The organism is Lysobacter sp. 22409 (genome assembly GCF_052045105.1).
Classification (GTDB): domain Bacteria; phylum Pseudomonadota; class Gammaproteobacteria; order Xanthomonadales; family Xanthomonadaceae; genus Lysobacter; species Lysobacter antibioticus_B.
Genome location: NZ_JBQEOE010000009.1, coordinates 56,689 through 114,359, shown reverse-complemented (window position 1 = coordinate 114,359; position 57,671 = coordinate 56,689). Strand labels below are relative to the sequence as shown.

At 67.4% G+C, this 57,671-nt stretch carries 33 protein-coding genes and 2 pseudogenes (1 of these 35 running past the window's edge); 24 read left to right on the top strand and 11 right to left on the bottom strand.

Annotated features, from left to right (window positions below; genetic code table 11):
* The 5 genes from ACTJJK_RS07030 to ACTJJK_RS07010 all read left to right on the top strand — a co-directional run.
* A protein-coding gene (locus tag ACTJJK_RS07030) for a glucoamylase family protein (RefSeq protein ID WP_440729852.1) crosses the window boundary here: on the top strand, window positions 1-423 show its 3' portion. It extends 1,254 nt beyond the left edge of the window; the window shows 423 of its 1,677 coding nt (coding positions 1,255-1,677); its start codon lies beyond the left edge, outside the window; its stop codon occupies window positions 421-423.
* Window positions 424-496: 73 nt separating this feature from the next.
* Complete coding sequence (locus ACTJJK_RS07025) at window positions 497-1,786, top strand: sugar ABC transporter substrate-binding protein (protein ID WP_031370774.1); 1,290 nt, start codon at window positions 497-499, stop codon at window positions 1,784-1,786.
* On the top strand, window positions 1,783-2,661 hold the full coding sequence (locus ACTJJK_RS07020; protein WP_031370775.1) for a carbohydrate ABC transporter permease: 879 nt from the start codon (window positions 1,783-1,785) through the stop codon (window positions 2,659-2,661). The genes ACTJJK_RS07025 and ACTJJK_RS07020 overlap by 4 nt, the downstream gene beginning before the upstream one ends.
* Window positions 2,658-3,494, top strand: a complete 837-nt coding sequence (locus ACTJJK_RS07015; protein ID WP_440729851.1) for a carbohydrate ABC transporter permease — start codon at window positions 2,658-2,660, stop codon at window positions 3,492-3,494. The genes ACTJJK_RS07020 and ACTJJK_RS07015 overlap by 4 nt, the downstream gene beginning before the upstream one ends.
* A 134-nt stretch (window positions 3,495-3,628) precedes the next feature.
* Window positions 3,629-6,775 (top strand): discoidin domain-containing protein, encoded by a 3,147-nt coding sequence (locus ACTJJK_RS07010; RefSeq protein ID WP_440729864.1) that lies wholly within the window; start codon window positions 3,629-3,631, stop codon window positions 6,773-6,775.
* A gap of 117 nt (window positions 6,776-6,892) precedes the next feature.
* Here ACTJJK_RS07010 and pgl read toward each other — a convergent pair whose 3' ends face one another.
* The 4 genes from pgl to ACTJJK_RS06990 form a co-directional block, all read right to left on the bottom strand.
* Window positions 6,893-7,639: a 6-phosphogluconolactonase gene (pgl, locus tag ACTJJK_RS07005; protein ID WP_440729850.1), complete on the bottom strand. Its 747-nt coding sequence runs from the start codon at window positions 7,637-7,639 to the stop codon at window positions 6,893-6,895.
* A 194-nt stretch (window positions 7,640-7,833) separates the two neighbouring features.
* Complete coding sequence (glk, locus tag ACTJJK_RS07000) at window positions 7,834-8,835, bottom strand: glucokinase (RefSeq protein WP_031370779.1); 1,002 nt, start codon at window positions 8,833-8,835, stop codon at window positions 7,834-7,836.
* Window positions 8,832-10,253, bottom strand: a complete 1,422-nt coding sequence (gene zwf, locus ACTJJK_RS06995) for a glucose-6-phosphate dehydrogenase (RefSeq protein ID WP_031370780.1) — start codon at window positions 10,251-10,253, stop codon at window positions 8,832-8,834. Before zwf ends, glk begins: the two co-directional genes overlap by 4 nt.
* 267 nt (window positions 10,254-10,520) lie before the next feature.
* Entirely contained in the window at window positions 10,521-11,927 is a 1,407-nt protein-coding gene (locus tag ACTJJK_RS06990) for a GH1 family beta-glucosidase (RefSeq protein WP_440729849.1), read from the bottom strand.
* Window positions 11,928-12,035: 108 nt separating this feature from the next.
* On the opposite strand from ACTJJK_RS06990, the gene ACTJJK_RS06985 reads away from it, so the two are divergent.
* From ACTJJK_RS06985 to ACTJJK_RS06975, 3 genes are all read left to right on the top strand, one after another.
* Window positions 12,036-13,130, top strand: a complete 1,095-nt coding sequence (locus tag ACTJJK_RS06985; protein ID WP_440729848.1) for an ABC transporter ATP-binding protein — start codon at window positions 12,036-12,038, stop codon at window positions 13,128-13,130.
* A gap of 342 nt (window positions 13,131-13,472) precedes the next feature.
* Window positions 13,473-13,712, top strand: coding sequence for a hypothetical protein (locus tag ACTJJK_RS06980; protein WP_440729847.1), 240 nt, complete (start codon window positions 13,473-13,475; stop codon window positions 13,710-13,712).
* 21 nt (window positions 13,713-13,733) lie between these two features.
* Window positions 13,734-14,291: a hypothetical protein gene (locus tag ACTJJK_RS06975; protein WP_152566094.1), complete on the top strand. Its 558-nt coding sequence runs from the start codon at window positions 13,734-13,736 to the stop codon at window positions 14,289-14,291.
* A 121-nt stretch (window positions 14,292-14,412) separates the two neighbouring features.
* On the opposite strand, the gene ACTJJK_RS06970 is transcribed toward ACTJJK_RS06975, so the two are convergent.
* The 5 genes from ACTJJK_RS06970 to ACTJJK_RS06950 all read right to left on the bottom strand — a co-directional run bounded on the left by ACTJJK_RS06970 (window position 14,413) and on the right by ACTJJK_RS06950 (window position 24,923).
* Complete coding sequence (locus tag ACTJJK_RS06970; RefSeq protein ID WP_440729846.1) at window positions 14,413-16,476, bottom strand: TerD family protein; 2,064 nt, start codon at window positions 16,474-16,476, stop codon at window positions 14,413-14,415.
* Window positions 16,477-16,635: 159 nt separating this feature from the next.
* Entirely contained in the window at window positions 16,636-17,880 is a 1,245-nt protein-coding gene (locus ACTJJK_RS06965) for an MFS transporter (RefSeq protein ID WP_031370787.1), read from the bottom strand.
* Between the two features lie 218 nt (window positions 17,881-18,098).
* Window positions 18,099-20,525 (bottom strand): TonB-dependent receptor, encoded by a 2,427-nt coding sequence (locus ACTJJK_RS06960; RefSeq protein ID WP_440729845.1) that lies wholly within the window; start codon window positions 20,523-20,525, stop codon window positions 18,099-18,101.
* An 88-nt stretch (window positions 20,526-20,613) separates the two neighbouring features.
* On the bottom strand, window positions 20,614-23,634 hold the full coding sequence (gene pgmB / locus ACTJJK_RS06955) for a beta-phosphoglucomutase (RefSeq protein WP_440729844.1): 3,021 nt from the start codon (window positions 23,632-23,634) through the stop codon (window positions 20,614-20,616).
* A gap of 263 nt (window positions 23,635-23,897) precedes the next feature.
* Window positions 23,898-24,923 carry a LacI family DNA-binding transcriptional regulator gene (locus tag ACTJJK_RS06950; RefSeq protein ID WP_036148018.1) on the bottom strand — a complete coding sequence of 342 codons (1,026 nt, stop codon included), beginning with the start codon at window positions 24,921-24,923 and terminating at the stop codon, window positions 23,898-23,900.
* Between the two features lie 342 nt (window positions 24,924-25,265).
* Here ACTJJK_RS06950 and smc point away from each other — a divergent pair, with 342 nt between their 5' ends.
* From smc to ACTJJK_RS06895, 11 genes and pseudogenes are all read left to right on the top strand, one after another.
* A complete protein-coding gene (gene smc, locus ACTJJK_RS06945; protein WP_440729843.1) occupies window positions 25,266-28,769 on the top strand; it encodes a chromosome segregation protein SMC in 3,504 nt (1,167 codons plus the stop codon).
* A gap of 175 nt (window positions 28,770-28,944) precedes the next feature.
* Window positions 28,945-29,715, top strand: a complete 771-nt coding sequence (gene zipA / locus ACTJJK_RS06940; RefSeq protein ID WP_223621108.1) for a cell division protein ZipA — start codon at window positions 28,945-28,947, stop codon at window positions 29,713-29,715.
* An 865-nt stretch (window positions 29,716-30,580) separates the two neighbouring features.
* Window positions 30,581-32,528: pseudogene (ligA, locus tag ACTJJK_RS06935) on the top strand (NAD-dependent DNA ligase LigA); the annotation flags it as partial.
* Window positions 32,529-32,608: 80 nt separating this feature from the next.
* A pseudogene (locus ACTJJK_RS06930) lies at window positions 32,609-32,959 on the top strand (BRCT domain-containing protein); the annotation flags it as partial.
* Complete coding sequence (gene epmA, locus ACTJJK_RS06925) at window positions 32,956-33,942, top strand: EF-P lysine aminoacylase EpmA (RefSeq protein ID WP_440729842.1); 987 nt, start codon at window positions 32,956-32,958, stop codon at window positions 33,940-33,942. The pseudogene ACTJJK_RS06930 and the gene epmA, both read left to right, overlap by 4 nt.
* A 116-nt stretch (window positions 33,943-34,058) precedes the next feature.
* Entirely contained in the window at window positions 34,059-34,775 is a 717-nt protein-coding gene (locus tag ACTJJK_RS06920) for a DUF3011 domain-containing protein (RefSeq protein WP_051884472.1), read from the top strand.
* 179 nt (window positions 34,776-34,954) lie between these two features.
* Entirely contained in the window at window positions 34,955-35,731 is a 777-nt protein-coding gene (locus ACTJJK_RS06915) for a DUF3011 domain-containing protein (protein ID WP_235186192.1), read from the top strand.
* A gap of 123 nt (window positions 35,732-35,854) precedes the next feature.
* Window positions 35,855-36,913, top strand: a complete 1,059-nt coding sequence (gene mtnA / locus ACTJJK_RS06910) for an S-methyl-5-thioribose-1-phosphate isomerase (RefSeq protein WP_440729841.1) — start codon at window positions 35,855-35,857, stop codon at window positions 36,911-36,913.
* Window positions 36,914-37,443: 530 nt separating this feature from the next.
* Entirely contained in the window at window positions 37,444-40,098 is a 2,655-nt protein-coding gene (gene gyrA, locus ACTJJK_RS06905; protein WP_440729840.1) for a DNA gyrase subunit A, read from the top strand.
* Between the two features lie 205 nt (window positions 40,099-40,303).
* The gene (locus ACTJJK_RS06900) at window positions 40,304-40,897 is read left to right on the top strand and encodes a YceI family protein (protein WP_440729839.1); all 594 of its coding nucleotides are present in this window, start codon (window positions 40,304-40,306) and stop codon (window positions 40,895-40,897) included.
* Between the two features lie 397 nt (window positions 40,898-41,294).
* Window positions 41,295-41,654 carry a DUF1428 domain-containing protein gene (locus ACTJJK_RS06895; RefSeq protein ID WP_031370799.1) on the top strand — a complete coding sequence of 120 codons (360 nt, stop codon included), beginning with the start codon at window positions 41,295-41,297 and terminating at the stop codon, window positions 41,652-41,654.
* Between the two features lie 114 nt (window positions 41,655-41,768).
* On the opposite strand, the gene ACTJJK_RS06890 is transcribed toward ACTJJK_RS06895, so the two are convergent.
* Complete coding sequence (locus tag ACTJJK_RS06890) at window positions 41,769-43,685, bottom strand: M4 family metallopeptidase (protein ID WP_235186193.1); 1,917 nt, start codon at window positions 43,683-43,685, stop codon at window positions 41,769-41,771.
* Between the two features lie 899 nt (window positions 43,686-44,584).
* Window positions 44,585-46,135 carry a M4 family metallopeptidase gene (locus ACTJJK_RS06885; RefSeq protein ID WP_031370801.1) on the bottom strand — a complete coding sequence of 517 codons (1,551 nt, stop codon included), beginning with the start codon at window positions 46,133-46,135 and terminating at the stop codon, window positions 44,585-44,587.
* Window positions 46,136-46,965: 830 nt separating this feature from the next.
* Here ACTJJK_RS06885 and ACTJJK_RS06880 point away from each other — a divergent pair.
* From ACTJJK_RS06880 to ACTJJK_RS06860, 5 genes are all read left to right on the top strand, one after another.
* On the top strand, window positions 46,966-51,957 hold the full coding sequence (locus ACTJJK_RS06880) for an alpha-2-macroglobulin family protein (protein WP_440729863.1): 4,992 nt from the start codon (window positions 46,966-46,968) through the stop codon (window positions 51,955-51,957).
* 26 nt (window positions 51,958-51,983) lie between these two features.
* A complete protein-coding gene (locus tag ACTJJK_RS06875; protein WP_440729838.1) occupies window positions 51,984-53,018 on the top strand; it encodes a hypothetical protein in 1,035 nt (344 codons plus the stop codon).
* A gap of 106 nt (window positions 53,019-53,124) precedes the next feature.
* Window positions 53,125-54,201 (top strand): hypothetical protein, encoded by a 1,077-nt coding sequence (locus tag ACTJJK_RS06870; RefSeq protein WP_440729837.1) that lies wholly within the window; start codon window positions 53,125-53,127, stop codon window positions 54,199-54,201.
* Between the two features lie 186 nt (window positions 54,202-54,387).
* On the top strand, window positions 54,388-56,700 hold the full coding sequence (gene pbpC, locus ACTJJK_RS06865) for a penicillin-binding protein 1C (RefSeq protein ID WP_440729862.1): 2,313 nt from the start codon (window positions 54,388-54,390) through the stop codon (window positions 56,698-56,700).
* Between the two features lie 128 nt (window positions 56,701-56,828).
* Window positions 56,829-57,431: an NAD(P)H-dependent oxidoreductase gene (locus ACTJJK_RS06860; RefSeq protein WP_223621098.1), complete on the top strand. Its 603-nt coding sequence runs from the start codon at window positions 56,829-56,831 to the stop codon at window positions 57,429-57,431.
* The last annotated feature ends 240 nt before the right edge of the window (window positions 57,432-57,671 follow it).

Here is a 57,671-nt window from a genome sequence, read left to right as displayed (position 1 = left end):
TTCCTGGATTCGTTCAACCCGAGCTTCAAGTACGACATCCCGCTCAAGACTGGGCGCCTGGTGCCGGATCAGGGGTGGGTGTCCAGCGACTACATCGGCATCGACCAGGGGCCGATCCTGACCATGATCAGCAACTATCGCAACGAGTTCGTCTGGAACGTGATGAAGCGCAATCCCTACATCCGCGCCGGACTCGAACGCGCCGGGTTCAAGGGCGGCTGGCTGGCTCCGGCCGATGGCAAGGGCGCCGATGCGAAGGGCAAGGACGGCGAACCGGCGAAGACCGGCGCCGCCGCCGCGACTGCGCCGGCGAAACCGGCCGGCGCCATGGACCCGGCGACGGCACGCGCGCTCGGCGAGGCCGAGTCGCGCGCCGGGCGCAGCAATGCGCCGTCCAAGCAGACCCCGCCGAAGCCGGAATGAGCGCTTGAACGGTCCATCGACGACCATCGACACTTCGCCAGCCGCCGTACGCGTCGGCGGCTGGGGCAGGGCGCTGCGAGGCCTGGTCGCGCTGTGCGCGCTGGTCCTGCTCGGCAGTTGCAGCCATCGCGACGACGGCCGCGAAGTGGTGCGGTTCTGGGCGATGGGCTTCGAGGGCGAGGTCGTCACCCAACTTATTCCCGAATTCGAGCGCCGCCACCCCGGCATCCGCGTTGAAGTGCAGCAACTGCCGATCACCGCCGCGCACGAGAAGCTGCTGACCGCGTTCGCCGGCGACGCCTTGCCCGACGTGTGCGCGATCGGCAACACCTGGATCTCCGAATTCGCCTTGCTCGATGCCTTGACGCCGCTCGACCCGCGCCTGGCGCGGACGCCGTCCGTGCAGGCGCGCGATTATTTTGCCGGCGCCTGGGACACCGGGGTGATCGACGGCCATGCCTATGCGGTGCCGTGGTACGTGGAAACGCGTTTGCCGTTTTACCGCCAGGACCTGCTCAAGCAAGTCGGTATCGCACGGCCGCCGGCGACCTGGGCGGAATGGAAATCGGCGATGGCGGCGATCAAGAGGGAGGTCGGCCCGGATCGTTACGCCGTGCTGTTTCCGCTCAACGAGCCGGAACCCTTGCTCAACCTCGGCATCCAGTCGCCCGACCCGTTGCTGCGCGAGGACGGCCGTTACGGCAATTTCCGCAGCCCCGGTTTCAAGCGCGCCCTGAGCTTCTATCGCGAAGTCTTCGACCGGCGCTGGGCGCCGCTGGCGAGCAATACCCAGATCGCCAACGTCTGGAACGAATTCGGCCGCGGCTATTTCAGTTTCTACGTCAACGGCCCCTGGAACATCGCCGAATTCAAGCGGCGCCTGCCGGCCGATCTGCAGTCGACCTGGATGACCATGCCCCTGCCGGGTGAGAACGGGCCCGGCGCCTCGGTCGCCGGCGGTGCGAGCTTCGTCTTGTTCCGCAGTTCGCAACACCAGGACGCGGCCTGGAAATTGATCGCCTATTTGTCCGAGCCTGAGGTGCAGGTGCGCTTCCATGGCCTCAGCGGCAATCTGCCGCCGCGCCGTGCGGCCTGGGATGCGCCAGTGCTGGCCAACGACGTCTATGCACGCGCGTTCCGCGATCAGCTCGAACGCGCGCGGCCGACGCCGAAGGTGCCGGAGTGGGAGCGCATCGCCATGGAAATCAAGCTGGTCGGCGAACAACTCGCCAACGGCCGCCTCAACGTGGACGAAGCCGCGGCGGAACTGGATAGGCGCGCCGACCGTATTCTGGAGAAGCGACGCTGGATGCTCGATCAGCAGGCCGCGGCCCGGATGCCCGCGGCCGGAGCGTCGCGGTGAAGCCCGCCACCGCCGGTTGGGTGTTCGCCGCGCCCGCGCTGAGCGTGATCGGGCTGTTCTTCGGCTTGCCGGTGCTGGCCGCGCTGGCGCTGAGCCTGACCGATTTCGATATCTATTCATTGGCGCATATCGACAACCTGCGCTTCGTGGCTTTCGACAACTACCTCAATTTGCTGCGCAACCCGCTGTTCTGGAGCGCGCTCGGCAACACCTTGTACTTCGTCGCGGTCGGCGTGCCGCTGTCGATCGCGGTTTCGCTAGGCGCGGCGATGTTGCTGCATTCCAAGCTCGGCCTGTTCAAACCGTTCTTCCGCACCGCGTTCTTCGCCCCGGTGGTGACCACGGTGGTGGCGGTGGCGGTGATCTGGCGCTATCTGTTCCACACCCGTTACGGCCTGGTGAACTGGGTGCTGTCGTGGGTCGGCATCGACCCGGTCGATTGGCTCGGCGACCCGCATTGGGCGATGCCGACCATCATCTTATTCGCGGTGTGGAAGAACTTCGGCTACAACATGATCATCTTCCTGGCCGGCTTGCAGGCGATTCCGGAAGACCTGTACGAGGCCGCGCGCATCGACGGCGCCAGCCCGGCGCGCCAGTTCCGCCACATCACCTTGCCGATCCTGGGGCCGGTGCTGCTGATGGTCGGCATCCTGACCCTGGCCGGTTATTTCCAGTTGTTCGCCGAGCCCTACGTCATCACCCAGGGCGGCCCGTTGCAGAGCACGGTCAGCGTGCTGTACCTGATGTACGAAGAAGGCTTCAAGTGGTGGAACCTCGGCAACGCTTCGGCGGTGGCCTTCCTGTTGTTCGTGCTGATGACGGCCGTGACCAGCGGCCTGATGTGGGTCGCGCGCCGCAAGGGGGTCGAATGAACGACTCCGGCATGAGTCCGCGCCTGGCGAAGGCGATCGTCAACGGCCTGTTGATCGGCTTGGCGGTGTTGAGCCTGGCGCCGCTGTTGTGGATGTTCGCGGTGTCGCTGATGCAACCCGGCGAAGCCAGCGCGTTTCCGCCGCCGTTGTGGTCCTCGTCGCCGAGCCTGCACAACTACCATGAGCTGTTCTCGCGCATGGGCATGGGCCGGTATCTGTTCAACAGCTTCCTGGTCTCGACCCTGGTCACCGTGATCGCGGTGTTGCTCAACACCCTGGCCGGTTATGCCTTCGCCAAGCTCGCCTTTCCCGGGCGCGAACGGATATTCCGGCTGTTGCTGGCGGCGCTGGTGATCCCGGCCCAAGTCTCGATGATGCCGCTGTTCCTGATGCTCAAGCAGTTCGGCCTGATCAACAGCTACGCCGGCGCGGTGGTGCCGGGCATGGCCGGTATCTTCGGCATCTTCCTGGTGCGCCAATACGCGCGCTCGATTCCCGACGAACTGCTGGAAGCGCCGCGCATCGACGGCGCCGGCGAGCTGCGGATCTTCTTCCAGATCGTCCTGCCGGCCCTGCGCCCGATCCTGGTGACCTTGGCGATCTTCAGTTTCCTCGGCGCCTGGAACGATTTCATGTGGCCCTTGATCGTGCTCAGCGACCAGGACCTGCAGACCCTGCCGGTCGCATTGGCTTCGCTGTCGCGCGAGCACGTGCAGGACAACGAGATGATGATGGCCGGCTCGGTCGTGACCGTGGTGCCGGTGCTGCTGCTGTTCCTGGTGTTGCAGCGCTATTACCTGCAAGGCCTGTTGGTCGGCAGCGTCAAGGGTTAGAACCGTTCCGCCGCGCGCCCGCGCGGCGCCAAGAGGTGGATCGAATGTCGGAACCCAAGCAAGCCGTCGCGCCGCGTGGGCGTTTGTACCTTACCCGCGCCCATAAAACGGTCGCGAACGCGTTCGCTCTGTGCCTGGCCCTGATCTCGGCGCCGTTGATCGCCCAGGAAAAGCCGCGATTGCTCGATGGCTTCGAGTCAGCCGCGCCATGGACCGTAGTTACCTCCAATCAAGTTAGCGCGAGCCTGCGTCCGGTAGCGGGCGCGAAGGGGCGGGGCCTGTGCCTGGATTACGACTTCAACGGCGTGTCCGGTTACGCCGGCCTGCAGCGCAAACTGCCGCTGGAGTATCCGGACGACTATCGCTTTGCGTTCCAGTTGCGTGGCGATTCGCCGCACAACGACCTGCAGTTCAAGCTGGTCGACGCCAGCGGCGACAACGTCTGGTGGGTCAACAAGCCCAAGTATGTTTATCCGAAGCAATGGACGCCGGTGGTCTACAAGCAGCGCCATATCGGCCGCGCCTGGGGCCCGGCGGCCGATCCGACCCTGCGCAAGAGCGCCAAGCTCGAGTTCACCGTCTACAACAGCGTCGGCGGCAAGGGTTCGGTCTGCTTCGATGAGCTGAGTTTCCAGGCCCTGCCGAAAGACCCCGGCGGTCCGCTGACCGGCACGCTCGTCGCCACTTCCAATGCCGAAGGCAGCCGCGCCGAGTACGCGGCCGATGGCGATCCCGCCACCGCATGGCGGGCCGGTTTCGAGAAGGGCACGGCGCCGAACCTGACCCTCGACCTGGGCCGCGTACGCGAATTCGGCGGCGCGATTCTGCAGTGGGCCCCGGACGAGTACGCCTCGCGCTACCGCATCGAGCTGTCCAAGGACGGTAAGCACTGGGACAAGCTCAGGTTGATCGAGCATGGCGACGGCGGCAGCGATTTCGTTCCGCTGCCCGAGGCCGAGGCGCGCTATCTGCGGCTGTTGCCGGATCGCGGACCGAGCCCGGGCTTCGGCCTGGCCGAACTGAGCGTGCAGCCGTTGGCGTTCGCCGCGACGCCGAACGATTTCATCAAGGAACTCGCGCAACGCGCGCCGCGCGGCGATTATCCGCGCGGCTTCAGCGGCGAGCAGCCGTACTGGACCGTGCTCGGCACCGACGGCGGCACCTCGCACGGCCTGATCGGCGAAGACGGCGCGGTCGAAGCCTACAAAGGGGGTTACAGCATCGAGCCTTTGTTGTTGACCGATCGGGGCGGCTCGCCGAACGCGGCCTTGAAGACCTGGGCCGACGTCGAGATCGGCCAGAGCCTGCAGGACGGTTATCTGCCGATCCCGAGCGTGAGCTGGCAGGCCGGCGATCTGCAACTCAGCGTCACCGCGTTCGCGCCGCTGCTCGAACAGCGCGACCTGATCGTCGCCCGTTACCGGCTCAGCAATACTTCCAAACAGCCGCGCGATGCCACCCTGGCCTTGGCGATTCGACCCTTCCAGGTCAACCCGCCGACCCAGTTCCTCAGCACCACCGGCGGCGTCAGCGCCATCCACCGCATCGAGATCGACGCGAAGGCCGGCACGGTGAAACTCGACGGCCGTCCCAGCGTGCGCTCGCTGACACCGGTGGGTTCGGCCTTCGCCGTGCCGTTCCAGGACGGCGACGTGGTGCGCCACCTGCGTGCGTCGGCGACGCGCTCGGGCGAGAGTGAAGTGTTCGACCTCAACGGGCTGGCGTCGGCGGCTTTGTTGTACCCGATGCGTCTGGAGCCGGGCGAAAGCCGTGAAGTGGCTTTGTACCTGCCGCAGGATGGGGCGGACGATCCGCTGTCGGTCGATCCGGCGCAGGCGGCGCGATGGCAGGACGAAACCGCGGCGCAATGGCGCGACAAGCTCGACCGGGTCAAATTGCGCGTGCCGGCGCAGGGCCAGCATGTCGTCGATACCTTGCGCACCGGCCTGGCGCACATGTTGATCAGCCGGGTCGGCCCGCGCCTGCAGCCGGGTACGCGCTCCTATGCGCGGGCCTGGATCCGCGACGGCGCGATGATCGGCGAGGGCCTGCTGCGCATGGGGCGCGAGGACGTCGCCGAGGAATTCCTGCGCTGGTATGCGCCGTATCAGTTCGACAACGGCAAGGTGCCGTGCTGCGTCGACGACCGCGGCAGCGACCCGGTGCCGGAGAACGACAGCCACGGCGAGTTGATCTTCACCGTCGCCGAGGTCTATCGCTACACCCGCGACAAGGCCTTGCTCGAATCGATGTGGCCGCACGTGGAAAAAGCGGTCGCGTATATGGACGAGCTGCGCCTGAGCGAACGCACGCCGGCCAATCGCGCGCTGAATCCGGCCTTCTACGGGATGATGCCGGCCTCGATCAGCCACGAGGGCTATTCGGCCAAGCCGATGCATTCGTACTGGGACAACTTCTGGGCCCTGCGCGGCTATAAGGACGCGGTCGAGATCGCGCAATGGCTCGGCCGGAACGGTGAAGCGGAAGCCTTCGCCGCATCGCGCGACCAGTTCCGCGAGGATCTTTATCGTTCGCTGGAAGCGGCGACCCGCGCGCACAAGATCGATTACCTGCCCGGTGCCGCCGAGCTCGGCGACTTCGACGCCACCTCGACCACCATCGCCCTGGCGCCCGGCGGAGAACAAGGGCTGTTGCCCGAAGCGCTGTTGCACAACACCTTCGAGCGTTACTGGAAGGAATTCGTCGATCGCCGCGATGGCCGCCGCGAATGGAAGGACTACACGCCCTACGAGTTGCGCACCATCGGCAGCTTCGTGCGCCTGGGTTGGCGCGAGCGCGCCCACGAGGCGCTGGAATTCTTCTTCAAGGACCAGCAACCGCGCGCCTGGAACCAGTGGGCGGAAGTGGTCTCGCGCACGCCGCGCAAACCGTTTTTCGTCGGCGACCTGCCGCACGCCTGGGTCGAGTCGGACTACGTACGCTCGGCGCTGGATTTGTTCGCCCACACCCGCGATATCGATCAGGCGCTGGTGATCGCGGCCGGCATTCCCGCGGGTTGGCTGCAAGGCGAAGGCGTGAGCGTGGATGGCCTGCGCACGCCCTACGGCGCCCTGGGTTATCGCTTCAAGCGCGAAGGCCGGCAGGCGAAGCTGGAGATCGCCGCGGGTATCGAAGTGCCGCCGGGCGGGCTGATCCTGCGTTGGCCGTTCGCCGGTGCGCCAGGCAAGACCGTGGTGGATGGACAAGTGAAGGCTTGGCGGCAAGGCGAGCTGAAGATCGAGCGCGTGCCGGCGACGGTGAGCGTCGCGATCGAGGAGTAGGAGCGGCGTCCCAAAGGGATTTTCTCTGGTCAGGAGTCGCGACCGCGAACCTGCGTCGAGCTGCGCGGCCAACATGAAACCCCGCGGTCGCGACTTGCGCCGCTCCTACCCGAGAGGCTACGGGTACCAGTGCACTTCGAGCGGGGTCGCGCCTTCCAGCCCGATCAGCACCGGCCAGCGCTGCACGTCGCCGCTGGCGAGCGCCTGTTGGAAGGCCTCGCGCTTGGTCTTGCCCTGGATCAGCAGGAAGCGCGATTGCGCCTGGGCCAGGCCGCTCGGGGTCAGGCTGATGCGTTTGCTCCACTGGCGCGCGCCGGGGCAGCCTTCGGCATCGACCACGACATAGGCCAGGCGCGAGGCCAGGCTGCGCTGCAGGTCGGGCATGTCGGGAAACAGCGAGGCGGTATGGCCGTCCTCGCCCATGCCGAGCACCGCCGCGGTGGCCGGCTGCAAGGCGTGGGCGTTGGCGAAAGCGGCCGACTCCTGGATGCTGCGGCCGGGCCGGGTCAGCGCTTCGAAACGTGCCGCGGCGGCGTTGTCGCGCAGCAGATGCTGGCGGACCAGCCAGGCATTGCTGTCGGGGTCCTCGGGTTGCAGCCAGCGCTCGTCGACCAGGGCGACATCGACCCGGCTCCAGTCCAGCGGGGCGCGGGCAAGGGCGCGGTACACCGGCGCCGGCGTGGTGCCGCCGGACAGCAGCAGGCGCACGCGCGGGCGCCGCGACAGATCGCGGCGCAACTCGGCGGCGATCGCCACCGCGCAGGACCAGGTCCAGGTATCGAAGCTGCGATGCTCGTGCCACCGGTAGGGCACAGTGTCCGGTTCGGCAGGGTCGTGCGGGACGGGCGAGGGAGCGTCGAGCATGGCGACGATTCTGGCACGGCCGACTTCAAGACGGCGTGCTCGTCGAGGCGGCTGGGCGACGGGCGCCGCGGTAAGGGCGGCATCCCATAGCGATGCCGCTGCGGTCGCAAGCCGCGATCCGGGCTGGCGGGGCGCCCGCAGCCACATCTGCGATCGCGGTCGCGGCTTGCGCCGCTCCCACCCTCAAGCGGCGCTCAGTGCGACGGGGCGAGGTCCGCGGCCGGGGCGAACTGCGCGGCCAGCGCCGCGGCGCCGAGCAGGCCCGGCTGCGGATGGGTCACCGCCAGGGTCGGCACCCGCGCCATGGTCGGCGAGAACCGGCCCTTGTGCTCGAAGCGTTGGCGGAAGCCGGAATGGGCCAGCCAGGGCATCAGTTTCGGCACCAGGCCGCCGGGCAGGAACACCCCGTCCCAGGCGCCGAGGGTCAGCACCAGGTCGCCGGCGGCGGCGCCGAACACCGCGCAGAACACGTCGATGGCGCGCAGGCAGCGGGCGTCGCCTTCGCGGGCCATCGCGGTGATGTCGGCCGGCTGCAGCGGGCCCGGGTCTTCGCCGGCGATCTGGCTGAGGGCGCGGTGCAGATTGACCAGGCCGCTGCCGCTGAGCAGGCGTTCGTTGGAGACGCGGCCGAACTCGCCCGACAGGCGCTGCAGCACTTCGATCTCTTCCGGCGTGCCGGGGGCGAAACTGACGTGGCCGCCTTCGGTCTGCAGCGGGTAGTAGCGGCCGTCGCGGCGCAGCAGCGCGCCGACGCCGAGGCCGGTGCCGGCACCGATGATGGCGTAGGTGCGGTCGCCGGGTTCGTTCCAGCCGCGCCAGGCGACGCCGCCGATCGGCACCACGTCGGCCGGCTGCAGCAGCGACACCGCCATCGCCTGGGCGGCGAAGTCGTTGACCAGGTCGATGCGTTGCAGGCCCAGGGCGATGCGGGTGCGTTCGGCCGAGATCACCCAGGGGTGGTTGGTGATGCGCGCCTCGTCGCCGTCGACGCGCCCGGCCACGGCGAACACGCCATGGCTCGGGGTGGCGCCGGTGCGGTCGAGGTAATGCCGCGCGGCATCGGCCAGCGAGGGGAAATCGGCGACCGCGAAGACCTGCACGCTGTCGGGCAGCAGCTGCGGCGCGGCGCGGTCGGGTTGGGCGAGGGCGAAGCGGGCGTTGGTGCCGCCGATATCCGCGAGCAGGGCGCCGCTCATGCCTGGCCTCCACGATGACCGTTGACCGGGGGCAGGAAGGCCTCGGCTTCGGCCGGCCCCCAGGAGCCGGCCGGGTATTCGACGATGGGTTGCGCGGTCTGGGTCCAGGCGCGCTCGATGCTGTCGATCCACTGCCAGGCCGCTTCGACTTCGTCGTCGCGCACGAACAGGGTCTGGTTGCCGCGCAGGGCGTCGACGAGCAGGCGCTCGTAAGCGATGCGCCGCTGCGGCGAGGACGACGCCGACAGGTCCAGCGACATCGGCCGCAGTTCCAGCGCGCCCCATTCCGGCGCGGCCAGGCTGCCCATCAGGCCCAGCTCGATGGTTTCGTCGGGCTGCAGGCGCATGCGCAGGTGATTGGGGCGCTCGCGGCCGCGGCGCGGGCGCTCGAACAGCCAATGCGCGACCGGCCGGAACGTGATCACCACTTCGGTCGCGCGTTCGGCCAGGCGCTTGCCGGTGACCAGGCGGAACGGCACGCCGGCCCAGCGCCAGTTGTCGATCCAGGTCTGCACGGCGACGAAGGTTTCGACCGGCGCATCGTGGACGAAGCCCTTGACCGCGCGGCCCTCGACCACGCCGGCGCCGTAGCGGCCGCGCACGGTGTTCGCGGCGACATCGGCCTCGGTCATCGGCCGCAATGCGCGCAGCACCTTGCGCTTTTCGTCGCGGATGCTGTCGGCGTCGAGCGCCGACGGCGGCTCCATCGCGATCAGCGCCAGCAGCTGCAGCATGTGGTTCTGGACCATGTCGCGCAGCGCGCCGTAATTGGCGTAATAGCCTTCGCGGCCGTCGACGCCGGCGGTCTCGCCGACGAAGATGTCGACCGATTCGATCCAGCGGTGTTGCCACACCGCTTCCAGCAAGGTGTTGCCGAAGCGCAGCGCCAGCAGGTTCTGCACCGCGGCCTTGCCGAGGTAATGGTCGATGCGGAAGATCCGGCTTTCGTCGAGGCAGGCGCGCAGCGCGGCGTTGATCGCGCGCGCCGAGGCCAGGTCGCGGCCGATCGGTTTTTCCAGCACCAGGCGCGACTCGCCTTCGAGCAGGCCGGCCGCTTTCAATCCCTGGGCCACGGGAACGAACAAGTCCGGCGGAGTCGCCAGATAGCTCACGCTCGGGCGGTCGGCGTAGCCGGCCAGGGCCGCGGCGATCGCGGCCTCGTCGCGCAGGTCGACCGAGACGTAGGCGATCCGGCCCAGCAGTTCCTCGACCACCGCCGGGTCGTCGGCGACCTCGTTGGCCATGCGTTCGCGCAACCAGGCGCGGAACTCGTCGTCGCTCAGGGCCTGGCGGCCGACCGCGACGATGCGGAATCCGGGCGACAGCAGGCGGTCGCGCCACAGGTGGACCAGCGAGGGAAACAGATAGCGCTGGGAGAGATCGCCGGTGGCGCCGAACAGCAGCAGGGTGTCGTGCATGGAACCCGCAAACCAAGATTGAGGGGGAGGTCGAGCGAACGCCGCCGGGCGTCCTTTACGCCGCCGGGATCGTCGATCCCGGCTGGGGTCCAAGCATATCGCCGCTTGAGCGCCCGGCGGCAACATTCGACGCCGCAGGGTGACGGTGCTGCGCGCGGCGCATGGAAACATCGCGCCGCGCTTGCTTGCATTGCCGTCCCGGCCGCGGCGAGAACGACGCAGCGGGCGTTACGCCGACCGCAATCGGGTCGCGGCGTGCGGCCGGTCTCAGTACGGCAGGGGTTCGGCGAGGTGGGTGCCGTTGCTCGCGATCACCTTCGAATACCAGCGTGCGCTGTCCTTGGGCGTGCGCTCCTGGGTGCCGTAGTTGACGTGGACCACGCCGAAACGCTTGGAATAGCCCAGCGACCATTCCAGGTTGTCGAGCAGCGACCACACCATGTAGCCGCGGATGTCGCAGCCGGCCTGGATGGCGTCGTGGATCGCGCCGATGTGTTTTTGCAGATAGTCCATGCGCAGCGGGTCGCGCACCCGGCGCTCGCCGCTGGCATCGGGCTCGGCCACCGGCGGATCGAAGAAGGCCGCGCCGTTCTCGGTGATGTACATCGGGATGTCGCCGTAGCGCTGCTTGACCCAGGTCAGGGTGTCGGTGAGCCCCTGCGGGAACACTTCCCAGCCGGTCTCGGTGTAGGTGCCGAGCGGCTGGCGCACCACGCCGGTGTTGAGCGGGTAGCTCTCGGCGGCCTTGGTGACGCTGCGGGTGTAGTAGTTGACGCCGATGAAGTCGAGCTTCTGCTGGATCAGCTCGAAGTCGGCCTGCGGCCATTCCGGCCAGGCTTCGCCGAAGATCTCGCGCAGTTCCGGCGGATAGCTGCCGAGCAGGGCCGGGTCGAGGTATTGCTCGTTCATGTAGGCATGGGCGCGCTCGACCGCGGCGGCGTCTTCGGCCGAATCGGTGGCGGCGTACTTGGGCTCGATGTTCACTACCAGGCCGATCTCGTGCTTGCCCTCGGCCCGATAGGCCTGGACCGCGGCGCCGTGCGCGCGCATCAGGTTGTGCGAGGCGATCGGCGCCTCGAAGCGGCTGCGGTGGCCCGGCGCGAGCGCGCCGTGCAGATAACCGCCGTCGGTGATCACCCAGGGTTCGTTGAGGGTCACCCACTTCTTGACCCGGCCGTCGAGGGCGCGGTACATGACCCGGCCGTACTCGGCGAACCAGTCGGCGCAGTCGCGGTTGAGCCAGCCGCCGCGGTCGTCGAGCGCGGCCGGCATGTCCCAGTGGTACAAAGTCAGCAGCGGTTCGATGCCGTTGGCGAGCAGCTCATCGACCAGGCGCGAATAGAAATCGAGCCCGGCCTGGTTCACCCGGCCGGTGCCCTCGGGCAGGATGCGCGACCAGGACACGCTGAAACGGTAGGCCTGCAGGCCCAGTTCGCGCATCAGCTTCACGTCGTCCTTCCAGCGCCGGTAGTGGTCGCAGGCCACGTCGCCGGTGTCGCCGTTGAGGGTCATGCCGGGGGTGTGGGCGAAGCGGGTCCAGATGCTGGGACCGGCGCCGTCGGCCATCGGCGAGCCTTCGATCTGGTGGGCGGCGGTGGCGGCGCCCCACAGGAAACCTTCGGGAAAGCGACGCTCGGACGTGGGGCGAACAGCAGCAGGGCGGGGATCGGTCATTCGTCGTGGCCTCCGGAGCCAATCGGACGTGCATGAAAACGGTTACATGGCAGAATAGCCCAGGGCGAGGACAAATGCATCGCTCCGGTCGCATTGTCGGGAGAATTCATGGCGAAGGTCACGTTGGATCGTCTGCGCAAGGTCTATCCGAACGGTTACGTCGGCGTCGCCGATGCCAGCTTCGAGATCGAGGACGGTGAATTGTTGGTGCTGGTCGGCCCCTCGGGCTGCGGCAAGTCGACCCTGTTGCGGATGGTCGCGGGGCTGGAGACGATCAGCTCGGGCGAACTGAGCATCGGCGAGCGTCGGGTCAACGACATGCCGCCGAAAGACCGCGACATCGCCATGGTGTTCCAGAGCTATGCCCTGTACCCGCACATGACCGTGGCCGACAACCTCGGCTTCGGGCTGAAACTGCGCGGGATGGGCAAGGCCGAGATCGCCGAGCGGGTCGGCGCGGCGGCGGCGATGCTGGAGCTGGAGCCGTTGCTGCAGCGCAAACCGGCGGCGCTGTCGGGCGGGCAACGCCAGCGCGTCGCCCTGGGCCGCGCCCTGGTGCGGCAACCGCAGGTGTTCCTGCTCGACGAGCCGCTGTCCAATCTCGACGCCAAGCTGCGCATGGGCATGCGCGTGGAAATCGCGCGCCTGCACCGCCAGCTCGGCACCACCATGATCTACGTCACCCACGACCAGATCGAAGCGATGACCCTGGGGCAGCGCATCGTGGTGATGAAGGACGGCAAGATCCAACAGATCGACACGCCGATGGCGTTGTACAACCGGCCGATCAATCTGTTCGTCGCGACCTTCCTCGGCAGCCCCAAGATGAACATCCTGTGGGGCCAGGTCGACGAGCGCGACGACGACCTGTTCCTGCGCATCGGCGAGGGCCTCGCGCTGAATCTGCGCCCCGATGCCGAGACCCGCGAAAAGGTGCGCGCCTACGTCGGGCGCGAACTGACGATCGGCCTGCGCCCGGAAGACATGCACCTGGCCGAGGCCGGTCCCGACACCCTGGCGGCCCAGGTCGAAGTGGTCGAGCCGGTCGGCAACGAGGCCTTCCTCAATCTCGGTTGCGGCGGTTGCGACCTGGTCGTGCGCCTGCCGCCGTACAACTTGCCGCGCGCCGGCGACACCGTGCATCTGTCGTACGCCGCCGAGCGCATGCATTTCTTCGATCGCGAAAGCGAACTTCGCCTGTAGCCTATGCCGCAGGGCCTGCATGCAGGCGCGGCGCCTGCGTTCCAGGTGCCCGCGCCGCGCCGCACTTGAGTCCAGCGATGCAGTGAGGGCACACTGCATCGCTGCGCCGGGGGACACGGCGACGGGTCGCGTGCGATCCGTACGGTGGGCGCAGATCGCAGCGAGTGCTAACGTGGCCGGGCCCGAGGGGCGCCGGTCGCAATGCCGCATCGCATTCGCCGCTGCACGATCCAAGCGCCATTCGAGGTTCGCAGCCTGGCGTCGTTCGGCCTCGCGTCGGCCGAAGCCTCGCTGCGTTTCGCGCGCCGTCTGCGGCGCGTTCCGTTTCGCTACTCGACCCTCATGACCGACGAAAACGATATCGACCGCACCTTCGCCCGGCTGGTCGAAGCGGCCAGGCACCAGGACGGAGCCGCCTTCAAGGCAGCGACCCAGGACTATGCCCAATCCGCCGACGGCCAGGCCTGGTTGCAAAGCGGTCACGACCGCTACCAACAGATCAAGGCGGAACTCCAGGCGCGGGCGCAAGCTCCGCAGTCGCCGCCGGGCGGCCCGAGCTCCAGCCCGAATTCGGGCCCGTAACCTCTCTTAGGGAGAACCATCGTGCAGGACGCGCAAGACCTGAAACGACTCGCCGCCGATCTGGCGGTATTTGCCCAACATCTGCAAGACCAGAGCGAGCGCGCGGTGCAGCACGTGGACCGCAGCGCCGAAGAATTGCATCGCGCCGCCCAGGGCGTGGGCGCCGGTGCGCAGGAACTCGCGCAACAGATCGTGCAAGCGGTGCAAGCGCAGGCGCAGGACGCGGTCGGCCGCGGCGCCGAGTTGGCTTTCGGCGCGATCGGCACGCAACTGCGCGACAGCGCCGACGTCGCCACGCGCGCGGCGCAGGCGCTGGACGATCAGCGCAAGAAGATCGAACGCGCGCAGCAGAACCTGATCTACAAGAGCGCCGTGGCCCTACTGATCGGCTCGCTGCTGGCGGTCGGCGGCAGTTGGTACTTCGCCCGCAAGTCGCTGCGCCTGATCGAACGCGCCGAGTTCGGCGCCGAGATTCTCGATGCGACCAAGGCCGGCACTCTGACCCGTTGCGACGGCAAGCTGTGCGCGCGCGCCGGCAAGCGCTTCGGCGCCAAGGGCGAGTACGTGCTGATCGAATGACCCGCGAACCGCGCGGGCGGCTTGGCGGCTTGCGGCATTCGTCGCGGGCCGGCGCCGCTCGCGGCGCTCGAGCGGTCCGGCTGTTGCGAGCGCCTCGCCCAAGCGGGTGCGGCGAGGGCCGTCAAAGGAATTCCGCGCGAATCCGGTCGACGTCGAAGGGGGTGACGCCTTCGTGCATCGAGAACACCGTATCGGCTTGATCCGGCGATTCGACCACGCGGCCGCGGGCCTGCGCGTGCAGTTCGAACAAGCTGTGCAGGTCCGGCGTCGCCAATGCGGTCATCGCGCGCAGGATGAGGGAAATGCCGCTCAGGTGGTTGGCCGCGTTGTTCCAGCGCGGATAGCCGCCCAAGCCGATGTCCGTCCAGATGATCTGATCGGTTTCCAGGTCCAGTACGAAGGGCAGGCAGCTTTGCTGGTTCGAGGCCAGATCCAGCCGGTCCTCCACCGTGCGCGCCTCGAACGGTTCGCCCGAGTTCGCGTCGCTGCGCGCCATCCATCCGGCGAAACACTCCGGCAAGTCGCAATAGGGCTGCTCGGTGTAGCTGTGGATGCTGACCACGACGAAACGCAGGCCGAGCCCGCGCAAGCGTTGCAGATCCAGATCGATGAACTCGGCGGCCCCCTGCGGCGCATCGACGATATCGCCGCTGTGATGGCCGCCGTAACCGCGCAGGTTGTAGTAGGCGACGACGTCGCGAAACACGAAGTCGCGGTCGAAGAACGCCGCCGACAGGTCGATGTCGGTGCGCTGGCGGCCGTTGCTCCACCACAGGAACAGGCGGATGAAACGCGTATCGGGCAAGGGCAGGCGGCTGCCGCGCACCAGCGTGCGCAGCGCGCGCGAGGCCGAGCGCTGCGTCAGCGGCGCGCGCATATGCGCCAGGGCCGGGTCGATATAGCAACGGCCCAGCGGCGGCAAACGCGCGAAGCGGGCGCGCAGTGCATCGCGGCAGACGGCGATGGCATCGCTCAGGACCCGGGCGTCGATCGGCGCGCGCTGGTCCTCGAGCGACCAGGCGCGCGCGGCGTCGCCCTTGGGAAAGAAGGTGCGCAGCGGCGATCGCCCGCGATGTTCGAACTGGCTCAAGGCCTGCAGCAGGACCGGTGTCGACACCTGTTCGGCGACGGCACGGAAACGGTCCAGCACCGGCTGCGGTTCGGTACCGCTGCGCAGCAGATGATCGAGCCGGCGCGCGAACTCGCCCGGACGCGCGGCGAGCCGTTGAGCGACCGCGCCGGTGCGGCCTTGCTCCAGCGCATGCTCGATTGCGCCGTTGAAAGTCGCGAACGGCAGGTCTTCGCGCAGTACCTGAAAGGCGCGCCAGGTCTTGGGAAAGCGTTCGCGGTAATCCCCCGGATGCAGCACTTCGCCCAGGCGTTTCCAGCGCTCGCGCCAGCGACGCATGTCTTCGGTGGGATCGTCGAAGCCCTCCAACTGCTGCAGCAGAAAACGGCGCTCGCCGCGTTTCATGCGTTTGAAGCGGGTCGACCCGGCCAGCGACACATCGCCTTCGCTGAGCGCCACCGCCAGGCGCAAGGTGTCGGTCGCGGTTTTGAGATGGGTTCGCAGGAACGCGTCGGTGGGTTCGCCGGGCGCATGGCGCAGCAGGCCCGCGCCGATGACGGCCAGGTTTTCCTTGAACGGAATCTCGACAGGCAGCAGCCGGACGACCTGTGCGCGGTACTGGGCGATGAACCAGCCCAGGTCGGCTTTGTCCTGCAGCGACAGCGATGTGCGCGAGGCGGCGAGTGTGGTGCAGATGTTCTCGTAGTCGTCCAGCGTGCCCAGCTCGATCTCGCGCGGGGTGCGGCCGTTGAGCAGCGGCACGGTTTCGGCCGGTTGTTCCAGGTGCAGTCGGCGCCGAGTGACGTAGTGATACACCGCGCGCATGTACAACTCGGCTTCGGCCAGGGCCAACGAGCCCCGGGGGAAATCCGGGAACAGTGGCCGGTGCTCGCGGTGGGCGCCGGTCATCGCCGCCAGATGCTTACGCAATTCGCGCAGGACGCGGGTGAGTTGCTCGGTCGACAAGGTGCCGAGTCGTTCGATCACCGCTTCGGACAAGACGAACCCGAACGCTTCGGTTTCCTTCTGCACCATCGCGACTTGCGCCGCGCTTGCGCCGCCGTCGCCGGCCTTGAGATACAGCTTGCCGCGCCGGCGCAGATAGATTCCGTTCATGCCCCTCTCCAATGAAAAGCCCGCCGGGAGGCGGGCGATGTGGGAAGCGGACACCCTAGTTTCAGAGTAGAAGGAAGGACGCCCATAGCCACGAGGCCGAGCATAGCCGAGCCTCGCGAGAATGAGAACGCCGCCGATCGGCGGCGAATGGCAGGTCAATCAGGAGGGCGCCATGGCTGCGCGTTCGGCCAAGCCCGACTGGCGCTTGAGCAAGGCGATCGCGAGCAACAGCATCGCCATTGGCAGCAAGGACAGATAGAACGCGGTGCCGCCGCCGATGCGGGCGAACAACTGGCCGGTGATGAACGAGCCGGTGGTGCCGCCGAGCGCCGAGAACACCACGATCAGGCCGGTCATCGCCGCGTGCCGCGACTTCGGCAGCGAACTCAACACCACCGAATTGATCGCCGGATAGATCGGCGCCATGAACAGCCCGATCAGCGGGAACACGTAAGCCGCCAGCGGCGCGTGCGCCCAGCTCATCGCCGGGTCGGGCTGCAGGTTGCGCGCCAGCGGCAGCGCCAGCAGCACCAAAGCCGCCATCGCCAGCACGCAGACCATCAACAGCCAATGCCAGGGCACCCGGCGCAGGGCCACGCCGGCGGCGAGCCGGCCGAGCGCCAGCGACACCGCGAAGATGCTCGCCGCCTGCACGCTCATCGTGGTCGGCAGGTGCAGGATTTCGCGATTGAAGGTCGGCAGCCAGGTGCCGACGCTTTGTTCGATCAGCACGTACAGGAAGGCCGAGACCAGGAACACCGCGACCAGCGGTTGGGCGACCAGGCGGAACATGTCGAGAAACGAATCGCCGACCGCGTGGCCGTCGCTGGCGGCGCGTTCGTCCATGCGCGAGGTCGCGAGCAGGACGAGGATCGCCGCGGCGATCGCCGCGAGCAGCCAATACACGCGCAGCCAGACCGGGTCGCCGGGCGATTGCGGATCGATGAACCAGGCGAAGATCCAGTAACCGGCGAGCACGCCGACCATGAACCAGCCCTCGATGGTGCTGGTCAGGCTGGCGTGCGCCTGCTTGTCCTCGGTGAGCAGGCCGATCGAGGAATACACCGAAACCTTGACCAGGGCGAAGGACACGCCGGTGGCGACGAACAGCAGCTTGGTCATCCAGAACGACGCCAACAGCGGCATCAGCAGACAGGCCGCGCCGACGAAGCCCAGGCCCAGCATCATCGCGCGGCGATAGCCCAGGCGCGGCATCAGCGAGGCGGTCAGGAACGAGACGATGGCGATCGGCAGGTCCTTGAAGGCCTCCAGGATGCTGGCGTCGCTCTTGCTGACGCCGAAGCCCTGGATCGACTGCAGGATCACCGTGCCGACGCTGTTGAGCAGGATCCCGAACACCATGTAGGTGAGGATCATCGCCAGGATCATGCGGCCTCGGTTCATGCGGGCGTGGCTCCGGTAAGCGGTCCGGCGCGATGCCGGACCAGGAGATAAAAGACCGTTCGCGACGGTTTGCCAAGTGCGCACGCCGGAGAGAGGGGGAGGGCGACAGTTTCCGGCAAGGCCGGCGCGAACGGTGAGGTAAGAGGAGACCGTGCAGGCGACATCGGGCCGCCCCGTGGAACTCCGCGCCGCCGCCGTGCGGCGACGCGGAGTCTGGATCACCAGCGGTACGCGGCCGAGAACAGGTAGGAGCGGCCTGCGATCGGGCGGCCCATGAACACGCCGCCGGTGGCCGCGCCGGGCACGCGCACGTTGCCTTCGGTCAGGCCGAGTTCGTTGGTGACGTTGCTGCCGGTGAGCGCGAACTCCCAATTCTCGCCGACGTGCATGTTCGCGCCGACGTCGAGCGTGTGGTACGAGGGCAGCTTCTGGGTGTTGGCCAGGTCGGCGTAGCGGTCGCCGATGCGCGAGTAGGTCGCGAACACCTTCAGGTCGCCGAACGGCAGGTTCCAGAAATAGCTCGGGGTGAAGCGGAACTGCTGCTTCGGCTGGCGCATCACCTGGTTGCCGGTGAACTCGCGGTAGTTCTCGTACTTGGCGTCCAGCCAGATGCCGGTCAGGGCCAGTTCGAGCCCGCCGACCGGGCGCACCGCCGCTTCCACTTCCACGCCGTAGGCTTCCGAATCGCCCGCGGTGGTGAAGTTGGTGCCGTCGTCGAGGAAGGCCTGGAACGGCGAGTTGGTGAAGCTGTTGTAGAACCCGGTCAAGTACAGATCGTAGACCGAGTTGCCGGCCTTGAAGCCGAGTTCGTACTGGTCGATTTCCTGGGTCTTGGTGTTGCCGTCGCGCAGGTTGTCGAACGCCGGCAGCTTGTAGCCGGAGTTGGCGCGCGCGAACAGGCTGGCGCTGTCGTTGAGCTTGTAGTTCAGGCCGAGGGTCCAGGAGAAATGCTTGTCGTCCTGGTCGATGCGGCGGGAAGTCGGCAGCGACACCGAGGTGGCATTGTCGTAGAGCGTGTTCGGATTGCCGTCCAGATCGACCGAGGCGACGTCGTGCACGGTGCCGTCGACCTGCTGCCACTCGTAGCGGATGCCGCCGTCCAGGCGCAGGCGGTCGTTGATCTGCCACTCGTCGGCGAGGAACACCGCGGTGTTCTGGCCGTCGTAATCGCCGCGCAGCGAGAAGAACGAAGTGCCGGTGAAACCGTCGCGGGTGACCTGGCGGCCGTCGGCGAGGCTCAGATCGATCCGGCGCGCGTTGTTCTGCGCGGTCAGCAGCATGTTGTTGCCGAGGTACCAGGTGTCCTTGGACGAGTAACGCGCGTAGTAGACGCCGGCGGTGAGGGTGTTGCCTTCGAACAGGTCGCGGCTGAAGCGCAGGTCGTTGGTGAACGATTCCAACTCCTTGTCGACCACCCAGAAACCGGCCGTCAGCACCTGCTGGTTCGGGTCGACTGCGCCGCCGCCGTTGACGTAGGTGGCGGTGCCGGCGCTGCCGTAGCCGGCGATGAAGTCGGCCATGGTCTTGGGGCTGGCGCCGGTGAACAGGCCGTTGGTCGGCGCGCTGCCGCTGACGTAGTTGACCCGGTCGCTGATGGTCCAGTCGCCGACGTAGAAGTCCATCGACGCGCCGAACACGTCGAGATTGATGCCGCGGCCTTCGGCGAGGTCGCGGGTGATGGTCTGGCCGTTCGGACCGGTCGGCAGGGTCACATGACGGAAGTCGTTGCCGAGCAGGGTGCCGGTCTGTGCGTCCAGGCCCCGGAAGCTCGACAGGCTGCTGCCGTTGTTGCGCGAAAGCAGCGGGATCGGAGTGAAGAAAGCGTTCTTGTCGTTGGTGTGGCGTGCGTAGACCGTCACTTCGCCGCTGTCCCAGCTGTGGGTCAGGGTGGCGCTGAGCTGGCCGCCCTTGTCGGCCGGGAACTGGGTGTCGCGCACGCCGTCGGTGGTGCGGTAGAAGCCGCCGACGCTGTAATACCAGCCTTCGCCGAGCTTGCCGCTGTTGAACAGGTCGACGCGGCGCAGGTTGTCGCTGCCCAGGCCGACGCGGACGCTGCCGGCCGGCTCTTCGCCGCCCTTCTTCTGGATGAAGTTGACCGTCGCGCCGGGCTGGCCGTTGGAGAAGATCGGGCTCGGGCCGCCGCGCAACACTTCCATGCGCTCGATGGTGTCGTCCATGCGGAACAGGGTCGAGTTCTCGAGGAAGGACAGGGTCGGCGGCGGGTACAGCGGCGCGCCGTCCATCTGCACGGTCACGAACGGGGCGTCGCCTTCCGAGGGCATGCCGCGCACGAAGATGTTGGCGCCGGTGCTGCCGCCGGCCGACTCGGCCCAGATGCCCGGCACGACCTTGAGCGCGTCGGCGGTGCTCAGCGGCACCGCTTCCTGGATTTGTTCGAGCGAAGCGGTGGTGATCGAGAAGCTGGCGTCGCGCTTGCGGATGCCCTTGAAGCGGGCGGTGCCGCTGACGATGACCGCGTCGAGGGTGGTCGCCGATTCGCTGCCGCTTTCGGCCTGCGGCGCCGGTGCCGGTGCCGCTGCGGCGGCCTCCTGGGCCAGGGCGTAGCCCGGCGCCAACGCGGCGGCGATCGCCGCGGACAGTGCGAAACGCATCAGTTGGCGTTGCTTGGTAGACGTGTGCTGCATCGTGTTCTCCCCACTCATCTTGTATTGGTTATGCAAACGGATCGATCGGTGGTGGTATCCCCGCCGCGGCAGTACTTGCCGCGCGCGGTCAGGGCAAAACGAAAGCGTCCAGGTCGAAGGAGGCGATATCCGGCAGGCAGGCATCGGCGCGCGCCAGAGCGAGGGCATCGCCGATGCCGACCGCGGCCATCCCGGCCGACTTGATGGCGACCACGCCGGCGGCGGCGTCTTCCAGGCCGATGCACTGCGACGGCGGCACGCCGAGCGCGGCGGCGACAGTCAGGAAGATTTCCGGGTCGGGCTTGGCGCGGGCGATGCGCGCCGAGTCGGCGATGCAGTCGAAGCGGTCGGCGATGCCGAGCCGTTCCAGCAGCGCGCCGGCGTTGCGGCTGGCCGAGGCCAGGCCGAGCTTGAGGCCGCGTGCGCGTGCCTGTTCGAGCAGGCGCTCGACGCCGGCGAACAGATCCTTCGGCGCGACCTCCCGGATCGCTTCGACGTAGTAGGCGTTCTTGCGTTCGGCCAGGGCGAGCTTTTCGTCGCGGCCGAGCACGCGCCCGGCATGGCGCAGGATGATGTCGAGCGAGGCCATGCGGTCGACGCCCTTGAGCAGTTCGTTGACCTGCTCGTCGAACGGCAACCCTTCCTCGTCGGCCATGCGCTTCCAGGCGCGGTAATGGGTCTGGGCGGTGTCGGTGAGCACGCCGTCGAGGTCGAAGATCAGGGCGCGGGCCGGACGCGGAAAGGCGAGCGGGGCGGGGCCGCCGGGGGCCGCCAGCGGCGCCCGCAGGCTCGCACCGAGATTCAGTTCGATGCCGCGGCCTTCGTGTTCGATCGTCAGCGGCGCGCCTTCGAGCAAGCGGTATTCGACGCCGTCGCGGCTCACCCGCAGGCGCAGGCGCCGGCCTTGCCAGCGCAGGCCGAAGCCGTAGCCGTTCCAGCCGGCCGGCAGGGTCGGGGCGAAATGCAGCGCACCGTCGACCGCGCGCAGGCCGGCGAAGCCGGAGACCAGGCCGAGCCAGGTGCCGGCCAAGGCCGCCATGTGCACGCCGTGGTCGGTATTGCCGTGCAGGTCGTCGAGATCGACGCGCAGGTTTTCGGCGAAATACTTCGCCGCTTGTCCGGCATGGCCGACTTCGCTGGCGAGGATGCCGAACACCGAGGCCGACAGGGTCGAGTCGTGGGTGGTCACCGCTTCGTAGTAGTCGAAGCTGCGGCGCTTGACCTCGGCGGGAATGCCGTCGCCGGCCAGGACCAGGGCCATGATCACGTCGGCCTGCTTGCAGACCTGGTGGCGGTAGAGGGTGAGCGGATGGAAGTCGAGCAACAAGGGGCGATGCTCGCCCTCGTGCTTGGGGAACGGCCAGCGCGGCTTGTCGAGGAAGGTGTCGTCCTGGGCGTAGATGCCGAGGGCCTCGTCGTAATGCAGGAACATGGCCTCGCCGGCGCGGCGCCAGGTATCGACTTCGTGCGCGTCCAGGCCCAGCCGCGCCGCCAGCTCCGCGACTTGTTGCGGGCGCTCGCGGTGCAACTGCTGCCACACCTGCACTGCGCGCAGCAGGTGCTGCTGGGCCATGCGGTTGGTGTAGAAGTTGTTGTCGACCAGGGCGGTGTATTCGTCCGGGCCGGTGACTTCGTGGATGCAGAACGCGCCGCCGCGGCGCGGGTTGAAATGGCCGATCTGCGGCCAGATGCGCGCGGTCTCGAACAGGATCTCGGCGCCGCTTTCGAGCAGGAAATCGACATCGCCGGTGGCGTCGACATACAGCCCGATCGCGTAGGCGACCGCGGCGTTGATGTGATACGCCGCCGAACCCGAGGGATAGTGCGCCGAACATTCGCCGCCAGTGATCGTGCGCCACGGGAACAGCGCGCCGCGCGGATGGTTCATCTCGCGTGCGTGCCGGCGCGCCGGCTCCAGCGCGAGGTAACGCGCATGCAGCATGGCGCGGGCGACCTCCGGTGCGGTGTACACCATGACCGGCAACATGAAGGCTTCGGTGTCCCAGAAATAATGGCCTTCGTAGCCTTCGCCAGTGAGGCCCTTGGCGGCGGTGCCGCTGACGCCGTCGCGGCCGGCCGATTGCAGCAGGTGGAACAGGTTGAAGCGCAGCGCCTGTTCGGCGGACGCATCGCCATCGATGAATAGTTCGGCGCCGTCCCAGAATTCGGCCAGGGCAGCGGCCTGTTGCGCGGCCAGGGCATCGAACCCGGTGGCGACGGCGCGTGCGGCCGCCTGCGTCGCGCGTTCGGCCAATTCGCTGTCTTCGCTGCCGCTGGCGTAGGCGACGAATTTTTCCAGCGTCAGCGAAGCGCCGGGCTGCAGCGCGCCGTCGTAGCGTTGCAGCACGTGTTCGTCGGCGCGTTCGGCCGCGCCGAAACCCAGGCCGTGGTCTAGGCGATGGGCCTGCGCGCAGACCACGCGCACACTGCTGTGGCGGGTCGATTGCAGGACGTGGGCGCCGTGTTCGTCGGCCTGCGCCGCCAACAGCCGCAGCCCTTCCGACACCGCCACGCCGATGCGCGGGTCGTCGCCCTGTTCGGCGGCCTGGTGGCCGCATTCGATCGCCGAGGCCAGGCTCAGCGGGCCGCTGTAATCGATCGATTCGACCCGGTAACGGATCGCCAGCAGGTCGACGCCCGAGCTCGCGCTGTCGAAGGGCAGCACGCGTTCGGCGTGGATCTCCAGGGTTTGGCCCTGGGCGGTGCGCAGACGCAGGCGACGGCTGAGGCGGCCGCTGCGCAGGTCGAGTTCGCGTTCGAACCCCAGCCACTGCGCGGCATCGATATCCAGGCGTTGGTCGCCCAGCCAGACCGCGATGCGCTGGCCGTCGGCAACCGGCAGGCGGGTGTCGGTGCTGCGGGCGAAGCCCGGGAATCGTTCGTGGTAGTGGATCGGGTGCTTTTCGTAGACCGAGGCCAGGAAGCTGCCGTCGCTGCCGCCGTCGGCTTCCTCGAAGCCGCCGCGCACGCCGAGCGAGCCGTTGGCGAGGGCGAACAGGGTTTCGTCGCGGCGGCGCCGGGACGGGTCGAAGCGGTCCTGGCGCAGGCGCCAGGCATCGGCCTCGGAGGAAGCAGGGGGGAGGTGCGGTGCGGCTTGGGGCTGGATCACGCGGCGGGACCTGAGTGCGTCGTTGCCGCGGACCGTAGAGAGGCGTTGTTATCGATGTCAAGTTATCGATAACAATCGACTTCAATAGTGTGCCTCAGTGCTTGTTTTCCAAGGCCGGTAGTCGCGTTCCTGGCAAGGCTTAAACGATGTGAATCAGCGGTTTAAGCGATTGTTGCGGTGCGGGAAAATCCGCCCGGCTTTGCCCCCTTGCGACGAAGTTCGCGTTGCGATGCAGCATCGCGCTGCGCATCGGGCCGAAACGCTCAGGTGACGCGCGCCACCAGGTGGGTCGGCAGGATTTCCGACTGCGCAGGGCGGCCTTCGATCATCGCCAGGATCTTGCGCGCCAGCGACACGCCGGCGTCGACGAAGTTCTGATGGATCGAGGTCAGCGGCGGCAGATAGGTCGCGCCGAGCGGGGTGTCGTCGTAGCCGATCACCGAGACGTCCTCCGGCACCCGCCGGCCGCGCTCGATCAGGGCGCGGATCGCGCCGATCGCCAGCAGGTCGCTGGCCGCGAACAGGGCGTCGAACTGCGGGTGCTCGTCGAGCAATTGGTGCACCGCCTGGGCGCCGGCGCTGACGGTGAAGTTGGCCACGTTCGGGGTCAGCGGCACGATGCCGTGCTCGGCCAGAGCCTCGACGAAACCGTCCAGGCGCTCGGCGAATTCGCCGTGGGCGCTGTCGCCGAGGAACACCGGCCGGCGCCGGCCCAGGGCCAGGAAGCGCTCGGCGGCGAGCTTGCCGCCGCGGTGGTTGTCGCTGCCGACCACGACCTGGGTCTCGTGGCGGCTGACCGCGCCCCAGACCACCATCGGCCGGCCCCAGCGCTGCACCTCGTGCATGGCGTCTTCGTGCGCGCCCTGGCCGAGCAGGATCACCCCGTCGGCGGCCTGCACGCTCGGCAGGGCGCCGCCCTGCAGCGAGGTCAACAGCACGCTGTAGCCGGCTGAGGTCAGCTCCTGGCTGATGCCGCCGAGCAAGTCCAGCGGGTAAGGCCCGGACATCTGCCGCTCGACGGTCGGCTTCATCTCGACCACCACCGCCACGGTCATGCTGCGGCGCAGGCGCAGATTGCGCGCGCTGATGTTGAACTGATAGCCCTGTTGCTCGGCCAGTTCCTTGATCTTGGCCCGGGTCTCGGGATTGACCAGGGGACTGTCGCGCAGGGCGCGCGAGACGGTGATCGCGGAAACGCCCGCCAGTTCGGCCAGATCGGCCATGGTCAGGTGTTCGCCGGCCTTGCGGGCCGGATTGGGGTCGCTCGGACGGCTGCTGCGAGAGCTCATGCGATGCCGTGTCACTCCCTGTCATGGCGGCGGGCGAATGCGGTCGATTCGCCGAATCGGCCATGTTTACCATGAACGCGTGGCGGGACGGAGCCCGTCCGGCGCGGCGGCGGGCAAATCGGCGCGGTTCGGCACAGGCCGCCGGCAGGTCGGCGCCACGGCCGCCTGAGGCAGCGCTGAAGCCGTTCGCGGCGAGCCTCGCGCTGGCCCGCTATACTCGCGAGGGAGCGCCGTCCAAAGCGGTATCTCTTCCAAGTGATTCAATAACTTGGGTATGTTGTCTCATCCATTTTCACGTTTTCACGGCGGCGCCGCCCGGCGCGCCAGGGACCACACCCGCGCATGCGTCTGTCCACGATCAAGCTGTCCGGTTTCAAGTCCTTCGTCGATCCGACCACGCTGCATCTGCCCACCAACATGACCGGTGTGGTGGGGCCGAACGGCTGCGGCAAGTCGAACATCATCGACGCGGTGCGTTGGGTCATGGGCGAAAGCTCGGCCAGCCGCCTGCGCGGCGACTCGCTGACCGACGTGATCTTCGCCGGCTCTTCCGCGCGCAAGCCGGTCTCGCAGGCCATGGTCGAGCTGATCTTCGACAACTCCGACCACACCATCACCGGCGAATTCGCCGCGTTTAACGAGATCTCGGTCAAGCGCACGGTCAGCCGCGACGGCACCAGCCAGTACTACCTCAACGGCGGCAAATGCCGCCGTCGCGACATCACCGACCTGTTCCTCGGCACTGGCCTGGGGCCGCGCAGCTACTCGATCATCGAGCAGGGCATGATCAGCCAGATCATCGAGGCCAAGCCCGAGGACCTGCGCGTTTATCTCGAAGAAGCCGCCGGCATTTCCAAGTACAAGGAACGGCGCAAGGAAACCGAAACCCGTATCCGCCACACCCGCGAGAACCTCGACCGCCTCAACGATCTGCGCGAGGAAGTCGGCAAGCAGCTCGAACACCTGCGCCGCCAGGCCCGCCAGGCCGAGCAGTACCAGGCGATCCAGGCCGAGCGCAAGGTCAAGGACGTGGAGTGGAAGGCGCTGGAATACCGCGCCCTGGACCAGAAACTGCAGAGCCAGCGCGAGCGCCTGTCGCAGCAGGAAACCCGATTGCAGCAATTGATCGCCGAGCAGCGCGAGGCCGAGCGCGAGCTCGAGACCGGGCGCGTGCGCCGCGAAGAAGCCGCCGAAGCGCTCAACAAGGCGCAGGCCGCGAGCTACGAGGTCGGCGGCGTGCTGGCCCGGGTCGAACAACAGATCCAGCATCAGCGCGAAATGTCCGGACGCCTGCACAAGGCGCGCGACGAAGCGATGGCCGCCCTGGCCGAGATCGGCGAGCACATCGGCAGCGATCAATCGCGCCTGGACGTGCTGCTGGCGGCGGTCGCCGATGCCGAGCCGCGCATCGAGGCGATGCGCGAGGACGACGAGGCGCGTCAGGACGCGCTGCGCGATGCCGAAACCAAGCTCAACGACTGGCAGCAGCGTTGGGACGCGCACAGCCGCGAACAATCCGAAGCCGCGCGCGCCGCCGACGTCGAGCGCACCCGCCTGGAAGGCCTGGACCGCCAGACCCTGGAAGCCGATCGCCGCCGCGAGGCGATGACTGCAGAACGCACCGGCCTGGACGTCGCCGCGCTCGCCGAGGCTTTCGAGCAATTGCAGAGCCAGCACGACCTGCAGAAGGAATCGCTGGAAAGCCTGACCGACGAGTTGGAGACCCGTAAGGGCACGGTCTCGGACCTGCAGGAGCAACAACGTTCGACCCAGAACCAACTGGCCGAGGTGCGCAAGCAGGCGCAGACCTCGCGCGGCCGTCTGTCTTCGCTGGAAACCCTGCAGCAGGCCGCGCTCGGCCTGGAGCAGGGCGCCGCGCTGACCTGGCTGCAGGCGCGCGGGCTGGATTCGGCGCAACGCGTCGGCGAAACCCTGACCGTCGAGGCGGGCTGGGAAAACGCGGTCGAAAGCGCGCTCGGCCAATTGATCGAGGGCGTGCTGGTCGAATCGCCGGAAGCGCTGGTCGATGCGATCGGCGAACTCGGCGAAGGCCGCCTGACCCTGGTCTCGCCCGCGCGCGACGACAGCGTTTACGCGCCGACCTCGCTGGCCTCGAAGGTGCAGGGCCCGGCGGCGATCCGCCGCCTGCTGTCGCGCCTGCACGGCGCCGACGACCTGGCCGCGGCGCGCGCGCTGCAGCCGTCGCTGGGCGCGGAAGAAACCGTCATCACCCGCAACGGCGAGCGCCTCGGCGCCGGCTGGGTGCGGGTGCTGCGCTCCGGCGCGGCCAAGCAGGGCGCGCTGCTGCGCGAGCGCGAGATCCAGAGCCTGCGCGCCGAGATCGAGACCCTGCAGAGCCGCGAGCGCGAACTCGAACAGACCCAGATCCAGTTGCGCGACCGCCTGCTGGCGTCCGAGCAACAGCGCGAGGACGCCCAGCGCGCCCTGTACATGGCCCACCGTGGCGTGTCCGAACTCGCCGGCCAGTTGCAGAGCCATCAGGGCCGCCTGGATTCGGCGCGCAACCGCATCGAGAAGATCGATGCCGAACTCGAACAGTTGCTGATCCTGATCGACGCCGGCGGCGAGCAGGCGCGCGAAGCGCGCACCCGCCAGGAAACGGCGATCGAGCGCATGGGCGAACTGGAAGACACCCGCCTGGAGCTCGAATCCGAGCGACGCCGCTTGTTCGAAGCGCGCGACGCCGCCCGCAACGCCGCGCGCGAATCGCGCGACGCCGCGCATGCATTAAGCCTGACCCTGGAAACCCAGCGCGCCCAGATCGCCGGCTTGAGCCAGGCGCTGGAGCGCATGGGCGGCCAGCGCGGCCAGCTCGACTCGCGGCTGGGCGAACTGTCGGCGCAGCTTGCCGACGGCGACCAGCCGGTGCTGGCGCTGGAGCAACAGCGCCAGGTCGCGCTGGAACAGCGCGTCGTCGCCGAACACGACCTGACCGCCGCGCGCACCGCGCTCGACGGCATCGACAACGACCTGCGCAAGTTCGAGCAGACCCGCCAGCAACGCGACGAGCAGGCCCTGCAACAGCGCGAAGCCATCGGCCAGCGCCGCCTCGAACAGCAGGCGTTGGTGCTCAAGGCCGAAACCCTGACCACGGCCATCGCCGAGGCCGGGGCCGTGCTCGAAGACGTGGTCAATGCGCTCGACGAAAACGCCGAACCGCAGGTCTGGGAGCGCACGGTCGCCGAACTCGACGGCAAGCTGCGGCGCCTGGAACCGGTCAACCTGGCCGCGATCGCCGAACACGCCGAGGCGGCGCAGCGCAAGGACTACCTCGACGCCCAGTTCACCGACCTCAACACCGCGCTGGAAACCCTGGAAGATGCGATCCGCAAGATCGACCGCGAGACCCGCGGCCGCTTCAAGGACACCTTCGACCGCGTCAATTCCGGCGTGCAGGAACTGTATCCGCGCCTGTTCGGCGGCGGTCACGCCTACCTGGAACTGACCGGCGAAGACCTGCTCGACACCGGCGTGGCGATCATGGCGCGCCCGCCCGGCAAGCGCGTATCGAACATCTCGCTGCTGTCCGGCGGCGAGAAGGCGATGACCGCGGTCGCGCTGGTATTCGCGATCTTCCGTTTGAACCCGGCGCCGTTCTGTCTGCTCGACGAAGTCGATGCGCCGCTCGACGAAGCCAACGTCGGCCGCTTCACCGCGATGGTCAGCGAGATGAGCGAACAGGTACAGTTCCTGTTCGTGAGCCACAACAAGGCGACGATGGAAGCCGCGCAACAACTCTCCGGCGTGACCATGCGCGAGCCCGGCGTCAGCCGTCTAGTCTCGGTCGACCTGGCCGAGGCGACGCGTCTGGCCGGTGCGGCGTAAGTCGCGCGGTCGGGATGAATGATTCGGGACGCAGGACGGGCGACAGCCAAAGCCTGCGTCGTATTCGTGATTAAGTTCGGGAGTCGGGACAGGGCAGGGAATCGAGAGCCGGCGTAGCCGCTTTGACGAATCCCGAATCTCCAATCCCGAATCCCTGTATCAAAAGGAGCAACCGATGTCCGACGTGACACTGCTGCGGATCGGCATCCTCATCGCCGGTCTGATCCTGATCGGCGCGATCGTGTTCTTCGGCCGCCCGCGCAAGCCGGGGCAGGGCAAGCGCGTCGCCCGTGAGGAAACGCCGCGTGCCGGCGAACGCAAGCCGGGTACCCGCCAGGAGCCCTCGTTGGGCGAGCAGATCGAAAACGAGCTCGGCGAATCCTCGACCGTGCCGGGCGAGGCCACCACGCAGGCCGAGCTGGAACTGTTCGACCGCACCCTGGAAGGCGGCGCCAATGCCGCCAACAGCGATCTCGGTCGTCGCGTCAGCGAAGAGTTCGACAAGATCGTGACCTTGTACCTGGCCGCGCGCGCCGGGCAGAAGCTGCACGGTCCCGACATCGTGGTCGCTGCCGAAAAGGCCGGCCTGGTCTATGGCCACATGGGCGTGTTCCACCGCTTGGTCGAAGGCCACCCCGAGCGCGGTCCGGTGTTCAGCGTCGCCAATATCATGAAGCCCGGCAGTTTCGACATGGCGACGATCCAGTCGCTGGAGACCCCGGCGGTGGCGTTCTTCCTGACCCTGCCGGCGCCGATCCCGGCGCTCGACGCCTGGGAGACCATGCTGCCGACGGCGCAGCGCATGGCCGAGTTGCTGGATGCGGTGGTGCTGGACGAGCAGCGCAATGCCCTCGGCCGCCAGCGCATCGCTCATTTGCGCGACGAACTGCGTGCCTACGATCGCCAGCGCGAAGCGCCGCCGTTGAGCAAGCCGACGCGTTGGTGAACCGATAGCGGCGCTATTCGCGCCGCTGCGGTGTTGCAGGGTTCGACCTCAGCTTTCCTGTAGGAGCGGCGTCCCAACAGGGATTTCCTACGGTCATGAGCCGCGACCACGGGACGCGCAGAAATATCAACGCCGATGTTGTTCATCGAAAGCGGCGTGCAGTCGCAGGGTAGGAGCGGCGCGAGCCGCGATCGCGCTGCGACAGTCTTGCTGCGTATCTCTGAATCAAGATCAAGATCAAACGCCAAGAGCTTCCGCCACTAAAGTGGCGGGTTACTTTCTTTTGTCATAAGCAACAAAAGAAAGGTAACCAAAGAAAAATGCTTTTCTTTGAATCACAGGCCCGCACGAGCGTTGCCTCCGCGGGGATTTTTCATACGGGACATCCCTGTCCCGATGAAAAACGGCCCGCATCCATGCGGGCCGCCCTCCGGGTCTTCTAGGGCCTTCGCTAGTGCGAAGCCGCGCACAGCAACATCAGCCGCAACGGCAACGGCAACGGCAACGGCAAAATCTTGCCCGCATCCGCATCCGCATCCGCATCCGCACTTGCATCCGCACTGTTAGTTCGCGTGCCGAAGGCTGCTCCTGGATCGGCGCGGCGTCCTTGCCGTAATCGCTCGCAGTGCTCGGCGCTCAGTCCGGCGACAGCCGAAGATCGAATCCCCCAGCTCGCACCCAATCCACCGAAGAAGTCCCCCCTTTGAAAAGGGGGACTAGGGGGGATTTGCTTCTGCTCTCGGCATCAATCACCCCGATTCCGCCGGTCATCGCGCCCTGCGCGACGCCAACCGTCCACAATCGCGCGAATCCCGTTCAAAATGCCATCCGCCCCGCCGCATCGGCAGCGCCAGGACCCACGCCCGTGACGACCGAATCCAAGAAAGACGCCGCCCAGGCCGCGAAGCGCGCCAGCGAGCTGCGCCGCCAGCTCGAAGACGCCAACTATCGTTATTACGTGCTCGACGACCCGACCCTGGCCGACGCCGACTACGACCGTCTGCTGCGCGAGCTGGAAGCGCTCGAAGCCGCGCATCCGGACCTCGCCACGCCCGATTCGCCCACCCAGCGTGTCGGCACGGCGCCCTCGGGGGCCTTCGACGAGGTTCGTCACGCGGTGCCCATGCTCTCGCTGGGCAATGCCTTCGCCGACGAGGAAGTGGCCGATTTCGTCCGCCGCATCGAGGAGCGCCTGGACCGCAGCGCGCCGGCCTTCTCGGTGGAACCCAAGCTGGACGGCCTGGCGATCAGCCTGCGCTACGAGGGCGGCCGTTTCGTCCAGGGCGCGACCCGCGGCGACGGCGCCACCGGCGAGGACGTCACCCAGAACCTGCGCACGATCAACGCCATCCCGATGCGCCTGCGCGGCGAGCACTGGCCGCCGGTGCTGGAAGTCCGCGGCGAAATCTACATGCCCCTGGCCGCCTTCAAGGCCTATAACGAGAAGGCCCTCAGCGAAGGCGGCAAGGTCCTGGCCAATCCGCGCAACGGCGCCGCCGGTTCGCTGCGCCAGCTCGACCCGCGCATCACCAAGCAGCGGCCGCTGGCGTTCTATGCGTATGCGGTCGGTCTGGTCGAAGGCTACGAACTGCCGCCGACCCATTCGGCGACCTTGAAGCAATTGCGCGACTGGGGCTTCCCGGTCAGCACCGAGAGCGGCGTCGTCGCCGGCACCGACGGCCTGCTCGGTTATTACCGGCAGATGGGCGCCAAGCGCGACACGCTGCCGTTCGACATCGACGGCGTGGTCTACAAGCTCGACGACTACGCCGGCCAGCGCGAGATGGGCTTCGTCTCGCGCGCGCCGCGGTGGGCGATCGCGCACAAGTTCCCGGCGCAGGAACAATCGACGGTGCTCGAAGGCATCGACATCCAGATCGGCCGCACCGGCGCGGCGACGCCGGTCGCGCGCCTCAAGCCGGTGCAGGTCGCCGGTGTGGTCGTGACCAACGCGACCTTGCACAACGCCGACCAGATCGCGCGCCTCGACGTGCGCATAGGCGACACGGTGATCGTGCGCCGCGCCGGCGACGTGATCCCGGAAATCGTGCGGGTGGTGCCGGAATATCGCGACCCGAACGCGCCGCAATGGCAGATGCCGGGCGAATGCCCGGTGTGCGGTTCGGAGATCGTGCGCGAAGAGGACGGCGTGGTGTGGCGCTGCTCCGGCGAGCTGACCTGCGCCGCGCAGCGCAAGGAGGCGATCCGCCATTTCGCCTCGCGCCGGGCGATGGACATCGAAGGCCTCGGCGATCGCTACATCGAGGATCTGTCCGACCTGGGCTATCTGCAATCGGTCGCCGACCTCTACAAACTCGAACTCGACGATCTGCTGCAGATGAAGCGCCGCGCCGAGGAACGCGACGGCACCACGCCCGAGACCGTAAAGGCCGGCAAGGTCGCGACCAAGTGGGCCGACAACCTCATCGAAGCGATCGACCACAGCCGCAACACCACGCTCGAACGCTTTTTGTTCGCGCTCGGCATCCAGCACGTGGGCGAGAGCACGGCCAAGGCCTTGTCGGTGTGGTTCGGCGATCTGGCATTGATCCGGCATCTGCCGTGGCCGTTGTTCAAGCGCGTGCCCGACGTCGGCGGCGAAGTCGCGCGTTCGCTCGGCCATTTCTTCGATCAGCCCGGTAATCAGCAGGTCATCGATGCCCTGCTCGAACGCAAGGTCAAGATCGGCGACACCCACGCGCCGTCGCCGAAACTGCGCGAAAGCCTGAACCTGGCGACCTTGCTGGTCGACATGGAAATTCCCAAGGTCACGCGCATCCGCGCCGATCAGCTCGCGGCCGCGTTCGGCAGCGCCGAGAAGCTGCGCGGTGCGCCGGAGCACGCCTACATCACCGCCGGCTTGCCGGCCGACAGTGCGCAGGCGCTGACGACGTGGTTGAACGTGGACGAGAACGCGCGCTTGCTGACCCGCGTCGGCGAGGCGCTGGAGCGACTGGATGCGCTGACGCCGGCCGCCTCGGCCACCGCGAGCGGCCCGCTCGACGGCCAGACCGCAGTGTTGACCGGCAGCCTGACCGCGCTGACCCGCGACGAGGCCAAGCTGCGTCTGGAAGCCCTCGGCGCCAAAGTGGCCGGCAGCGTGTCGAAGAAGACCAACTTCGTCGTCGCTGGCGAAGCCGCCGGTTCCAAGCTCGACAAGGCGCAGGAACTCGGCGTCGAGATCTGGGACGAAGCCAAGTTGCTGGCATTCCTGGCCGAGCACGAGCCGGCCGAGCACGAATGAGCCCGGATCAAGACTGGCAACCGTCGGCCTCGTTCGAGTCGCTGCGCCTGCGCGCGCGGCTCAATGCGACGATCCGCGCCTTCTTCGCCGACCGCGAGGTCGTCGAGGTCGAAACCCCGGTGTTGTCGGTCGCCGGCAACACCGATCCGAACATCGCCTCGTTCTCGTTGCAGTTCAGCGGCCGCACCGACGGTGCGCCGCGCACGCGCTGGCTGCGCACTTCGCCGGAGTTTCCGCTCAAGCGTCTGCTCGCGGCCGGCTTCGGCGATTGCTACGAACTCGGCCGGGTGTTCCGCGACGGCGAGGCCGGCGGCCGCCACAACCCCGAGTTCAGCATGCTCGAGTGGTATCGGCTCGGCTGGGATCATCGCCGCCTGATCGACGAAACCGCAGCCCTGGTGCGCACGGCCCTGGGCCTGGTCGGGCGCGACGCCGGTCTGCGCTCGATCACCTATCGCGAGTTGTACCGCCAGCGCCTCGGCCTCGATCCTTTCACCGCCGGCGACGAGGTCCTGCGCGCAGCGCTCGGCGAGGTGGTCATCGATCCCGAGGGCTTGAACCGCGACGATTGGCTCGACCTGTTGATGACCCATCGCCTGCAGCCGACCTTCGCCGCCGACGGCCTGCTGGCCGTGCACGATTACCCGGCCTCGCAATGTGCCTTGGCGCGCTTGCGCGACGACGGCGACGGTTGGCCGGTGGCCGAACGCTTCGAGCTTTATCTCGGCCCCCTGGAACTGGCCAACGGCTACCACGAGCTTGCCGATTCGGCCGAACAGGGCGCTCGTTTCGATCGCGACCGCGCGCTGCGCGCCGAGCGCGGCGTGCCGGCGCCGCCGCGCGACGAGGCCTTGCTGGCCGCGCTCGGCAGCGGTTTCCCGGCCTGCGCCGGCGTCGCCCTCGGCGTCGACCGCCTGCTTATGGCGATGCTCGGCACGGGCCGCATCGCCGATGTGCTGAGCTTCGATTTCACGCGCGCGTGACCGCGATGAACCCCGCATGCGGCAGCGAACGGTAACTGCCGCGTTTTGATTGCAGTTTCATCGATCGCGGTTAGAGTGATCGGGTCGGGTGCGGGGGGACGTGCATGCGTGGTGTGATGATCGCGATCCAATGGCTGGCCTTCGCCGGTTTGGCGTGCACGCAGGCTCGCGCAGAGCCGGTGGGCGAGCGCCTGTACGGTGGGCGCCTGTTGCGCTGCGCTTCCAGCGGCGAGGAAGTCGTGCGCTGTCCGGCCGACACCCGCGAAGGCGTGCGCCTGGTCCATCGCACCTCCGGCAAGCCTTGCGTCGAGGGCACGAGCTGGGGCGCCGACCGCGGCGGTGTGTGGGTGTCGCAGGGCTGTGCGGCGGATTTCGTGCTCGGCAAGGGCGGCAGCGGCCGCGACAGCACCACCGGTGCGCGGGTGATCAAATGCGAGTCGCGCGGTGGCCGTTGGAACCATTGCCCGGCCAAGATCGGCGAGGGCGTGGTGCTGGCCCAGCAACTCTCCAAACAACCTTGCTTGCGCAACCAAAGCTGGGGCGCCGACAAGCAGGGCGTCTGGGTGTCGGGCGGTTGCCGCGCCGAATTCCGTCTGCTCGGTGTCGAGGAACCGGCCGCGCAGGCGCGCAAACCTTTGCTGCGTTGCGAATCGCAGGACCGGCGCGCCCGCCGTTGCGATGGCGAAACCGGCCTGGGCGTGCGCATGGTCAAGCAGTTGTCCAAGACCGAATGCATCGAAGGGCGCAGTTGGGGCTACGACGCGCACGGGGTCTGGGTCGAGGATGGCTGCCGTGCCGACTTCGAGCTCGACTATCGCCGCAACGGCGGATGATCCGCAGGCGTGCGACGGCCCGCAGTTTGCCGATCGAGGTGCGACGCTGCACTGCAACAACGGCGCAAACTAAGCGACTCATGAACGTTTTTGGCTCTCCGCCACGAAGGGCGAAAATCTTGAGCTGGCGTTAAGCGGGTTCAGATAGAGTCCTTGGCACATTGACAAGGAGCATGAACATGTCCGCACGCATTCTTTCCGGTTTGAGTTTGATGGTCGGCCTCGGCATGGCCGCCGGCGCCGCACAGGCCGTGCCGCAATACGACGATTACGGCTACAACAACGTGATCCGTTGCGAATCCAACGACAACCGCGAGCGTCGTTGCGACGCCGATACCCGAGGCGGCGTGCAGCTCAGCCGACAGTTGTCCAAGTCTTCGTGCAGCCAGGGACGCAGTTGGGGTTACGATCGCTCGGGCATCTGGGTCCGCGAAGGCTGCCGCGCCGAGTTCACCCTGGGCCGCGGCGGCGGTTGGAATGACGGCGGCGGCGGCTGGAACGGCGGTGGCGGCGGCAGCGGCGAAGTCGTGCGCTGCGATTCCAACGACAACCGCCCGCGCACCTGCCGCATCGACGGCAATCGCGCACGTCTGCAACGCCAGATTTCGAGCTCGCCGTGCATCGAGGGCCGCAGCTGGGGCTCGCGCCCCGGTGAGGTCTGGGTGAGCGATGGTTGCCGCGCCGAATTCGTCGCCTCGCGCGGCGGTGGCGGTGGCTGGAATGGCGGTGGCGGCGGCTGGAATGGCGGCGGTGGCGGTTGGGGCGGTGGCGGCCAGGAAGTCAGCTGCGAGTCGCGCAACAATCGCCAGAACCGCTGCAACATGTCGATTCGCCGCGACGCGCGCCTGATCAAGCAGAACTCCGGTTCGCCGTGCATCGAAGGCCAGACCTGGGGTTGGGACCGCAACGGCGTGTGGGTCGCCGGCGGCTGCCGTGGCGTGTTCCGGGTCAACTGATCGCGATACCTGCATCGTCCGCATGCAACGACGCCCCCGGCCGCAAAGCCGGGGGCGTCGTCGTTTCGGCGCCCGCCTCCGCGCCGTTTCGGGGCCGACACGCGCATCCGTTAAACTGCGCGCATGAACGACGCCATCGATTTCGACCGCTACGACCGCATCCGCCCGATCCGTTGGACCGGAGACGCCCTCGAACTGCTCGACCAGCGCAAGCTGCCTTTCGCCGTGGAATACGTGCGCTGCGACGACAGCGACGCAGTCGCCGCGGCGATCCATGCCCTGACCGTGCGAGGCGCCCCGGCGATCGGCATCGCCGCGGCCTGGGGCGTGGTCCTGGCCGCGCGCGAGGTCCAGGCCGGTAGCGGCGTCGAAGCCTTGGCGGCGATCGAGCCGGCCCTGCAGCGCCTCAATGCGGCGCGCCCGACCGCGGTCAACCTGGCTTGGGCCCTGGCGCGGATGCGCCGGGTGTTGGCCGGCGCCGGCGGCGATTGGCGCGAGGTCCTGACGCGCGAGGCACAGGCGATCGCCGATGAGGACCTGGCCGCGAACCGGCGCATGGGCGCGCTCGGCGCGGCCCTGATCGAGCCCGGCAGCGGCGTGCTGACCCATTGCAACACCGGCTCGCTCGCGACCGCCGGCTTCGGCACCGCGCTCGGCGTCATCCGCGCCGGCGTCGCCCAGGGCCGCATCGATGCGGTGTTCGCCGGCGAGACCCGGCCCTGGCTGCAGGGCGCGCGCTTGACGGTGTGGGAGCTCGAACAGGACGGCATCGCGCCGACCCTGATCGCCGACTCGGCGGCCTCGCACTTGATGAAGACCGGCAAGGTGCGCTGGGTCATCGTCGGCGCCGACCGCATCTGCGCCAACGGCGACACCGCCAACAAGATCGGCACCTACCAGCTGGCCATCGCCGCGCGCCATCACGGCGTGCGCTTCATGGTCGCCGCGCCGTCGTCGACGGTCGACATGGACACCTTGTCGGGCGATGCGATCGAAATCGAAGAACGCGACCCGGGCGAGCTGTTCGCGGTCGGCGGTACGCGCACCGCGGCCGAGCGGGTGGGCGCCTGGAACCCGGTGTTCGATGTGACCCCGCACGAGCTGATCGACGCCATCGTCACCGAGCGCGGCGTGATCGAACGCCCCGACGAGGCAGCAATGCGGGCGGCGTTCGGCGGCTGAGCCGGCGCTTCGGCGGCCGGTCCCGGCTTCTGCGGGCCGTCCGCGAGCCGGGCAGGGCCGCTGCGCGGTGCGCGTGCACAGCGCTTGCTGGCGGCCGTCCAGGGCGCTGGCCTGGCTTCGGCGCGAGCTTGGTCGACTCCCGCTGGCATCGACCGCCGTGCCGGCCGTCTTTCCGAGTTGGCCGTCTTTCCGAGCTGGCGCGGGCCGGGTTCGCCGGCTGCCTCGCAGACCCGTTTCGCGGCTTGCGCGCGTGCCTTTGCGGCCGCCGGCAAACCGCCTTGGCCTAGCGTATAGCGAGAACCCCGCGACGGATGCTGCAGCGCAGCTGAAAATCACATCCAAGTGATTGTTTCTGCGTGGGAATCAGGCCCCTGTGAAACCGCGTTTCGTGGTATGATTTCAAGTCACTTTTACGCCGCCCCGAGCGAGCTGCAGGACAGGCCCGCTGGGACCCTGTTGGCGGCATTCCGACTGGAATGCCGGTGCCGTTCGTCCGGGGCGTCCGAATCACCGCACGCAACGGAACCCTGATGGCCGAACTCGCCAAGGAAATCATCCAGGTCAATCTCGAAGACGAGATGCGCCGCAGCTATCTCGATTACGCCATGAGCGTGATCGTCGGGCGCGCGCTTCCCGACGTTCGAGACGGCCTCAAGCCTGTGCACCGCCGCGTCCTCTACGCCATGAGCGAACTGGGCGCTCACAGCAACAAGCCGCATTTCAAGTCGGCGCGTATCGTCGGTGACGTGATCGGTAAGTACCACCCGCACGGCGATCAGTCGGTCTACGACACGCTGGTGCGCATGGCCCAGCCGTTCTCGCTGCGCTACATGCTGGTCGACGGCCAGGGCAACTTCGGTTCGGTCGACGGCGACTCCGCCGCGGCGATGCGTTACACCGAGTCGCGCATGGCCAAGCTCACCCACGAGCTGATGGCCGACATCGACAAGGAAACCGTCGATTTCCAGCCCAACTACGACGAGAAAGAGCTCGAACCCACGGTCATGCCGACCCGGGTGCCGAACCTGCTCATCAACGGCTCGGCCGGTATCGCCGTGGGCATGGCGACCAACATCCCGCCGCACAACCTGTCGGAAGTGATCGAGGCGACCATCGCCCTGATCAACGATCCGGAGCTGGACGTCGATGCGCTGATGGAATACATCCCGGGGCCGGATTTCCCGACCGCGGGCATCATCAACGGCACCGCCGGCATCATCAACGCCTACCGCACCGGTCGCGGCCGCGTGCGCATGCGCGCGCGCGCCGAGATCGAGGTCAACGAGAGTACCGGCCGCGAGGCGATCGCGGTCACCGAGATCCCGTATCAGGTCAACAAGGCCCGCCTGATCGAGAAGATCGCCGAGCTGGTCAAGGAAAAAAGGCTCGAAGGCATCAGCGAGCTGCGCGACGAGTCCGACAAGGACGGCATGCGCATCTTCATCGAGGTCAAGCGCGGCGAATCGGCCGAAGTGGTGCTCAACAACCTCTATCAGCAGACGCAGATGGAGTCGGTGTTCGGCATCAACATGGTGGCGCTGGTCGACGGCCGCCCGCAGTTGCTGAACCTCAAGCAGATCATCGAAGCCTTCATCCGTCATCGCCGCGAAGTGGTGACCCGCCGCACCATCTTCGAGCTGCGCAAGGCGCGCCAGCGCGCGCACATCCTCGAAGGCCTGACGGTCGCGCTCGCCAACATCGACGAGATGATCGAGCTGATCAAGACCTCGGCGAACCCGAACGAAGCGCGCGAGCGCATGCTCGAGAAGACCTGGGAGCCGGGCCTGGTCGGCGCGTTGCTCGGCGCCGCCGGCGCCGAAGACTCGCGTCCGGAAGACCTGGCGGCCAATGTCGGCCTGGTCGACGGCCGTTATCAGCTGACCGAAGTCCAGGCCACCCAGATCCTGGAAATGCGCCTGCACCGCCTGACCGGCCTGGAGCAGGAAAAGCTCACCGAGGAATACCGGCAACTGCTGGAGGCCATCCGCGGCCTGATCGAGATCCTCGAGAATCCCGACGTGCTGCTGGAAGTCATCCGCACCGAACTGCGCAACCTCAAGGAAGAATTCGGCGACGCGCGCCGCAGCGAAATCCGCGCCAGCGAAGAGGATCTCGACATCCTCGACCTGATCGCGCCGGAAGACGTGGTCGTGACCCTGTCGCATTCGGGCTACGCCAAGCGCCAGCCGGTCAGCGCCTATCGCGCGCAGAAGCGCGGCGGCAAGGGACGCAATGCGGCCTCGACCAAGGACGAGGATTTCATCGACAAGCTGTGGTTGGTCAACACCCACGACACCTTGCTGACCTTCACCAGCGCCGGCCGGGTGTTCTGGCTGTCCGTGCACCAGCTGCCGGATGCCGGCCCGAATGCGCGCGGCCGTCCGATCATCAACTGGCTGGCGCTGGAAGCCGGCGAGCAGGTGCAGGCGGTGCTGCCGGTGCGCGCCTACGACGACGATCACTTCGTGTTCTTCGCCACCCGCAACGGTACGGTCAAGAAGACCCCGCTGAGCGAGTTCGCCTTCCGCCTGGCGCGCGGCAAGATCGCGATCAACCTCGACGACGGCGACGCCCTGGTCGATGTGGCCCTGACCGACGGTCAGCGCGACGTGATGCTGTTCGCGAGCAACGGCAAGGCCGTGCGCTTCTCCGAGAGCTCGGTGCGCGCGATGGGCCGCACCGCGACCGGCGTGCGCGGCATTCGCCTGGCCGAAGGCGAAGAGGGCGAGGGCAACAATGCCTTCGTCGTCAGCATGGTGGTGATCGACGGCGACGGCGACATCCTGACCGCCAGCCAGCGCGGTTTCGGCAAGCGCACCGCGGTCGAGGAATATCCGTGCAAGGGGCGCGGCACCCAGGGCGTGATCGCGCTGAAGACCACGGACCGCAACGGCGCCCTGGTCGGTGCGATCCAGCTCAGCGACCACCACGAAGTGCTGATGATCTCCGACGGCGGCACCCTGGTGCGCACGCGCGCCGACGGCATTTCGCAGGTCGGCCGCAACACCCAGGGCGTAACCCTGATGCGCTTGGCCGAGAACGAAAACCTGCAGACCATCGAACGCCTCGACGCATCGTTGGACGATGCCGAAGAGAGCGGCGAGACCGAGCTGCCGGCAGTGCCGGGCGGTGCGATCGAAGCCGCTGCGGCCGCGGATGCGCAGGAGCCTTCGCCGGAAGCGTGATGTCGGTGGTTTAGCCGTCCGGGAAAAACGCCGCCTTCGGGCGGCGTTTTTTTGCGCGTGCATCGGGATGAACAGGCGCCGGCTGACGCAGAGATGACGCCGGCATGACGGGTTTGAGCGCGAGCGCTCAGTTCGGGCGCTCGCGGTTGCGGCGTGCGAACCGGCGGTGCTAGTTTGCCGGCACCTTCCGCCTCGGATTTCCGCGATGAACACAGTCACCCGTTCGGCTCTGGCTACGTTGGCGCTGTTGGCCGGTTCGTCCCTCGCAGGCGGTGCCGAGGCGGCGCCGGTCGCCTACAAGATCGATCCCTCCCACACCTATCCGAGTTTCGAGGCCGATCACATGGGCGTGTCGGTGTGGCGCGGCAAGTTCAACAAGTCCGAAGGCACCGTCGTGCTCGACAAGAAGGCCGGCAGCGGTACGGTCGAGGTCGTCGTCGACACGAAGAGCATCGACTTCGGCCTGGATGCGATGAACGAACATGCCAACAAGTCGGAGCTGTTCGATACGGGGAAGTTTCCGACCGCGACCTACAAGGGCAAGTTCGTCGATTTCGTGGATGGCGCGCCGACCCGGGTCGACGGCGAGCTGACCCTGCACGGCGTGACCAAGCCGTTGAGCCTGAAGATCGCCAAGTTCAAGTGCATGCCGCATCCGATGCTCAAGCGCGAGCTGTGCGGCGCCGACGCCAGCGCGAGCTTCCAGCGCGACCAGTTCGGCATGTCTGCCGGCAAGGACTACGGTTTCAGCATGAACGTGGATCTGCGCATCCAGGTCGAGGCGATCGCCGCCGAATAAACAGCGAGCCGCCGGGCGAGCCTCGGCAGGCCTATGACGCAACGTGCCGCCTTCGAGGCGGCGCGTCTGTTTTCAGCCGTGTCCGCCCGATGATCGCCGCGCGGTCCGCGCCAGGGGCCACGGCAAGCCGCAGCGGCATTGCCAAGCCGGTGCACTGGTCCAGCGCCCGGCTCCACGCAATGATCACGCTGCGTTTCCAGTGGCTGGGTTACTTCTGCGCGGGCCCGTCATTGCAGGCGCGGCTATCGTTGCATCCCGCGCAGCGTCGCCGTCGGTCCGCCATAGCCACGATCAGAGGGCTGGCGCGCGCGTCCGGATGCAGCTTCCGAGTGGAACCGGGTCGTAATCGGACTTGGTTCGCCGCTGAAACCGGGGACCGTCCCCGCTAGGAGGAGGTATGAGTTACGTCGATGGTTTCGTGTTGGCGGTACCTAAGAAGAACCTCGCCGCTTATCGCCGGCTCGCGAGCAAGGCCGGCAAGATCTGGATGGAATTCGGCGCCTTGCAGTACGTGGAATCGGTCGCCGACGACGTCAAGCCGGGAAAATCCACCTCGTTCCCGCAAGCGGTGAAACTCAAGCCGGACGAGGTCGTGGTGTTTTCCTGGATCGTGTACAAGTCGCGCGCGCAGCGCGACCGCATCAACAAGAAGGTCATGGCCGACCCGCGCCTGGCCGACATGATGGACCCGAAGGCCTTGCCTTTCGACGGCAAGCGAATGATCTTCGGCGGCTTCAAGTACTTGCTGTCCTACTGAACCCGCAAGCGTTCGCCGGCCATCCGCGGCAAGCGCGCAGAACAGAAAACCCCGGCCGAAACCGGGGTTTTCCTTGTCCTCAACCGGACGTGTTCGTTACCGGAGCGATCCGGATCAGAACGTGATGCTCCAGGTGTCGATACGGCCGACGTCCGCATTGGCGTTGTCGTTCACGCGCAGCTTCCAGGTACCGTTGAGCGGTTCGCTGGAGAGGTTGAAGGTGAAGGTGCCGCTGAGGTTGTCGGCGCTGCCGCCGGCGCGGTTGCTGATGTTGTACAGCGAGCCATCCGGAGCCACCAGGTCGACCTTCAGGTCGCCGCGGTAGGTGTGGATGATGTTGACCGACACCGAAGCGTTGGTCGGGGCATTGCCGGTACGGCCGGACACGGTGATCGGGCTGTCGACGGTGGAGTTGTCGTTGATCGTGTAGTCGGTGCCGTTGGTGTACGTCGTGCCTGGACCCGGGCCCGGGCCGCCGGGGCAGTCGACGCCGACGGTCAGGAACGCGGCCGAAACGTCGGCGACGGCATAGCCCAGATCCGTGGCGGCCTTCTCGACGCCGCAAGCGCCGTTGTTGAAGTCGGTGCTCGGGGTCCAGTAGTCCTTGTTCGCCTTGGCGAAGGCCTTGAACGCCTTCGGCGTATCCCAGCCGGCCTTGGTGGCGAGCAGGTAGAACGCCTTGTTGTACACGCCGGACGAGTAGTGCACGTCCATGCCCGAGGTGTAGTTGCTGGCGTGACCGATCGAACGGCCGTCCTGCGGCGGGTTGGCCATGTAACGCAGCGCGCCGGTGCCCTTGAAGATCTGCGCACCGACCAGGAAGTCGTTGCTGCCGTTCATGAAGAACTCGGCGGCTTCGCCGGCGATGTCGGAATAGGCTTCGTTGATGCCGCCGGACTGACCCGAGTAGACCAGGCCCGACTGCTGTTCGGTGAAGCCGTGCGAGACTTCGTGCGCCGACACGTCCAGGCTCACCAGCGGATAGAACGTGGTGCGGCCGTCGCCGAAGGTCATGGCCGAGCCGTCCCAGAACGCGTTCTCGTAGCTGTTGCTGTAGTGCACGCGCATGCTCAGCTGGAACGTCAGCGGCGGGGTGCCGACGTAGCTGTTGTACATGTCGAACACCACCTTGCCGAAGTAGTGAGCGTCGTTCAGCGGCGAGAACGCGCCGTTGATCGCCTTCACCGTGTTGCGCGGGCAGGTGAACGAGTACGCCGTGCTGCCGCTGGTACCGTGATTGAGGTTCACGGTCTTCACGTTGGCGTTGTTCATCGTGCAGGTGCTGCCGCTCTGCGTGACGTCGTTGAAGCCGAAGTTGGTGCCGTATTCGTACTGGCCCGTCTTCTGGTTGCCGCCGGGGCCGGTGCCGACCAGGGCGTGGTTCAGGCCTTCCCACTGCTTCAGGACCTTGCCGCTGTTGGCGTCGACGATCACGAACGGACGCGTCGGCTCGCCGCCCTGGGCGGCATCGGCGAAGTAGTTGACGACATAGGCCATGTGGGCGCGGCCGTTGTCGTCGATGTAGATCATCTGACGGCTGCTTTCGTTGCGCGTCTGCAGTGCGCCGACGCGCTTGCCGAGGCCGGCGCTCTTGGCCACGCTCAGGGCCTGGGCCTGGCTCAGCTTGGGTGCGCTGGCCGGCAGTTCGGCGGCGAGGCCTTCGACCGAACGGCCGAACAGGCTACGCACGTTGCCGCTGGCGTCTTCGCTGACGACGACGTGTTCGCCGAAGATCGGCACGCCGCGGAAGCTCTGCTGGTAGCGATAGTTGCGGGTGCCGTTGTCGTCCTGGCTGCTCTTGAGCACGCTCAGGCTGGAGTTGGAATCCAGCGCGATCAGCTCGGCATGGCGGACGTTGGCCTTGGCGGCGGCACCGGACTTGGCGACGGCGGCCTGGTACTGCTTGTTGAGCTGAGCGACGTCCTTCTGGTGCAGGTCGACGCGCTGAGCGGCGCCTGCTGCCCCCGAGATGAGTGCGAACGACATGGCGATGGACAGGGCATGCAGGGTCGGTGATACGTTGCGATTCACTGGTATTACCCCCGAAACGAGTGTGGATGATGGCCGCGGGCGCGGCCGGCTCATTGCTCGTGCATCCGTTCCCCCGTAGCCCGACGCCCCAGCCACCGATGCGATGTGGTTTCGGCGAGTGGGTGGGCAAGCTCCGTGCGGATACCGCGCCGACGTGCGGCGCGGCGGTGGGACGCTATGGGCGGGTCAAAAATGACGTCAAACCGGGCTACGGAAGTCACACGCCGAATGCGACCTGTGCATGGGCACCGGCAAAATGATTTCTTCTGAAAGTGTTCTGCCGCCTCACTTACGGCGATTCGCGCCGCGAACGGGCTCACGAAAACGTCCGTAATAATGTTTCACTTATGTTGCTGCAATGCAGCAGGGTATTGCGGACCGGGTAGGGCGGATGCGGCCTATTTGCGTTGGATTAATGTGACCGTGGTCGTCCGCGGGCGGGGAATCGTGGCGCAGTGCGCACCGCGATGAGTACCTGCGTAGGCGTCGAAATGCGCAGTTCGTTGCCGGATCGATTATGTCCATTACCCGCTGTGATCCTTGCACGCGTGGTTCTGCAAGCTCCATAGCAGTATTCGATCATTATGTTTGCTCATAAGGCGATGCGGTTTTCCGGAAACCGGAACGGTGCCGCAAATCGGCGCCGGCCTGCGGCCGCAGATCGAAGAGCGCAGGCGGGGTGCATGCCGCGATCCGGCCCGGGAACCTGCCCGGCACCGCGCCTCAAGACCGAACCGGCAAAGAAAACCCCGGCCATGGCCGGGGTTTTCGATGCTTCGTCTTGTTTCCGACGCGCCGGATGAGCGCTCGCCGCAGCAGGGCGCCGGGAAACCCGGTCTTGCGTTGCGGCGGTGCCGATCGTCCGGCCCGTGTCGCGACGTGGGGTCGGCGGCGACGATTTACTGCGCGGTCACGCCCACCTGGGCGAATGCGTCGACCACGTCGGCGGCGTTGAAGCCCAGGTCGGTCGCGGCCTGCCTGACTCCGACGCCGCCCTGGTTGAAGTTGGTGCTCGGCGTCCAGTAATCCTTATTGGCCTTGGCGAAGGCCTTGAACGCTTTGACCGTACCCCAGTTCGGCTTGTTGGCCAGCAGGTAGAAGGCCTTGTTGAACACGCCCGACGAGTAATGCACGTCCAGACCGCTGGTGTAATCGCGGGCATGGCCGATGGAGCGGCCGTCCTGCGGCGGATTGGCGAAATAGCGCAGCGCGCGGCCGCTGGCCTTGAAGATGTCGGCGCCGACCAGGAAGTCGTTGCGGCCGCGCAGATAGAACTCGGCCGCCTCACCGGCGATATCGGAGAAGGACTCGTTGATGCCGCCGGATTGGCCGGAGTAGATCAAGCCCGACTGCTGCTCGGTGAAGCCGTGCGAGGCTTCGTGCGCGACCACGTCGAGCGAGACCAGCGGATGGAAGGTGGTGCGGCCGTCGCCGAAGGTCAGCGTGCGGCCGTCCCAGAACGCGTTCTCGTAGTTGTTGCTGTAATGCACGCGCAGGCTCAGCTGGAAGGTCAGCGGCGACACGCCGACGTAGGCCTGGTAAGTGTCGAACACGACCTTGCCGAAGTAATGGGCGTCGTTGAGCGGCGAGTAGGCGCCGTTGATGGTCTTGACCGTGTTGCGCGGGCCGGTATACGAGTAAGCGGTGGAGCCGCTGGTGCCGTGGTTGAGGTTCACGGTCTTTACGTTCGGCGTGCTGAAGGTATAGCGGCTGCCGCTGCGGGTCACGTCGATGAAGCCGCGGCCGCTGCTGCCGTACTCGTACTGGCCGATCTTCTGGTTGCCGCCGGGGCCGGTGCCGATCTCCGCGTGGTTCAGGCCTTCCCACTGCTTGAGCACCTTGCCGCTGCGGGCGTCGATGATCGCGAACGGACGGCTAGGCTCGCCGCCGCTGGGGGCATCGGCGAAGTAATCGACTACGTAGGCCAGGTGAGCGCGGTCGGCGTCGTCGAGATAGATCACCTTGCGGCTGTTCTCGTTGCTGACGCGTTGGCTCGCCGCGCGCTTGCCGAGCGTGGCGCCCTTGGCCAGGCTGATGGCCTGGGCGGCACCGAGCTTGGCATCGAGGGCGGGCAGGTCGGCGGCCAGGCCGGCGACCGAGCGGCCGAACAGGGCCCGCACGTTGCCCTGGGCGTCTTCGCGCACCACCACGTGCTCGCCGAACACCGGAATGCCGCGGAAGTTCTGTTGGTAGCGGTGGTTGATCGAGCCGTCGGCATCCTGGCTGCTCTTGAGCGGGCTCAGGGTCGAGTCGGCGTCGAGCGCGATCACCTCGGCGTGGCGCACGTTGGCCTTGCCAGCGGCCCCGGACTTGGCGGTCGCGAGCCGGTATTGCTGATTGAGCTTGGCGACGTCCACGCTGTGCAGATCCACGCGTTGGGCGGCACCGGCGGCGCCGGTGGCGAGAACGAGCGAAACGGCGAAGGACAATACCGATACGTTACGGTTCATTGGATAACCCCCGAGATTGATTGATTAAGTGACGGCCGCGCCAGCGGCCGCTTGCAAGGTGTTCGCCTCCGCCTCCGATCGCCGTCGAATACCCCTTTGGAACGGGGTTTTTCTGTCGGCGATGGCGGCGGCTGCATTCGCCGCGCGCATCAGTCGTGCGGCGGAATCGACGCTAGGGAGGCATTGACGGCATCGTCAAATCGGAGCCTCGCGAACGCCGGACGCGACGCCATTCTATTTACCCGGCATGTCCGGGAATTAGGCTGAAAGCCTTGTCTGTAGAGGGTTTCGCTATTTTCCTGAAACGCTACCGAATATTATCTTGGTGATATTGATAGAGGATCCATGTTGCACTGCAGCATGAATTGTCGACGCAAATTATGTGATTTCGTTTTTATTATGTGATCGCGATTGGGTTATGCGAGGAATCCGCGCAGGGCGGCAGGTCTTCCCGACGACCATGGCCACTGCTAAATCGCGTTCGGTCCGCTCAGTCAATCCTGCAATGTGATAGTTGCAAGTTGGATTGTGTGATGTGTCCGAGGATATGGAGAGATAATCTCGGCCATAACCTTTCGTCATGGTCGGGGGTATATGGCGGAAACCGGAGCTTCGCCACAGATCGACGCGCGACTCGGGCGACGACCGCGACGTCCGCGACGTCCGCGACGTCCGCCGAACGCGCCCGGCGGACGAATGACGAGTGGCTTGCCGGTTGGGTTCACATCGGCCGTGTGTCCGCGTCATGCATCCATGACATAGAGCACAACGATTACCGCTTGCGTGCGCTGGCTCTATACTCCGTCGCAGTTTCCCGAGAGATACGCATGATGCGCGCCACACCCTTGGACGGACCCACGAGTAAGACCCCTCTCTCGAACCTCGCGCCACGACGCGACCGGTGCCGCTTCGGCGGCCTGGCCCGTGCCGCGGCGGCCTTGCTGATCGCGGCCACGGTGTTGGTCGCCGGCTGCAAGCGCGACACCAGCGGACAATTGCCGGAGATCACCGGCGAAGCGATCCAGGCCAAGCGCGATGCGATCAAGGGCTTCGCCCTGGTGGCGGCCTATCCCGATCAGAAAGGCAGCGACGAGCTCGCCATCGCCCTCGAATTCAGCCAGCCCCTGGTGGGCACCCAGAGCTTCGACGAGCTGCTGGCGGTCGCCGACAAGAACGGCGCGGCGGTGCAGGGCAGTTGGGTGCTCGACGAGGGCGGCAAGATCCTGCGCTTCCCGCACGTCGAAGCCGGCAAGGACTACGTGGTCACCATCAAGGCCGGGCTGACCGCCGCGGCCGGCGACCGCATCGGCCAGCAAATCAGCAAGCCGGTCCACACCGGTCCGCTCGATCCGGTGGTCGGTTTCGCCTCGCAAGGCAGTGTGTTGCCGGCGCGCGACAGCCGCGGCCTGCCGGTGGTGTCGATCAACGTGCCCGAAGTCGACGTCGAGTTCCTGCGGGTCAAGGAAAAGGAACTGCCGAAGTTCTTCTCCGAGTACCAGCGCGGCGGCCGCCGCGGCAGCTGGGACCTGGAACGCGACTGGGACGACAAGAAGCCGCTCTCCAAGCTGGCCGAGCCGGTCTACGTCAATCGCTTCGTGCTCGGCGGCAAGCCCAACGAGCGCGTGCTGACTTACCTGCCTTTGCAGGACATCAAGGAACTGCAGGAGCCGGGTCTGTACTTCGCGGTGATGAAGCGCGCCGGCCAGTTCAAGGACGAGTTCGAGACCGCGTTCTTCACCGTCAGCGACCTCGGCCTGCATGCGCGCGCCTACAAGGACAAGCTGTTCGTGCACGTGGCCTCGCTGGAGGCCGGCGAAGCGGTCAGCGGCGTCGAATTGAAGGTGCTCAACGCCGAAGGCGAGCCGGTGCTGAAGGGCGAGACCGACAGCAACGGCAACGCCATGCTCGGCTACAAGCTCGATGCCGGCCATGTGCTGATCGCCCAACGCGGCAGCGACGTGTCGATGCTGCCGTTCAACCAGCCGGCGCTCGACCTGTCGGAATTCGCCGTCGCCGGCCGCGAACAGGCCTGGTTCGACGTGTTCGCCTGGTCGGGCCGCGACCTGTACCGCCCCGGCGAAACCGTGCGCCTGTCGGCGCTGCTGCGCGACCAGGACGGTAAGCCGGTCGACAGCAAGGGCAAGGCGCTGCAGCCGCTGTTCCTGCGTTACGTGCAGCCGGACGGCAAGACCTTCCTGGAAACCCGCCTGCAGCCCGACGCGCAGGGCTATGTGCGGCATGCGCAGCTGATTCCCGCCGACGCCGCCACCGGTCGTTGGCGCGTCGAATTCCGTACCGACCCGAGCAGCAAGGAAGCGGTGCAGGGCATGACCCTGCGCATCGAGGAATTCCTGCCCGAGCGCCTGAAACTCGAACTCGATGCGCCGGCCGTGCTCAAGCCCGGTCTGCCGTTCAAGCTCGGCGTCGATGCCGCCTATCTGTACGGTGCGCCCGCCGCGGGCAACCGTTTCACCGCCAAGCTCGCGGTGATGATCGAGCAGCATCCGCTGGAGCAGTTGCCGGGCTATTTCTTCGGCGACCCCACCATCACCCTGCCGAAGGAAGCCAAGGACGTCGTCGACACCAGCCTGGGCGCCGACGGCAAGTTGCAGCAGGACATCGCCTTGCCCGACGAGGCCAAGCCGGTCAGCACCATCGCCGCGATCGTCACCGGCAGCGTCTACGAGACCGGCGGCCGCAGCGTCAACCGCAGCCTCAAGCGCGTGCTGTGGCCGGCCGATGCGCTGGTCGGCGTGCGCCCCTTGTTCGACGACAAGGACGGCACCGACGCCGACAGCAACGCCGGCTTCGAGATCGCCCGCGTCGGCAGCGACGGCAAGCCGCGCCCGGCCACCGGCCTGCGCGTGACCCTGATCCGCGAGCACCGCGACTATCACTGGAACTACGGCGACGAAGGCGGTTGGGACTACGACTTCACCCGCCGCTACGAAGACATCGAAGTGCGCAACGTCGACGTCGGCGCCGCGCCGGTCAAGCTGAACTTCCCGGTCAAGTGGGGCGAGTACCGGGTCGACGTCTACGACCCGGCGACCAAGCTGACCACGCGCTATCCGTTCCGCGCCGGCTGGAGCTGGGACGACCAGAACCGCGGCCTCGACGCGCGTCCCGACAAGGTCAAGCTCGCGCTCGACAAGACCGCCTACAACGCCGGCGACACGCTTGAAGTCACCCTGACCCCGCCGCACGCGGGCCCGGGCCTGTTGATGGTCGAGAGCGACCGCATGCTGTACGTGCAGTCGATCGATGCCAAGGCCGGCAGCAAGTTCAAGATCCCGGTCACCGCCGACTGGGAGCGCCACGACGTCTACGTGACCGCCCTGGTGTTCCGCGGCGGCAGCGCGCCGAGCAAGATCACCCCGGCGCGCGCGGTCGGCGTGGCCCACGTCAAGATGGACCGGCGCGAGCGCAAGGTCGCGGTCGGCCTCAACGTGCCCAAGCTGATGCGTCCCGAGCAGGATCTGCCGGTCATCGTCAGCGCGCCGCAGCTGGCCGGCAAAGAGGCCTATGTGACCGTGTCCGCGGTCGACCTGGGCATCATCAACATCACCCGCTTCCCGGTGCCGGACGCGGCCGCGCATTTCTTCGCCCAGCGTCGTCTCGGCGTCGACGGCTACGACGTCTACGGACGGGTCATCGAAAGTTACGAAGGCGAGACCGCCAAGATCCGCTTCGGCGGCGACATGGCCTTGCAGGCGTTGCCGCAGGCGCGGCGCCCGACCGCGCGCGTGCAGACCGTCGATCTGTTCGCCGGTCCGGTCAAGCTCGACGCCCAGGGCATCGCCCGGATCAAGCTGGCGGTGCCGGACTTCAACGGCACCCTGCGCGTGTCGGCCCTGGTCTATGCCGGCGGCAGCTACGGCAACCGCGACGCCGAAACTGTGGTGCGCGCGCCGGTGCTCGCCGAAGCCAGCACGCCGCGCGTGCTCGCGCCCGGCGACAAGAGCAACGTCACCCTGGACGTGCAGAACTTCACCGGCAAGCCGGGCGAGTTCGAGGTGCGCGTGGAAGGCATCGGCCCGCTCGGCCTGTCCGACGGCCAGCACAAGCTCTCGCTCGGCGTCGAAGCCAAGCGGACCCTGACCTTCCCGATCGTCGCGCGCGAGGGCTATACGACCGCGCAGGTGCGGGTGCGGGTGGACGGCAACGGCTACAAGGTCGACCGCCGCTACGACGTGCCGGTGCGCCCGGCCTGGCCGTCGGTGCTGCGTTCGCGCACGCGCGTGCTCGACGAGCTCGGCACGGTCCAGCTCGGCGCCGATTTCGCCGACGGGCTGATGCCCGATTCGGTCAACGCGCGCATGGTGATCAGCGCCTTGCCGCCGATCCCGTTCGCCAGCGCCTTGCAGGGCGCACTGGAATACCCGTACGGCTGCGCCGAGCAGACCACGAGCAAGGGCTATGCCGCGCTCGAACTCGACGACGCCACCGCCAAGATGCTCGGCGCCAAGGGCCTGGACGCCAAGCAGCGGCGCGCGCGCATGGAAGGCGCGTTCGGCCGTCTGGCGGCGATGCAGATCGGCTCGGGTCACTTCTCGATGTGGGGCGACGGCGACTACGTCAATCCGGCGATCACCCCGTACGTGGTCGAGTTCCTGCTCGACGCGCGCGACGGCGGCTTCGCCGTGCCCGAGGCGATGCTGCAGAAGGCGCTGAAGGTGCTCAACGAGGATCTGCTCTCGGGCAATGCTTCGTTCTACGGCTACGACCGCCGCGAACACCTCAAGTTCGCCTATCAGGCCCATGCCGGCTACGTGCTCGCACGGGTCAACCGTGCGCCGCTGGGCACCTTGCGCGCGCTCTACGACAACGACCGCAAGCAGAGCCTGACCGGCCTGCCGCTGGTCCACCTCGGTCTGGCCTTGTCGCTGCAGGGCGACAAGGGCCGCGGCGCCAAGGCGATCAAGGAAGGTTTCGCGCGCGATCCGGCCGACCGTCCCGAGTACCTCGGCGACTACGGCAGCCGCTTGCGCGACGACGCCTTGATGATCGCCCTGGTGCACGAGCACAAGCTGTCCAAGCCCGAGTACGAGGCGCGCGTGGTCGGCATGGGCCGCGAGCTCGATGCGCGCCGCAACAGCGGCTGGCTGTGGCTCAGCACCCAGGAGCAGGTCGCCCTGGCGCGGCTCGGCAAGGCCTTGATGGCCGACCAGAGCAAGCAGATCTCCGGCCGCTGGACGGTTGGCGACAGCGCCTCGGACGCCGACCCGGCCAAGCTGATCGGCCGCGTGTTCGACTACGCCGCGCTGGCCCGCGGGGTCAGTTTCAGCCCGAGCGGCCAACCGCCGTTGTACGCCAGCATGGAAATCGCCGGCGTGCCGCGCACCGCGCCGGCCGCGGACAGCTCGATGATCGAAGTCGGGCGCAAGTACTACACGACCGAAGGCAAGGAATGGTCGGGCGGCGGCCTGGTCGAAGGCGAGGCGCTGATCGTGCAGGTCACCATCAAGGCCCGGCGTGCGATGCCGGATGCGTTGCTCACCGACCTGTTGCCGGCCGGTCTGGAGATCGAGAACTTCAACCTCGGCGACGCCAAGCAGTGGGCCGGTGTCGTGGTCGACGGGATCGAGATTTCCGAACGCAGCAGCGCCGCCGAAGTCCGCCACGAAGAGTTCCGCGACGACCGCTACATCGCCGCGCTGAAGCTCGAGCAGAACCAGACCGCGCGGGTGTTCTATCTGGTGCGTGCGGTCACGCCCGGCACGTATACGGTGCCGCCGTCGCTGGTCGAGGACATGTACCGTCCCGATCTGCGTGGCGTCGGCCGGGCCTCGCCGGCCTCGCTGACGGTGCGTCAGCCTTGATCCGGAGCAGGGCGGCGGGAAGCGCGGTGCTTTCCGCCGCGCTGGCCTCGCTGCTGGCGGCCTGTACGCTGCCGGCAGCGCCGGCAGCGCCGGCAGCGCCGGCGGCGTCGGATCCAGCGCCGCAGGCGACCGCCGATGCCACCGCGGTCGCCGTGGCCGAGGCTGTGGCCAGCCTGGCCCAGCCTGTCGTCGAAGCGCCGGCCCCGGCCCATCCCTTGCAGATCGCCGCCGAGGCGTTGATGCGCAAGGACACGCCGCAATTCGACCGCTACTACGCCGACTACGCGATCGGCGACCTCGATCGCGACGGTCGCGACGACATCGCGGTCGAGTACGGCATCGGCGAAGAGGGGGCGATGCGCCATGTCGCCAATCACGTGCGCATGCTGATGGCGCGCGAAGGCGGGCTGCAGTTGGTGCCCGACGAGGGCGAGAATCTGTTCGGCTATTGCGCGGCTCTGCGCGGCGTCGTCGACGGCGTGCTGCGGGTCGATGAGCTGGAAGCCTGCATGGTGCCGTTCCCGAAGGCCATCGCGCATCACCGTTACGAATGGTCGGGGCAGGGCTTGCGCGAGCTCGATGAGGAATCGCCCGAGCAACGCATCCTGTCGCAGTTGGCCGAAATCGAAACCGCATTGCGCGAACAACGCGACGAGGTGCTGATCCGGCATCTGCGCGAGCACCCCTTGTCGATCCGCCCCGGTGCGGCGCCGGCGCCGGCCGTGCAGGGCATCGACCGCTCTTTGTTCGTCGATGCGCCGCGGCGCGAGGCTTTCGCCACGGCGGTCGAGCGCTTGCGCAAGGCGGGGTTGCAGTCGCTCGGCAGCGACGAATGGCAGGCCACGGTGCGTGGCCGCGACGCCAACAGCAGCGGCGAGTATCGGTTGCAGATCGATCTGAGCCCGGACCAGGGCCTGATCGAGACCGACGACGCCAGCTACCTGGTCGATGCCGAGGTCATGCTGGAATGGCCGCAGCGCGACGGCAGCCATTACCACGCCAATTTCCGTCTGATCGAAGGCGAGCTGTACCTGCTCGACCACAATTCCGATGAAGTCTGACGCCTGAAATCCGACGCGCGCGACCGACGCCCGGTCGCGCCGCAACACTGGTACCGCCCGAGGTCCGGCCCGAGGCCGCGACCGCCACCCCACGCAAGGAGCGAACATGCGCAAGATCGCAGCACTGTCCCTGATGCTCGGCCTGGCCGCCTGCCAGTCGGGCACCGACGCCGCGCCGGCCGATGCGGCCGCGCCAAAAGATGCATCCGTCGCAGCCCCGGCGGCGTCCGCGCCGGCTGCCACCGCCGAAGCGCAAAAAGCCACCGCCGAGCGCGCCTTCGCGGCCTTGCGCAAGCTCGACCCCGGCTTCGAACGGCTGGGCTTCGAACACCTGGTCGGCGATCTCGACCGCGACGGCCACGAGGATGTCGTGGTCTTGTTCGGCCAGGGCACGCCCGATGCGACCATGGCCGCGTCGAAGAAACTCGTGGTGCTGATGAGCCGCGGCCAGGACTTCCAGGCGCTGCCGCAAGCCGGCATGCCGGAGTTCTGCCCGGAGCTCGACAAGATCTCGACCGGCCGCCTGTATCTGCGCGCGATTGACATCTGTTCGGCGGCGCGGCCCAAGACCACCGACTATTACGTCTATGCCTGGAACGGCCAGACCGTCGCCCAGGCCGAACACCAGAGCCGCCAGCAGCGCGTCCTGTCCGAGCTCGCCGAACTGGGCCGGGCCTTCCGCACGCGCGACAAGAACATCGTGCTCGGCCGCATGAACTTCCCGCTCGAGGCCATCGGCCTGCCGATCTACGAGACCGAGCTGGAAAAAGTCGCCAAGGCCGCCGGCGGCAAGATCGATCGCGCCATGGCCGAAAAGCATTACGCCGATCTGTTTCCCGATTCGCGCGCCGATACCTATGCCGAGACCATCGAGCAGGTGATCGGGCAGACCTTCGCGAGCGAGCCGGACGGTACCCTGGTGGCGAGCCGTTCGCAGCAACGCGGCAAGAGCGAAGAAACGTATTCGATCAGCATCCAGCCCGATCCGGACGCCGACCGCGAGGAGGGCAACGACGAGCTCATCGACGCCCAGGTCTCGGTGATCGCGGCGGTCGCCGAGGAGGTCGAGGTGAACGACGGCGAAGGCGGCAAGAGCGTCGAACGCCAGGAGGGCGCCGAAAGCCTGATCCTGCATCTCATCGATGGACGCCTGCGCCTGGCCGCGTTCAACGTCGCAGGCTGAGCGCCTGCCGCCGTGCGCCGCTGCCTCCTCGGCAACGGCGCGCCGCGCTGACGTAAGCTGATCATGGTCTTTGCCGGTCGTAACGTGTCCACCCTGTCCACCGAAACCTCAGTTCCGCCCCGGCGCGAGCCGTCCCGACGCGGTTCGCCCCGGCGCCGTGTCGTGCTGAAAACGCTGTTGGCGCTGATGCTGTTCGCGATCGTGGCGATGCTGCTCGATCTCGCGTTTCCGTTGCCGCTGCCGAAACCGCGCGATGCCGGCGCCGTGGTCACCGCGTCCGACGGCACGCCGCTGCGCGCCTTCGCCGACCGCGACGGCGTCTGGCGCTATCCGGTGCGCGACAGCGAGGTCTCGCCGCTGTATCTGCAGGCCTTGCTGAGCTACGAAGACCGCTGGTTCTGGAAGCACCCGGGCATCAATCCGGTGGCGATGCTGCGCGCCGCCGGGCAATGGCTGCGCAGCGGCCGCGTGGTCTCGGGCGGCTCGACCCTGACCATGCAGGTCGCGCGCATCCTCGATGCCGCGCCCGGGCAGAACCGGCGCAGCCTGTGGTCGAAGAGCCGGCAGATGCTGCGCGCCGTGCAGCTCGAAGTGCATTTGTCCAAGCGCGAGATTCTCGGCCTGTATCTCAACCGCGCACCCTTCGGCGGCACCGTCGAAGGCGTGGAAGCGGCGAGTTGGGCGTACCTCGGCAAACCCTCGTCGCGTCTGTCGCATGCCGAGGCCGCATTGCTGACGGTGTTGCCGCAATCGCCGAGCCGGCTGCGGCCGGATCGCGAGCCCGAGCGTGCGCGCAAGGCGCGCGACAAAGTATTGCAACGCATGGCGGCGCTGAAGGTCTGGTCGCAGGACGAAGTCGCCGACGCCCGGGTCGAACCGGTGGTCGCGCGCTCGCTGCAACCGCCGCGTTACGCGCCGTTGCTGGCGCAGCGGTTGCGCGTGGAGAACCCCAAGGCCTTGCGGGTCGCGTCGACCATCGACCTGGAGCTGCAACGCACCTTGGAAGATCGCGTATCGGCGTATTTCTCCAGCCTGCCCGAGCGCACCTCGGCGGCCTTGCTGGTGGTCGACAACGCCAGCCTGGAAGCGCGCGCTTATGTCGGTTCGGTGACCTTCGGCGATGCCGCGCGGCTCGGCCACGTCGACATGGTCAAGGCCTGGCGTTCGCCGGGCTCGACCTTGAAGCCGTTCCTGTACGGACTGGCGCTCGACGACGGCTTGATCCATTCCGAAAGCCTGTTCGTGGATGCGCCGCAATCCTTCGGCGGCTATCGCCCGGGTAATTTCGACACCGCCTTCAACGGCCCGGTCGGCGCGGCGACGGCCTTGCGCCTGTCGCTGAACATCCCCGCGGTCGATCTGCTCGATCGGGTCGGCCCCTCGCGTTTTTCCGCGCGCCTGGCCCATGCCGGCATCGACCTGCAGTGGCCGCGCGGCGCGAGCCCGAACCTGGCGATGATCCTCGGCGGCACCGGCGCGCGCCTGGAGGACTTGGTCGGCGCCTATTCGGCGTTCAATCGCGACGGCATCGCCGGGCGCGTGCGCTATCAGCGCGATGCGCCGAGGTTGGAGCGGCGGCTGTTGTCGCCGGGTGCGGCCTGGATCGTGCGCGAGATTCTCGAAGCCAACCCGCGTCCCGGCAGTGTCGAGGAAACCTTCGACACCCGCGGCCGGCCGCGGGTGGCGTGGAAGACCGGCACCAGCTACGGCTTCCGCGATGCCTGGGCGCTCGGCAGCACGCGCGGCTACACGGTCGGGGTTTGGGTCGGGCGGCCGGACGGCACGCCCTTGCCGGGCCAGTACGGCGCGGTGACCGCCTTGCCCTTGTTGTTCGAGGTGATCGACAGCTTGCCGCGGCAGAATGGCGATGCCGCCCTGCGGCCGCCGCCGAAGAACGTCGAGCAGATCGAGATCTGTTGGCCGCTCGGCATCGCGCCGGACCCGCAGGCGCCCGAACTCTGTCACCGGCGTCTGCAGGCGTGGACGCTCGACGGTTCGGTGCCGCCGACCTTCGCCGAACGCGATGCGCGCTTGTGGAACGCCGGGCTGGAACGTTACCAGGCCGATGCGCGCAGCGGCCTGCGCCTGTCCGGCGAATGCAGCCAGCCGCACGAACGCCGTTCGCGCGAACTCGCGCGCTGGCCGGCGCTGGCCTCGCCCTGGCTCGCCGCCGACACCCGCAAGGCCGCGCGCCTGCCGCCGCTGGCGCCGGACTGCAGCGACGACGGCCGCGATGCGGTCGAGGAACTGCGCATCGAAGGCATCGACGACCAGGCCACATTGGCGCGCGCGCCCGGCAATGCGACGCCGCTGCGCCTATCGATCCGCGCGCTCGGCAGCGATGCGCGGGTGCGCTGGTTGCTCGACGGACGCCTGATCGGCGAATCGCAGGGACGTGCGCGTTTCGACCACGACTTCGGCGAAGTCGGCGAGCACACGCTGACCGCGTTGGCCGATACCGGCGCCTGGTCGCGGGTGAGGTTCCGGGTGTTGCGTTAGGGCGAGCACGAAGCCCGAGTCGGTCCTCGCAGGGGGATTCCCGGCGCTTGACGAAGAAACATACCAAAGGTAACTTACGTCTAGTAAGTTACCCTTGGTAATAATTCTTTCTTCTGCCGGATGTCCTCATGAACACACTCATCGTCGTCGCCCATCCCGACCCGCAATCGCTGACCCATGCCGTCGCCGCGCAACTGGCGGATGGCCTGGCGCAGTCGGGCCACGCCTTCGAGATCGCCGACCTGGCGGCCGAAGGCTTCGACCCGCGCTTCAACCACGACGACGTCGCCGGTTTCTACCTGCGCGCTGACGCGCCTGCGGACGTGCGCGCCGAGCAGGCGCGGATCGATCGGGCCGATGCGCTGGCCCTGGTGTTCCCGGTGTACTGGTGGTCGATGCCGGGCTTGCTGAAGGGCTGGATCGACCGAGTATTCGCCAACGGCTGGGCCTATGAGGAAAAGGACGGGCGGGTGGTCAAGAAACTGCAGCGCCTGAGCGTGCATTTGCTCGGCGTCGGCGGCGCCGGCGCCGGCACCTACGTCAAGCACGGTTATGAGGCGGCGATGAAGACCCAAATCGACCACGGCATCTTCGATTACTGCGGCGCCCGCGTGCTGACCTCGGAGTTGCTACTGCATACCAACCCCGACGAAGCCGCCGCCCATCTGCATACGGCCTTCGCGCTCGGCCGCGGCCTGTTCGCCGAGGCAGCGCAGGGCGAGGCGGCCTGAGGAGGCGAAGCGAACGGGAAGCATCGCGGTCGCGGCTCACCGCTCCCGCATGAGCGACTGTGTCCTGCCCCTGTAGGAGCGGCTTGAGCCGCGATCACGGGACGAAGAGTCCGCAACGCCTGCGCGAGTAATCGAAGGCGTGAATTATCGCGGGATAGGGACCGACGCCATCGTACTGAGTGTGCGACCGTGCGGGAAAGATCGCGGTCGCGGCTCACGCCGCTCCTACAGGGGCGGGGG

Excerpts from the sequence above, each read along its gene's own strand:
- ACTJJK_RS07015 (WP_440729851.1), top strand. The coding sequence starts at position 2,658 with ATGAACGACTCCGGCATGAGTCCGCGCCTGGCGAAGGCGATCGTCAAC.
- pgl (WP_440729850.1), bottom strand. The coding sequence starts at position 7,639 with ATGCTCGACGCTCCCTCGCCCGTCCCGCACGACCCTGCCGAACCGGAC.
- glk (WP_031370779.1), bottom strand. The coding sequence starts at position 8,835 with ATGAGCGGCGCCCTGCTCGCGGATATCGGCGGCACCAACGCCCGCTTC.
- zwf (WP_031370780.1), bottom strand. The coding sequence starts at position 10,253 with ATGCACGACACCCTGCTGCTGTTCGGCGCCACCGGCGATCTCTCCCAG.
- ACTJJK_RS06990 (WP_440729849.1), bottom strand. The coding sequence starts at position 11,927 with ATGACCGATCCCCGCCCTGCTGCTGTTCGCCCCACGTCCGAGCGTCGC.
- ACTJJK_RS06985 (WP_440729848.1), top strand. The coding sequence starts at position 12,036 with ATGGCGAAGGTCACGTTGGATCGTCTGCGCAAGGTCTATCCGAACGGT.
- ACTJJK_RS06980 (WP_440729847.1), top strand. The coding sequence starts at position 13,473 with ATGACCGACGAAAACGATATCGACCGCACCTTCGCCCGGCTGGTCGAA.
- ACTJJK_RS06970 (WP_440729846.1), bottom strand. The coding sequence starts at position 16,476 with ATGAACGGAATCTATCTGCGCCGGCGCGGCAAGCTGTATCTCAAGGCC.
- ACTJJK_RS06965 (WP_031370787.1), bottom strand. The coding sequence starts at position 17,880 with ATGAACCGAGGCCGCATGATCCTGGCGATGATCCTCACCTACATGGTG.
- ACTJJK_RS06960 (WP_440729845.1), bottom strand. The coding sequence starts at position 20,525 with ATGCAGCACACGTCTACCAAGCAACGCCAACTGATGCGTTTCGCACTG.
- ACTJJK_RS06950 (WP_036148018.1), bottom strand. The coding sequence starts at position 24,923 with ATGAGCTCTCGCAGCAGCCGTCCGAGCGACCCCAATCCGGCCCGCAAG.
- smc (WP_440729843.1), top strand. The coding sequence starts at position 25,266 with ATGCGTCTGTCCACGATCAAGCTGTCCGGTTTCAAGTCCTTCGTCGAT.
- zipA (WP_223621108.1), top strand. The coding sequence starts at position 28,945 with ATGTCCGACGTGACACTGCTGCGGATCGGCATCCTCATCGCCGGTCTG.
- epmA (WP_440729842.1), top strand. The coding sequence starts at position 32,956 with ATGAGCCCGGATCAAGACTGGCAACCGTCGGCCTCGTTCGAGTCGCTG.
- ACTJJK_RS06920 (WP_051884472.1), top strand. The coding sequence starts at position 34,059 with ATGATCGCGATCCAATGGCTGGCCTTCGCCGGTTTGGCGTGCACGCAG.
- ACTJJK_RS06915 (WP_235186192.1), top strand. The coding sequence starts at position 34,955 with ATGTCCGCACGCATTCTTTCCGGTTTGAGTTTGATGGTCGGCCTCGGC.
- mtnA (WP_440729841.1), top strand. The coding sequence starts at position 35,855 with ATGAACGACGCCATCGATTTCGACCGCTACGACCGCATCCGCCCGATC.
- gyrA (WP_440729840.1), top strand. The coding sequence starts at position 37,444 with ATGGCCGAACTCGCCAAGGAAATCATCCAGGTCAATCTCGAAGACGAG.
- ACTJJK_RS06900 (WP_440729839.1), top strand. The coding sequence starts at position 40,304 with ATGAACACAGTCACCCGTTCGGCTCTGGCTACGTTGGCGCTGTTGGCC.
- ACTJJK_RS06895 (WP_031370799.1), top strand. The coding sequence starts at position 41,295 with ATGAGTTACGTCGATGGTTTCGTGTTGGCGGTACCTAAGAAGAACCTC.
- ACTJJK_RS06885 (WP_031370801.1), bottom strand. The coding sequence starts at position 46,135 with ATGAACCGTAACGTATCGGTATTGTCCTTCGCCGTTTCGCTCGTTCTC.
- ACTJJK_RS06880 (WP_440729863.1), top strand. The coding sequence starts at position 46,966 with ATGCGCGCCACACCCTTGGACGGACCCACGAGTAAGACCCCTCTCTCG.
- ACTJJK_RS06870 (WP_440729837.1), top strand. The coding sequence starts at position 53,125 with ATGCGCAAGATCGCAGCACTGTCCCTGATGCTCGGCCTGGCCGCCTGC.
- pbpC (WP_440729862.1), top strand. The coding sequence starts at position 54,388 with ATGCTGTTCGCGATCGTGGCGATGCTGCTCGATCTCGCGTTTCCGTTG.
- ACTJJK_RS06860 (WP_223621098.1), top strand. The coding sequence starts at position 56,829 with ATGAACACACTCATCGTCGTCGCCCATCCCGACCCGCAATCGCTGACC.